Source organism: Mesorhizobium sp. BR1-1-3, assembly GCF_020165455.1.
In the GTDB taxonomy this organism is placed as follows: Bacteria; Pseudomonadota; Alphaproteobacteria; order Rhizobiales; family Rhizobiaceae; genus Mesorhizobium; species Mesorhizobium ciceri.
The window spans coordinates 170,563-227,532 of record NZ_JAIUIC010000002.1; the positions used below are offsets into that span (position 1 = coordinate 170,563).

The window sequence follows — 56,970 nt, forward strand, 5'->3', positions numbered from 1 at the left end:
CGAAGGCCAACGCGTGATCCTCGCTCGCAACCTGATCGACACGCTACGCGATCGCGAGGTGAACGCGCTCGGCGCCCGACTGGCTGCAGAGACTGGTCTGCCCTATGCGAAAGCGTCGGAAGGCGACCAAGTGGCTGGCATCTATCGACAAAGGTGTTCGCTCGCCTCGGGCCGGTTCGCAATGATCGACAACGGGTTGGGTTTCCACCTCGTTCCTTGGTCGCCGTCGGTCGAGCGGCAGCTGGGAAGACATGTCTCCGGGCTGGCTTGCTCAGGAGGCGGAGTCGCTTGGACCTTTGGAAAGAGGCGAGCACTTGGGTTGTGAATCCCGACGACTATCGTGCGTTCGCGGTCGGCAGCGGCATTCCAGCTCTTGGTAAAATCGTTGCACCCAATGTCCTCCATTCAAGTCACCCCGGCGCCTTCCTGAAAGCAGTCGCTCTGCTGAGCGGCGTCCTGCCGACTCCCTGTCGTTCCCGATGCGGGTAGGGACGCAAAAAGGGTCGATAGCCGAATGTTATGGCGAGGTCTAATAAAGGACCTTGATCGTGGACGCTCGGTGGCCTCCGGCAACAAGCAGAACCAATCCATAATTGCGATAGGATGTTTCACCATTTCCGGTTTTCGAGGTCCAATGTCTGAAGTGGACTGGCTCAGCCATCTCTTGCAAATGATCACCGTCACTGGCCAGCTCGAGGTCCGCTGCGCCTACGGTGCACCGTGGCGCGTCGCCTGGAGCAGGGCTGCCGCGAACGAAATTCCCTACCACGTCATCGTCAAGGGCCGGGCCATTTTAGAGGATCCGGAGACGAGAACAGCAAGGGAGCTTATGAGCGGAGACATCGTGTTGCTGCCGCACGGTGCGGCGCATGTGCTGCACGACGGTAGTGGGCAAACACCAATCCCTACCCAGCAACGCTGGGGGTCTGCCGGATGGATGCTGAGCGAGAATGATGCCCAGGGCGAGCAGCTCGACCTGCTGTGTGGACGGTTTTTCGTCGCGCCACCCCATGATCGGTTGATCCGTAACTACCTGCCCACAAACCTTGTCGCGCGGTCTATGGACGGCCATGAAGAAAACGGTATCGGCTCTGCTTCCAACCAATTGGCCAGCCTGGTGAGGCTGATGCGAATGGAGTCCGCCGGAGACAGAGCGGGAGGGCGCGCCATTCTCAACGCGCTTTCGTCGGCCCTGTTCACCTTGGTACTGCGCGCGGCGAGCGAAACCGAAGAAGCGCCCGAAGGCTTGTTGGCCTTGGCCGGCCATCCGCGGCTGGCACCAGCAATCGCGGCGATGTTTGGGGATCCGGCGCGGTCTTGGAAACTGCCTGATTTGGCGGCCATGTGCGGCATGTCGCGGGCTACATTCATGAGGCACTTTCAAGACAGGCTGGGTTGCTCCGCCGTCGATTTATTGACTGATCTCCGCATGAGTCTGGCAGCCAACGAGCTAAAAAAGCCAGAGATCAGCACCGAGACCGTCGCCGAGACGGTCGGATATCAATCGGTTTCGGCGTTCCGCCGTGTATTTGCCGAAAGGATGGGAATGACGCCGGGGGAATGGCGCCGACTGGCGCACAATCCCGCATCGGCTCGAGCCGCACTGGAGTCTCACGCGTCAGTTGATCCTTTCTAGCATCATATTGAGTCTAACTAAGTCTCGAAATAATCAATCATCCTCGTAAATTAAGCTCCGTAATCACTTGATAAGGGAGCCATCCAATGAACTGCATCAGCCTAGCCACCGGACCCGCAACCCGCGCAGCCGCCGAAATCTTCGTGGAAACCAGGAAGAGCAAAAACGCTTTCGCGACGAACGCAGTCATCGAAACCATCCTGAGCCGCAGTGCCGCAAAGTGCTACGACACCGCCGCAACGCTGACCGACGATCAAATCCGCGACCTGGTGCGTATCGGCACGTCCGCGCCAACCTCCTTCCACCTGCAGAACTGGCGTTTCATCGCCGTACGCTCGCCGGAAGCCAAGGCCCGGCTGCGTCCGATCGCCTGGAATCAGCCCGCGATCACCGACGCGGCCGTGACATTCATCATCATCGGTAGGCTGGCCGATGCCAGCACCGTCCCCTAGCGCCCGTGGTGGAAGCCGGCATCATGCCGGCACGCCTGGTGCCGGAGTGGGAAATCCCCGCGCGCGGACTGTATGACGATCAGCCCCAGCGCCAGCGCGACGAAGTTGTGCGCTCCGCGACCTTTGGCACCGCGGCGATCATCTACACGGCCCGTTCGCTGGGCCTGGGTTCGACGCCGATGATCGGTTTCGACTCCGAGGCGGTGCACATCGAGTTTGGCCTGGCCGAAGACGAAGTGCCCGTGATGCTGTTGACTCTCGGACCGGAGCGAGCCGGCAACTGGCCGCAGAAGCCGCGCATGCCGGTGGCTGATGTCCTGGACTTTGCATAACGGAAAAGCGTGAGAGGTCGAAAAACCTTCCACGCCTGCAATTCACCCCGACCAACAAATCACTGAGGAGACAATTCCCATGAAAGCGATCGTAGCGACGGATCAGGCTGCAGGAACGGCCGGCATGAAGCTGGCGCAGCGGCCCGAGCCACAGGCGGCAATAAACGATGTCGTGGTTGAGGTTCATGCGGCGGGATTCGTCAACACCGAACTGGAGTGGCCTTCGACCTGGGCCGATCGAGCCTTCCGTGACCGGACGCCATCGATCCTCGGCCATGAGCTGGCAGGTGTGGTCACTGCGCTCGGCTACGGCACCACGGGACTGTCAATCGGTCAGCGAGTATTCGGCCTCGCCGACTGGCATCGCGACGGGACCCTCGCCGAGCATGTCGCCATGGAAGCTCGCAATCTCGCGCCGCTGCCGGGCGACGTCGACTTTGTGGTGGGCGCGAGCCTGCCGATCTCCGGCCTGACCGCGTGGCAGGGGCTGTTCCAGCATGGCCGCCTTCAGGCGGGGCAAAGCGTCCTTGCGCATGGCGCAGCCGGTGCCGTCGGTTCGGCCGTGACGCAGCTTGCGCGGCAAGCCGGAGCCTATGTCATCGGCACCGGGCGCGCTGCCGATCGGCAGAAGGCGCTCGACTTCGGCGCGAATGAGTTCGTCGATCTCGACAACGACAAACTGGAAGACGTTGATGGCGTCGATCTGGTGTTCGACGTCATCGGCGGCGACATCCAGAAACGGTCCGCAGCCCTGATCCGGGCCGGAGGAACGCTTGTGACAGTCGTTGGGCCGACGGATATTCGACCTGCAGATGGCCTGACGGTTGACTTCGTCGTCGAGGCTGATCGCGGCCAGCTTTGGGAGATCGTTCAGCGGATCCGGGACGGACGGCTGCGGACGAATATCGGCAAGGTCTCGAGCCTGGACGATGCCGTCGCCACCTTCAACTCGACCGAGCGGCGTGCGGGGAAGACGGTCATCCGCGTTCGGCCGTAACAACTTGGGGAGGGAAGGCGGTTCCTCTCTCCTCGTCTGCGCGTTTCACCAGGCTGCACGCTGAGGCGGAACCCAAGCGGAGGCAAATCTCGCTTGGTTCCAAAGGTTTTCTTACGCGGCAGCATGACCAGCCAATAAAATACCAACACTATATTTTTGCGGGTGGCTCGGTTCCGAACCGCCGGCTTGAGATCCGTCGGCGGGGACGGGGTGAGCAGGCATCATGCAAGGTCGGTGTACCGTGCCCGGCCGCTGCCCTGAAACGACGGTCCAAGACGTGGCACAGGTCCATAGCGAAAGCGTATAGAGCGCATTTGAAAAATGTATTACCGCCAACGTGCTGATTGCCCGATAGTCCTCCCCGGGTTCCGGTGAACTCAGCGTGCCCACGGCTCAACGCCCGGCACTAAGGGAGGAAAAATTGACGACATTCGCAACCATGTTGCGATCGCTTGCCGTTGTCGCAACGATCGCTAGCGTCACCCCTGCATTTGCCGGTGGCGTGGATGAGCTGCCCAAGAACATCCAGGACGAGCTCTACAACAAAGACATGATGGACCCGATGCAGCCGCTCGCGGAAAGCGCTTACCGCGACTGGAAACCGAAGAAGGGTCCCCCGTGGACGATCGGCTACGCCAGCTCCTATGCTGGTAACACGTGGCGCGCCGACGTCATGAAGCGGCTCCAGGAAGAGATCATTCCGAAATGGAAGAAGCTCGGACTGGTCAAGGACGTGATCATCACCCAGTCGAATCTGAACGATTCCACGCAGATCCAGCAGATGCGGCAGTTGGTGGACCAGGGCGTCGACGCGATCATCGTCTGCTGCTCAAACCCGACGTCACTGAACCAGACCGTCGAATATGCCCACCAGCGTGACGTCCCGGTCTTCTCTGCAGTTGGCTATCTCACCTCGCCTTATGCGGTGAACACTTCGGCTAACTTCGTCGTCGGTGGCAGCATGCTCGGCGAATGGATGGCCAAGCAGATCAACGGCAAGGGCAATGTCCTGATAGTCGAAGGCATTCCAGGCGCGTCGGCGTCGGACTCGCAGAATGTCGGCGTTCTGAAGGCCCTGGCCAAATACCCGGACATTAAGGTCGTGGGCCAGGTTGCCGGCATGTGGACGGACCAGGTTGCCCAGTCCGAAATCCAGAAGTGGCTGGCCACCAATCCGGGCGATCTGAACGGCATCATCATTCAGTCGGCATCTGAACTGGGCGCCTTGCGCGCGCTGCAGCAAAGCGGCCGCGATATGGTCCCATTCTCGATTGGCGGTGAAATCGGCGCCCTTTGCTATTGGCGCAACAACAAGGATTTCGTCTCACAGGCGATCCATGCCTGGCCACCGGGCGACGACTTCGAGTTCGGCTGGAATGTCATGATGCGCACGCTCGAGGGTCAGGGCCCGAAGGTCCAGTCCATCCTGACCAAGCCGCAGACCATGTCCTACGAGCAGCTTGAGAAGGCCGTCCCGGCCGATTGCAGCGAAGATTCGGACGGCTGGTACAACGTCGGTGTCGAGAACTGGGCAGGCAAGGATTACCTGGACCAGTTTTTCCTGCGTCCGGCCGATCCTGAGGCCTTCAAGGCGAACTGACCAAAGCAGGTCTGGCCACCCCGTCAGCGTTGACGGGGTGGCATTTCTTTCATTCCGTGCAAGTCTAGCCGACCAACGTCGGCCAACTGGACCTATGATGTCGTACCCAACGGTTGAACTCTCATCGGTCAGGAAGACCTTCGGGCCGACTGTAGCGCTCGGCGGTTGCAACCTAACGGCCTACGCAGGGGAGGTTCACGCGATCATTGGCGGCAACGGCTCGGGCAAGAGCACGTTGGCGAAGGTGATCTCCGGCGTGCTGATACCCGACAGTGGCCAGGTGTCGATCCTTGGAAAGTCGGCAACGTCTCCGCACGAGGCGCGCCAGCTGGGTATCTCGAATGTCTTTCAGGAGGTGCTCGTCGCGGACGAGTGCTCGGTGCTGGATAACCTCTACCTGGGCGCGGATGGCCTTTTGGGCTCGTCCATGAACCGGGAAGAGAAAGAAGCCAAGGCATCCGCATTGATGCGCGAACTCCTCGGCTTTGACATCGATCTCTCCGGGTTGGTGGGCGAACTGCCCCTGAGCGTCAAACAATGGGTGACAATCGCCAGGGCTCTTCTGACTGATCCCAAGGTCCTGATCCTCGACGAGTCCTCGGCCGCGCTCGACTTCGATTCCACGGAAAGGCTGTTCCGCAAGATGCGGCAGCTCAAGCAGCGGGGGGCAAGCATCCTGATCGTCACCCACCGCATCGCCGAGCTGGTGCGTATCGCCGACCGCGCGACGGTTTTGCGCGACGGTGTGGATGTTGGCAAGCTTGCCAAAGAAGAGATCACCGAGGCCAGGATTCTCGAACTGATTGCCGGTGCCGAGCGCAGCGGCACAGACCGTGATCAGCCGTTGCCGAGGCGGCTCGGCGATCGGGCGGTCCTGCGTGCAACCGATTTTCGGGTCTGGCCGGACGCTGCCTTCGTCAATTTCACCGTGTATCCCGGTGAGATTGTCGGGATTACCGGGTTGGACGGGCAGGGGCAGGCGGATTTCGTAAGATGCATCGCTGGCATCCAGTCTCCGATCGCCGGCCGGTTGGTGGTGGTTAATGACGGCAAGGCCAGCGAGGTTACCGACCTTGCGTCGGCCCGACAAAACAAAATTAGCTACGTCAGCGGCGATCGCAAGAAAGAGGGCATCTTTGCCAATCTGAGTATTTACGAGAACCTGCTGCTTCCGGTGTATCGCGAATTTCGATCCGGCGGGGTGCTCAACTTCATAAACCGCCCCAAGCTGACGCCGGTGTTTGAGTGGGAATCCAGCAAACTGGCCGTCAAGATGGGGAGCCCGGAGAACCTCATCACGTCGCTGTCCGGCGGTAACCAGCAAAAGGTACTGATTGCCAGGGCTTTCGCGGAAAAGCCGGTGGCTCTGGTGCTCAACGATCCCGCGCGCGGCATCGACGTCGGGGCCAAGCTTGATCTCTACCGCAACCTCAAGGAATTCGCTGCGCGCGGGAATGCCGTGGTCTTCCTGTCCAGCGAGCTGGAGGAATTTTTGAACCTGTGCACGCGGGTTCACGTGTTTCGCAATGGCGCCATTTCGGCGGATTTCGAACCGCCTTTCGATGGCCATGCCATCCTCAACGCCATGTTTGGCCGCCGCGCGACGGCGCGCCTCCCCGGCGAGGCGGCCAACGAGAATGACCCAGGCAATCCGGCGACTGTCGCCGAGAGTCACAAGCCCAGACTCGAGCAGGGCAGGCCGATGCCGAGGCCTGTGACACTGCTGAACCAGGAGGTAAACCCTATGGCGGCAACACCATCTTTTGTGCTGAGTTGTCCCGATATTGCGCCAGGCAGCGTCATCCCGGACCGGTTCGCCGAGGACAACCGGCTTTCACCGAGACTCGTTTGGTCCGGACCGCCGGAAGGCACGCGCAGCTTTGCCTTGGCTGTTACCGATCCTGACCTGCCGGAAGCATTCAATTTCCCCCGCTCGTTTGCGCACTGGCTGGTGACCAACATTCCGGCCGAGGTCCGTGAGCTCCCTGAGGGCGCCAGCGGCAGCTTGCGACTGCCGCACGGCGCCGCTGAGTTCAACAGCGACTTCGTGACATTCAAGATCCCAGGGTTCGGCAAGGGATATGGCGGCCCATGGCCGCCGGACCGGGCCCACAGGTACTTCTTCACCCTCTATGCGCTCAAGACGGACATGGTCGAGTTGCCAGCTGACGCCGATCTTGGCGCATTTGCGGCTGCGGTCATGCCTGTGGCCATCGATGCGGCGTCGTTCGTGGCAGTCTACGGGCCGGCAAAGAAGTCTCTGCCCGCGTAAAAACCGGGCATGGTAATTCCCCAATCAGGAGGATCGCATGAGTAGATATGGAAGCAGGAGCAGCTTTGATCTGGAGTGGATCGAGCGATGGGCAAGGAAGGTCAATGACGACCGCATTTTGCCGGTAGTAGGGCGGTTTTTCACCAGCAAGTTCGTGCTCGGCTTCGACGACACGGAATATCTCGTCGACGTCCGTGGCGGCAAGATCCAGAAGATCGCGCAAGGCCTCACACCCAATGACATGGGAGTCGAATTTTGGCTCAAGGCGCCGAGCAGCGCCTGGTCGAAGTTTGCCCAGGAAATCCCACCGCCGATGTTCAACGACATCTGGGCGATGGCGCATCCGCTGCACAAGCAGCTGATCATCGAGGGCAATTCGCTCCCCTTCTGGCAGAATCTGCGGGCGCTGACGCGCATGCTCTCGCTGATGCGACAAGTTTAACGGCAGCGCAGGAGAGTTGTCATGAATACACACGATCCAATCGTTGGGCGCTACGTCTACGTCCAGTGCGAAGGCAAGACGTACCGCACCTATTACGAGGAACACGGCGAAGGCATTCCGATGGTCTGCCTGCACACGGCCGGCACGGACGGACGCCAGTATCGGCACCAGCTGTGCGACCCGGACATCAGCCAGAATTTCCGCGTTATCGCTTTCGATATGCCCTGGCACGGCAAGTCGATCCCGCCGGCAGATTTTCATCTGATGGAAGACGAATACAAACTCACAACCAAATTCTATTGTGAGTTCATCGTGGCGTTCTGCCGGGCGCTGGATCTGCGCAAGCCGGTCCTCATGGGCCAGTCGATGGGCGGCAACATCTGCCTGGCGCTGGCATTGCGCTATGAAAACGAGTTTTCGGCTTTTATTGCACTTGAGGCCTGCGACTATTCCCCCGGATGGTGGATCGATGCGCTGCATCACCCCCACATCCATGGTGGCGAGGTGGTCGCGACCTCTGTATTCGGTCTGATGGCACCGCAGTCTCCTGACGATTACCGGTGGGAGACCTGGTGGTACTATGCGCAGGGCGGCCCCGGCATCTTCAAGGGCGATCTGTATTTCTACAGCGTCGATTCGGATTTCCGCGACCAGTGCCAGAAGATTTCGGGAAAGGTGCCGATCTACTTCCTGACTGGCGAGTACGATTTCGCCTGCACGCCTGAAATGACCCAGCGCACGGCCGAAAAAGTGAAGAATTCGGAATGCATCATCTTCGGTGGTGGCCACTTCCCGACATCGGAAGATCCGGCGAAGTTCAAGGAGGTCATCACCCCCGTCCTCAAGAAAATCCTCAGCGCCGATCCGGAGCGGCGCGGTCAGGGAGGCAATGCCCTTTCCGGACGGAGCATTTCCGAAAGCCGGTCCACCGCTCGCAGCGAGCGGCCCAGTGAAGGCCGGAAGGTCATCGAGTTCTAGGTTGCGCTAGCAACGAAAGACAAATGTTGATGTCCCAATCCAGGGGTTCCCAGAACACCTACCTGTTGGTCCCGATCCTGCTGATCGCGCTGCTCCTGAGCACCGCGGTCATCAGGGGGCCGAACCTTGTCTCCTTGTCGGGGTTCGGCAGCGCCATCATCGTGTCGGCGCCCCTGATTCTGGCGACATTCTCGCTTATGGCTCTGGCTGTGGCAGGACGTGGGACAGTCGACCTTGCGGTCGGACCGTTGCTCGCCTTCATCAACGTCACGATCGTCAAGCTCAACGGCCTTGGCATCGTCACGGGTCCCTTTGGCGTCTTTCTGGTCGCCCTGGGGATTGGCGTTCTCTATCAGCTCTTCTTTGCCCTCATCATCATTTTCGTGCGCGTCCAGCCGATCATTGTGGCGCTCAGTGGCTTTCTGGCCCTGACCGGCATCAATCTCGTCATCCTCCCAAGACCTGGCGGCACCGCACCGGACTGGATGTCGTCCTGGGGCCTCGGCAACACGATCTTTTCACCGATCTTGCTGATAGTATTGCTGGCTATAGCGGCCTGGCTGCTGTTCACCATGACCTCGTTCTACGCGAATTTGCGTTTGATGGGCTACGATGAGCGTGCGGCCTATACGAGCGGCGTCCGGATCAATGTGGTGCGGATCGGTGCCCACGTCATCGCCGGCCTCTTCGTTGGCTTGGGCGCGATCTGCTATACCGCGCTGATCTCGTCCGGAGATCCGACGCAGGGCACCACCATGACGCTGACGGCGGTGACCGCCCTGGTGCTGGGCGGGGTCAGCCTGTCCGGTGGACGCGGTGGCGTGGCAGGGGGGTTGCTGGGCGCGGTCAACCTCTTTCTTATTGGCTATGTTCTTGCCACGTTCAATTTCGGGTCCACGCAAGCCTTTGTGACGCAGCTCTTCTACGGGCTGATCCTCGTTCTGTCGCTCCTGCTGACCCTGCTGGTCCCCATCATCGGGCGCTACCTCCACTTCATTTCACCCTTTGCGGCCTTCGTTGTTCTGGGCTGCCTGGTCGTCGGAATCATGCTGTATGTCAGCACCCGCGATACCTATGGCGTGGCGGCCGTCGCCGGCCAGGCCTTCAAGTCCGATCCGGACGTGATGACTCGCTACCTGCTGCTGCCCGTACAGTCGGGGAGCGGGCCGACTCTGCCCGATCTCACGCCATTGCAAAGGATCGTCTTCGGCGTCGCCGTCATCTTGGCCGTGCTGACGTTCACTGTCCGCGTCATCGTAGCTGAAGCGGTTTCCGTGCGACTTGGCGCCTTCATCTATGTTTTCGTCTCGGCACTGATCCTGCTCCTGTTCCTGGTCGTCGGCGAGCAAAGCCACGCGGCCGGAATCGTGGCGACAGGACAATCGTTGGGGATCGGGCCATGAGTCAGACTTTCGCCAACGGCAGCCGCAGTGGCGGCCTCTTCATCCCGCGTTCGCGCGCCTTGGTATGGCTTAACCTCGCCGTGACATTCGTGGTGGCGGCGATCAGCTTCGGCCTGGGGTTTTGGCAGGGGCTCAGCGCCCAGATCGTCATCCTCTACACCATCGTTCTGGCCGCCGTGCTGTTCTGGCTGATCAACTACGTCGCCGTCATCTTCGAGTCTCGGTCTTCGTCTCTTGAAACCGAGTCTGCAGCCCCGGCTGACGCCGGTGGCGTCTGGGTCGGCAACCGGGTCCTGATCATCACCATGGCGGTAATGTTGATCGTGTATCTGCTGATCACGGCCACGGTCCCGTCCTTCAGATCCCTTGGCAACCTGATTGCCTTCCTGCTGCTGGAAGCGATCCTGGTCTTTGCGTTCAAGGTCGGTAACCGCTTCGCCCATGGCCGCAGCGCCTTTATTGGATTGATTGTGTTGCTGGCGCTAATCGTGATCAGCTCCTTTACGATCAACGGGTTCCTCTCTGCCGCCAACATCAAAGCAATTCTGCTGTTTGCAGCGTTCCTGGGCATTGCCTGCGTCGGGCAAACGCTGGTGGCGTTGCTCGGCGGCTTGGACCTCTCTATCCCGTTTGTTATCGGCGCGTCCAACATAGGGCTTTTGTTCCTGATCGGCCTTGGCGTACCGCCCTGGCTCGCGCTGGTGTTCGTGCTGATCATCGGCGGTGCCCTGGGTTTCTTGAATGGCGTTCTGTCCTACCGGCTGCAAGGTCAGGCGTTGATCCTCACCCTCGGAATGGGATTTGCGATCGCTGGGCTTGTCCAGATTCTGACCAGCATTGGATCGTCCTTTGGCGGCAACGTCTTTGGGACCGTTCCGAAATGGCTGCAAAATCTCGCCGCGATGAATGGTCGTACCTTCGGTCTGGCTGTCCCGCCAACGATCCTGTTGTGGGTTGTCATTGCCGTCATAGTCATCGTTGGCCTGCGTTATTCCGCCTTCGGCCGCTACATCTACGCCCTGGGCGGCAATCGCCGCTCGGCCAAGCTGATCGGTGTCTCCGAGTTCAAATACTGGACACTCGCCTACACCATCAGCGGCTTCTCAGCCGCCTTGACAGGATGCCTGTTGCTGGGCTGGAGCGGAGGGGGGTTCATAGGGGTTGGCGACCAGTATCTCTTCACAACCCTGGCCGCAGTCGTGATCGGCGGGACGTCGCTCATGGGCGGCTATGGCGGCTATGGCTACACCGTCATCGGGGTTCTCGTTCTGCAAGTCCTGAGCGCCTTCCTGATCGGCATCGGGCTCAAATACGAATGGCAACAATTCATTTTCGGTCTTCTGATCCTGCCGATGGTCGCGCTCTACGGCCGCGCCCCTCACATCAGAGCCCAGGTCTAGGGAAAGCCCATGTTCGGAACACTCTTTCAATCCAGCGCGGTGGTCAGCACCGCGCTCAGTGTTGCAACCCTTGCCATGTTTGCCACGGCTGCCCTGGCAATGCTGGGCCTGACATGGACGTCCGAGCGCTGGCGGGTTCCGCTGGCGCTGTCGGCTGTTGCGCTCCTGGCGTCGGGCCTTGAATACTATGCCGCCTCCAACATCTGGCTGGCGGGCCAGCAGCTCAGCGCCGCCTCACGCTACGTCGCGTGGTTCGTGGTCCAGCCGATGCAGGTCGCATCGGTGTTCTTCCTTGCGAGCATCGCAGGAAAGTTGCCCGTGGGCGTGTTCTGGCGGACCCTGGCCGCGGCAATCCTGATGGTGCTGGCCCGCTATCTCGGTGACGCACGGATCTTCAATCCGACCCTTGGCGTGCTGCTGTCGATCGCCTTCTGGCTTTATATCCTTGGCGAGTTGTATTTCGGCGCCATGGCGGACGCCATCAGCAAGTCGACGCGTCCTATCCGCCTCGGCTATTTCTGGATCAGGCTGATCATGACGATCGGCTGGGCAATTTACCCGATCCTGCATTTCGTGGACGTCGTTATCGGAACGGGGCACGTGGCGCCCATCATCGTGCTCTACACCATTGCCGACCTTATCAATCTCATCGCCGTCTCAATGATCGTCCTCGCCGTCGCCGGCGAGGAGCGTTTCTGAAGGCTGTCAATCTTCGCGCCAACGTGCTTGGCGCTCGCGGTTAAGTGGAGGATCTTCCCATGAATGGCTCAGATGTGATCGCAATCGTTATTCTCATAACGATCATCATCGCGATCGGTGTCTACCTGCTGCACTGGCTCTACAGACACTCATCCAAAGACCAGTCTTTCGTCCGCACCGGCCTCGGCGGCGAGCGGGTGGTCATGGGCGGCGGTGCGCTGATCATCCCGATTGTCCACGACATCACGCGTGTCAACATGAACGCCATCCCGGTGGAGATCCGGAGGCTCGGCGAGCAATCCCTGATCACCAGGAATAAGATGCGCATCGACATCATCGCCGAGTTCTTCGTGCGTGTGATGCCGACGGAAGCCGGGGTGTCGACTGCCGCCCGCACCCTCGGTGACCGCACCCAGAATCCTGCCGCGCTGAAGGAGATCGTTCAGGGCCGGTTCGTCGATGCAATGTCGGCCATCGCCTCCACGATGACCATGGACGAAATCCACACCAGCCGCGGCCGCTACATGAGTGAGGTGGCCGCCCTGGCGGCGACGACCCTGGGGTCGAATGGCCTCGAGCTTGAAAACGCCTCTCTGACGAGCCTCAACCAGACCGACATCTCCGTGTTTGATCCCTCCAATGCGTTCGATGCCGAAGGCCTGACGCAGCTGACCGAGCAGATCGAAGAGCGCCGCCAGCTTCGCAACCGCATCGAAAACGAGTCGCGGATCGGCATAAAGCTCAAGGATTTCGAAACCGAGCAGCGGTCTCTGGAGATCGAGCGTGACCTCGAATACGCCCGCATCGAACAAACGCAAGCGATCGAAATCCGCAAAGCAGCCCAACTGGCCGAGATCGAGGCCGAGAGATCTAGTTCCACAATCAGTATTCAGAACGCCAGGATCCGCAGCGAACAAGAAGGCGAGCGGATTCGTATCGCCAAGGACCGACTCCTCGATTCCGAACGGATCAACACTCAGTCGGAGGTGCGGTCATTGGAGATTAAGAAGCAGCAAGAGACTGAGATGACCGAGATCATGTCGCGCCGCGAGCTCGAGATGCAGAGGATCCAGAACCGCCGGGAAATCGAGGCAGAGCGGATCGATAACGAGCAGCATGTGAAGGAGTCTGAAATCCGTTCGCGTCAGGAGCTGTCGATCATCGAAACGACGTCATCGGCCGAGATCGACAAGGCCAAACTGCAGAACCAGCGGGTGACCGAGACGCATCGAATCGAGACCGACAAAACCATTGAATTGCTGGCCGTGGCGAAGTCGAAAGAGGTTCGCATCAGCAACGAACTTGCTGAGGCCGACCAGGAAAAGGCACGCCTGAAGAAACGTTACGATGTCGATGTCGAACGCTTGAGGGTCGACGAGGAAATCGTGCAGCTCGAGATCGAGAAAAACCAGAAGATCAAACTCGCCGAAACCAAGGCGTTTCAGGAGATCCAGGACGCGTCGATCGCCGCCAACCGCCAGATCGACGAGTTGCGCATCGCTGCGCGGAAGTTTGTCGATAAGTTTGAGATCGAGCAGCAGAAGGAAGTCGAAATCGTCGACAAGGAGCGCTTGATCGCGGTGATCAACAAGTCGATCGAGGAAGCCTACGCAAAGACCGAGGCCGCGGAAGCTCGGAAAAAACAGGTTGAACAGGAAGAGCAGGTCAACAGCGCACGCGAAGAAGAAGTGGCCGAACGCATCAAGCGGATCGAGCTCATTCAGTCTTCGTCCAGGGTCGAGCGTGACGCCCAACGCGTCGTTTCTTCGGCAAAGGCCGAGAAAGAAGCCACGGAACTCAGGGCGCTGGCGGAAATCGCCGAGTCCAATGCGGCCGAGGTCCGCTATGCCAAGGACGCCGCCGGGCAGCGTATGCTCAACGAGTCCGAAAACACCCGTTCGGATGCCAGCAGACGCAGTGCCATCTACGAAAACCTCGTCAGCAATCTGCCAAGCATCATCCGCGAGACAGTCAAGCCGATGGAAAACATCGAATCGATCAAGATACTCCAGGTCGACGGCCTGCCGGGCCTCAACAGCCCGTCCGAAATGGGTGGCGGCGATGGCGGCTCGGGCGGCGGCAACATGACGGATCGCGTTGTCAATTCCGCTATGAAATATCGCACCCAGGTCGCCTTCGTCGACGGTCTCATGAAGGACCTGGGACTGCCGATCGAGAACCTCGGAAGCGCCGGCGGCATGTCGTTCCGCAACTTCCAGGGTTCGGATGCGCCGAAGGACAAGGACGACTGAGCGCGTACGAAACTAGCGAGAGCAACCGATGACCCCGCTCGGCAAACACGAAGCGCTGGACCGACACGCCTTGGTCATGGCCTGCTGGTTGGCAGTGGCCTTGCCCGCCGCGATCCTGTTTGAGTTTGGATTTGGCCGCGGCGGAACACCCTATATCCTTGCCGGGTTCGCGGCCATTCTGGCGGGCTTTGTCGCTCACGTGATCGTCGATGTGGTCTACGGGACGGGTTTCTCGCCCCGAGAACTAGGGCTCGGCCTGGTCATCTACGGACTCGCGCTTGTGTTGTTCGTTGTTCTGTCGCTGGTCAGCGCGCCGTTTGCCGCGCACAACTTCTTGCCGCTGAGCATCGGTTTTATCACAACGGGGGTCGTGGTCGTTTTCTACATGATCACCCGGTACGGGGCACGGCAGGCCTTCGAAGCGTTCGACGTTATCCGGGACTTCCGCTCGGATGACCGAGATTCAAAACGCGCGCCGGGAGACCATATATGACCCCGCTCTTGGTTTCCGTGCTCGGCATCGTCGCGGTCCTGGGCCTTTACCTTGCGACCATCAGCGGCCGTCACGCCCAGCAACCCGGTGATTTCGTCGACGCAGGCCTGGCATTGCCGCCATGGGTGATCATCTTCGCCGGCGCCGGCATTACCTTGGCCAGCCTCAGCCTTCCCGATCATCTGCTTTTGCTCGCCACCTTCGGCCTTCAATACAACCAGGTCGCAGTCGGTCTCATCTGTATCGCCCTTTGCGCTGCCATCACGCAGAAGCGGGTTTGGCTTGCCGCCCGGCTGACCTCGCTGCGCACGCTTGGTGACCTGCTGGGCGATTACTTCGGCAGCACGACGCTTCGCATCTATTTGCTGTTCGTGCTGTTCCTTTTCAGCGTCCCCTTTGCGGCGATGTGCCTGTCTCAGGCGGGTGCCTTGGTGAGCGGCGCGACCGCCAACGACGTTCCGTCCAGTCTCGCAATCTGGTCGATCGCATTCGTCCTGTTCCTCTGCAGCGTGATCGGAGGCTGGCGCGGGATTGCCTATCTTGTCGCCGCCCAGTCCCTGCTGGTCCTGGCTCTCATAATCTTTTTCGGCGGATTCACCGGCTTTGCGCTCCACAAATTGGCATTCGCCGCCAACGGGATTGGAACAGCCAGCGGCGTGCTGCCGGACAAGATCCCGGGCGTAATCCAGTTTAGCGCCGGCATTGGCAAAGAGCTGCCGGCCGGGGGGCTCTGGACCACCTTCGCGGGACTGACGTTCGCCCTGTCTCTGGGCGGCATCGCGATCAGTCCCGGCTTCAGCTTTCTGGGCGTGACAAGTGCGCCGCGCCGCGGCCTTGCATTTGGCCAGGTCTGGATGATCGCGGGACTCGCGGCTGGCGCCCTGATCCTGATCGGGCCGGTTCTGGCTGCGGAGATTGCGGCCAGTGGCTCGCTGACAGCCTTCACGACACGGCTGGCAACGCTCGATCCGATGGTGGCAGTGGGCTTTACAGTCCTTCTGGTCGCATCGGGCCAGATCGCCGTCGCATTCTTTGCCGGATCCGGTGCATCGGTCTGCACTATCGAGCTGACATCACGCTACATCATCCCGGGCATGGACCAGCGTTCGATGCGGTTTGCCGCGCGGGTGACCTTGGCGCTCGTCTACGGAGCTGTCGCTGCCGTCGCGAGCTATGCGCCCCTCAGCGCGACAATCTTCTCCTCCCTCACGCTCAGCCTATCCATGCAGCTGCTGCCTGCGGTGCTCGGCCTATGCTGGGTGCGCTGGATCAGCCGCAGCGGTGTTCTGGCCGGCCTGATTGTCGGAAGCCTTTGCGTGGTGTTCACCGAGAGCTTTGGACTGGTGTTGTTCGAGCGGCTCTTCGTCGACCTGCCATGGGGTCGCTGGCCGTTGTCGGTCCATTCGGCGGGATGGGGACTTGCGACCAATTTCACCGCGTGCCTCCTTGTGTCCCTGTTTACGCGCAGCGGCGCCGAGCGGGACCGCAGGGATCGCCTCCATGACGCTTTCGAGGAGAGCCAGCCGGCACGCAAGGGGAGTCAGGCGGCCACAACGGCCAAATGGGCCCTGACACTTCTGTGGGCGTTTTTCGCGCTCGGCCCCGGTGCAATCCTGGGCAACACATTTTTCAGCGAGCCGATTTTTGCTGGCGTGGTGGTGGCGCCGGGGGTGCCTTCGCTGCTGATCTGGCAGGTCCTGTTCTGGTTTGTCGGCGTATTCATCGTGTGGTGGCTGGCCTATCAGGGACGCCTGTCCGTCATCGATCAACGTCCTCGCCACAGGATCGTCCTGGTGCCGGACGTGAACCCATTGATTGAGCCCGTTACGACCCCGTGGATCGCACGGCTCCTCGACCGCGTGACGGGCCGGTAACTGGGCATGGAAGGCATCGACCTCAGGCGTCTACGCTATTTCATCGCGGTTTGCGAGCACGGCGGCTTCTCCCGTGCGTCCCAATCCATAGGGGTCGCCCAACCGTCCCTGACGCGACAAATCAAGCTGCTCGAAAAGGAAGTCGGTATCTCGTTGATCAACCGAAGTGGGCGCGGTGCCGAGCCCACGGCCGAAGGATGGTTCCTCCTCGGCCAGTCGCGCCTGCACATCGATGGGCTCGATGATGCGGTCCGCGAGGTGCGCCAGCGCTCGGACAAGCTCAAGGGCGAAATCTCGCTCGGTATATGCCCGACGATAGTGCCGCTGTTTCTGGAGGACATCCGCAATTTTGTTGAAGCCCAGTATCAGGGTGTCACGCTGAATGTCGTCGAGGCCTACAGTGGCGACCTTGCCAGTCTCATGCGCTCCGGCCGGCTCGACGCTGCACTCACCTATCGGCCCAGCGCGCCGGATCAGCTCGACATCCTCGATCTGTTTGCCGAGCGCCTCGTGCTGGTAACCGCTTATGCCCGCGCCCAGGTCGACGCGCCGCGCCAGTTGGGAGACATCAGCCGGTTAAAGTTGATATTGCCGAGCGAAATCCATGAATTGCGGCGGATCATCGATCGGGTCTACCGCGACCGGGGCATCGCGCTGCAGCCGGAACTCGAACTCGATTCGCTCGGCGCCGTAAAAGCTGTCGTCGCGGACAAAACCACCCAGTACGCAACCATTCTGCCCCACTCGAGCGTGACGCGCGAAGTGGCCGGGCACGTGCTGAGCGCTTATGCGATCGCTGACAGCGCCATGGTCCGCACGATTGCCGTCGTGCGGCCTCAGGGCGGCAGTCCCCGGAACGTGGTGCTCACCGCCTTGATTGATGAAGTCCGTCGGCGGGCCGGACGGATCAAGAGATCCATGGACAGCGCCGACGCGGTCTTGTTAGGGCAGGGATAGACGGACGGCCGCTTTTTGTCGTTGCCTCAATAACGGAATGTTATACGCTAGGCCTCCGCGGAGCGTAGGGAGCCGTTTTGGACCTTCGACAGCTAAGATATTTTTCCAAGGTCGTCGAGAGCGGCTCGTTCTCGAAGGCCGCGACACAGCTCCATGTGGCGCAGCCCGCTTTGAGCCAGCATGTCAGACACATGGAAGAGGAGCTTGGCCTTCCTCTCCTGCATCGCGGGCCACATGGCGTGAGTGCGACCGAAGCGGGCACGCGGCTGATGGTGCATGCCAAGCGCATCCTAGCCGAGTTTGCCGAAATTAACGACAGCGTGAGGGGCGCCGCCATAGCTCCTCGCGGTGAAGTGCGCTTCGGCCTGCCTGGTACAGTGAGCGAGCTTCTCGCGGCGCCGCTGATCGAGGCCGCCCGCGAGCGGTTCCCCGAGGTGCGCATCCGTATCGTTGAGGCGATGAGCGGCTACATTCTGGAATGGTTGAAGCGGGGGGAGGTTGACCTCGCGATGATTTATGCAACTTCGGATCCTCGGGGGCTCGCTGTACATCACGGCTTGTCCGAGGAAATCTGTCTCTTTGCCAGCACGTCGATGCCGGGCCAGGCCGACTTACAGGGCTCTTCCGTGGAGCTTCGCGACGTCGCCGGTTTGCCCCTCGTTGTGCCGGGCCCGGGCCACGGTCTGCGAGAACTGATCGAGGTCGTGGCAGCCTCAGTCCAGGTCGCCATCAACCCTGCCATCGAAATCGACTCCTACACCCAGATCAAGAGATTGGTGACGCGTGGGATCGGTTACGGAATCCTGCCGCGGATGGCGATCAACGCTGAGGCGCAGGCTGGCCTGTTTCGGGCGTGGAGTTTCCAAAACCCGGCAATTACACGGAAAGTGTACCTGGCCTACTCGACCGAACGGCCGTTGCAGACAGCGCCCCGCGCCGTCGGGCAGCTATCGTGGGAGATCCTTCGCCAGTTGGTCAAGGACCAGGTCTGGAGCGCCGAACTATCCAACGAAACCCAGCGGCCCAACCTCTTCGGCTAGGGTACTGCGGGCGGGCTGCCGCCTGTACCGTTTCGCTATACCTGCCATTACAAAACGCTATTTGACGAAAGGACCCCTTCCGGTGCGATGGTATCGGAAATGCACCATAAGGAAGAGCCATGCCAGGCGCGCTGGAGGGAACGATCGTCATCTCGCTGGAGCAAGCCGTGGCCGCGCCTTTGGCGACGTCCCGTCTGGCCGACGCGGGCGCGCGGGTCATCAAGCTCGAGCGCCCCGAGGGCGACTTCGCGCGCGGCTATGACGATTATGTTCACGGGCTCTCAAGCTACTTCATCTGGAACAACCGCGGCAAGCAATCCTGCACCGTCGATCTGAAGCAGCCGGATGATCTTGCGCTGGTCGAATCCATGCTCGCCACCGCCGACGTGTTCGTCCAGAACCTTGCGCCTGGCGCAACCGACAGGCTGGGCATCGGCAGCGCCGACCTCAGACGGCGGTTCCCCAGGCTGATCGTCTGTGACATCGGCGGCTACGCACCCGGAACACCCGACCACGAACGGAAAGCCTACGATCTGCTGATCCAGGCGGAAGCTGGCTTGGCGGGCGTCACTGGGTCCGCAACTTCTGGCCCTACCCGGGTCGGCATATCGATCTCCGATATCGCTACGGGGCAGGGGGCCTACGCCGCTATCCTCGAAGCCCTGATCATGCGCAGTCGAACCGGGGAAGGGGCTCACCTGCAGCTTTCCCTTTTCGACACCCTCGCCGAATACATGAACGTGCCATATCTGGCGCGCCACTACGGCGGCAAGGAGCCGCGGCGGCTCGGGCTCGCCCACCCCTCGATCGCGCCCTACGGGCTGTTTCAGGTGAGTGATGGGGAAATCCTTATCGCCGTCCAGAACGAACGCGAATGGGTCGTCTTCTGCGACAGTGTCCTGGGCCAGCCGTCGGTTGCAACGGACCCGAGATTCGAACGCAACGTGCGTCGCATTAAAAACCGCGAGCCGCTTGATGCATGCGTGCAGGCGATCTTGGCCCCCTACACCATGTCTGCATTATGCGAATTGCTCGACCACGTCAGAATTGCCTATGGCCGTGTGTCGACCATGGCTGATCTGGCGGTGCATCGCAGTGCCACCAAAGTCCCGGTGGAGACCACCGGTGGTCAAGTCGAGCTGTTTGCGCCGCCGGTCACCGTCAATGGCAAGCGCCCCGTGCTTGGCCGTGTGCCTTCACTCGGCGAACATGACGTGGCTTTGCGGCAGGAGTTCGGTCCTCCGGATACAGTGGGTCCCAAACGGATAGGAAGTGCAGCACCATGAGCTTGACCCGCGACCTGACCCGGCTGATCCGCGAAAAACCGGTGACCGACCGCGACCTGGAATGGGCATCGTTGTTCGTCCTGGATACGCTCGCCTGCGCCCTTGGCGCGTTGCCGACCGAGCCCGCCCGCATGCTGATGGCGGTCGCCCCGCTGGCGCAAGCCGATACCCCCCGCAAGGCGTTCTACCTGGGCGGCCTAGCGCATATCTTGGAGATGGATGACCTCCACCGGGACTCGGTGACCCATCCGGGCAGCGTCGTCATTCCTGCGGCCTGGGCGGTAGCCCATGATCACGATCTTGGCGGTGAAGCGTTTCTTCGCGCGGTTCTTGCAGGATACGAGGCTTGCTGCCGGGTCGGCATGTCCGTCGGTAAGAAGCATTACCGGGTCTGGCACAACACCTCGACCTGCGGGCCGTTCGGGGCGGCGTTTGCCGTGGCCGAGCTCCTCGGCCTCGATGACACCAGGACCGTTTGGGCGCTTGGGAATGCGGGCACCCAGTCATCGGGTCTTTGGGAGTTCCTTGCCGAAGGCGCCATGAGCAAGCATCTCCACACCGCCAGGGCGGCGGAGTCAGGCGTCCTCGCTTCGTTCCTGGCCAAGGAAGGATTCACCGGCGCGCAGAACATCCTGGAAGGCCAGAGGGGCTTCTACGCCGGTCTGTGCCCGGACCCGATTCCGGAGGCTGTCACGGCAGGGCCTGAGCGGGCCTGGCAACTGATCAACACCTCGATCAAGCCATGGCCGTGCTGCAGACACACCCATCCGGCGATCGACGGCGCGATCGCCATGCACGACGAGATCGCCGGGGAAGCCATCGCAAGCGTTCATGTCGGGGCTTACCGGGCTGCCCTCGACGTATGCGACCGGCCGGCTCCCGAAGATCCATACAGTGCCAAATTCTCGCTGCAGCACACAGTGGCGATAGCGCTTGCGGACGGCCGCATCGACCAGGCCAGCTTCGATGCCGATGCACGGCAACGGATGGTCGGCGAACGCAAGAAGGTCAAGGTCGAGCTGGCGCCGTCGATCGACGCCGCCTATCCGGAATCGTGGGGCGCCGAGGTGATCGTCGAGACGGCTTCCGGCAGGCGCCTTTCCGCCGCCCGACACGACGCCAAGGGCGATCCCGACAATCCGGTGACGGCAGCCGAGCTGTCTCAGAAGGCGCGCACGCAACTCGTCGCCGGCGGCACTTCGCCAGCCCGTGCCGACGACCTGATCGGCGCTATCCTTGGCCTTACAGATAACCGTCCGGTGCGCTCACTGGGTCTGTTTGAAACCGCAGGTGACGCGCGTCCCCAGGTTCATGCCGCGCGGAGCGCCTGATGTTCAAGGACTTTGACAACGAGGACATCCGCGGCGCCGTGCGTCGACTCTGCGAGCGATTTCCGGGCGAATACTGGCGCAAGCTCGATGCCGACCGCGCCTACCCCGTGGATTTCGTCAACGCGCTGACCGAGGCCGGCTACCTTGCGACGCTGATCCCCGAGGAATATGGCGGGTCGGGCTTGACGCTTTCGGCCGCGGCCGCCGTGCTCGAAGAGATCCAACGGGCGGGATGCAATGGTGCGGCTTGCCATGCACAGATGTATGTCATGGGCACGGTGCTGCGCCACGGCAATGAATCGCAGAAGCAGCGCTATCTTCCGCAAATCGCCTCCGGACAATTGAGGCTGCAGGCGTTCGGTGTGACCGAACCGACCAGCGGCACCGACACCACTTCAATCCGTAGCTTCGCGCGCAACGACGGCGATCACTACGTGGTCAACGGCCAGAAGATCTGGACAAGCCGGGCGGAACATTCCGACCTCATGTTGCTGCTCGCGCGCACCACCCCCAAGGATCAGGTGGCCAAACGGACCGAAGGCCTGTCGGTGTTTATTCTCGACATGCGGGAAGCGCTCAAGCAGGGTCTCTCAATCCGGCCGATCCGGACGATGATGAACCATTCCACGACAGAGGTCTTTTTCGACAATGTGAAAATCCCTGCCGAAAACCTGGTCGGTGAGGAAGGCAAGGGCTTCCGGTATATCCTCTCCGGGATGAATGCCGAGCGGATCCTGATCGCCGCCGAATGTGTCGGCGACGCAAAGTGGCTGATCAACAAGGCTTCTACCTACGCATGCGACCGCAATGTCTTCGGCCGGGCCATCGGCGCCAACCAGGGCGTCCAGTTTCCCATCGCAAGGGCTTACGCCAACATGCGTGCAGCCGAACTCATGGTCCGCGAAGCCACCCGGCTCTATGAGGCCGGCCAGGACTGCGGCGCTGAAGCGAACATGGCCAAGATGCTGGCTGCTGATGCTTCCAACGAAGCCGCCAACGCCTGTATCCAGACGCATGGCGGCTTCGGGTTCGCCGAAGAGTATGACGTCGAACGCAAGTTTCGCGAAACCAGGCTTTACCAGGTTGCCCCGATCTCGACGAACCTCATCCTGTCCTATCTCTCCGAGCATGTGCTCGGGATGCCGCGTTCGTACTGACGGTCAGGGCCAGTGGACACGACCCAGCAGGACTTATCGGCGCAATGGCATGGCCGTCAGACCGAAAGCATCGATGTTGTTTCGGAGCGCCTCGTAGAGAGCTTCTGCGCCGTTTTTGAACCCCATCTAGCGCCGCTGCCCGCAGATACCGCCCCGTTGGGCATTCATTGGTGCCTGTCGCCGGCCATTGCCGGAATGAGACAGTTGGGGGCTGACGGTCACCCCGCCAAGAACCTGTCTTTGCCGCCCGTGCCGCTGCCGCGCCGCATGTGGGCTGGCGGTGAGCTACAGGTGCATGATCACCTTAGAGTTGGTGACAAAGTCCGCAAGGTCTCTACGATCCAGGACATAGTGCGCAAGCAAGGCCGATCCGGTGAACTCTGGTTCGTCGCGGTCGGCCACACGTACCATTCCGACCGTGGTCTCGCCCTGAGTGAACGACAGGACATCGTCTACCGGGAAGCCGCGGGATTGGGGAATGTCGTGTCTCGAAACACCTCGCCGGCGGCGCCCACGACAATCCGGCCAGCAGCGCAAGTGTGGTCTGTCATTCCTTCGTCGACGTTGCTCTTCCGCTATTCCGCGATCACCTTTAATGGTCACCGTATACACTACGACTGGCCTTATGCGACCGAGGCTGAAGGCTACGAGGGACTGGTTGTCCATGGCCCCCTCCAGGCTACGCTCCTTCTCAACCTCGCGGCGTCCCAAGGCGTCGCTATACCCCTGACGTTTCGCTACCGCGGGATAGCTCCGGCGATCGCGGACCGTGCACTGACCGTCAGGGCCGGCGTCGATGGTCGGCGCCTCTGGACACAAGGCGAGGGCGGCGCGGTGCACATGGAAGCCGATATCGATAGGGGTATGGCCTGATGTGTACACAGGGCAACGTGCATTTTACGTCTGTCGCGCCTTTGTTCGTTCCGGCCGATCGGCCAGAGCGTTTTGAAAAGGCCGACCGGTCCGGAGCCGACACGGTCATTATTGATCTTGAGGACGCTGTTGCGCCTGCCGCCAAGGATGGCGCCCGGTCCAATCTTCACCATGCCCTGACATTGCGGAACCCCACCTACGTCCGGGTGAATGGCCAAGACAGCAGCTGGTATGCTGCCGACCTTGCTGCGCTCAGGACACTCGGGCTTCGGCGGATCTGCCTGCCGAAAGCGCAGTCCGCAGCGACCCTCGACGCGGTGGTTCGGGTTTTGGGTGGCGACATCGAGATCATAGCGCTGATCGAGACGGCGCGGGGGCTGGAAGCGGCGGGGGCGTTGGCCGCTCATTCGCATGTCGCCAGGCTGGCCTTCGGACCTGCGGATTTTGCGCTGGACTTGGGTGTTCCCGCCTCTCATGACCTCAAAGCGCATGCCATGATGCGGCTGGCGGTGGCGAGCAGGGCCGCCGGCAAGCCCCTGCCGTTGGATGGCCCATCCTTCGAGGTCACGGACACCGCCAGACTGGCCACCGAATGCCGGCAGGCCTTGGATCATGGGGCCGGGGGGAAGCTTTGCATACACCCTGCCCAGACTTCCCATGTCAGCTCGGCTTTCCAGCCGAGTGACGAGCAACTGCGCTGGGCGCAGCGCGTCGTCGACGCGGCCCGGGACGGCGCAGCGCGCCTTGTCGACGGCAGGATGATCGATGCTCCCATTGTAGCCCAGGCCTGGGCACTACTCGCGCGGGACCGTTCGCAATTTAGTAAAGGTGTCTAACCATGGCCGTATCAGCGACACTCCTCAACAAGATCAAGGACAAGGATCTGATCCGGGAAGCGGGATTGATCGGCAAAGAGTGGCTCGGCCAGTCCCGGTCCGGGCAAACCTTCGAGGTGACCAACCCTTCAAACAGCGAAGTGCTGGCCACGCTGCCCGATTTTACCCGAGCCGAGATCGCCAAGGCGATCGATGTCGCCTATGTCGCCCAGAAGGAGTGGGCTGCCCGCACCGGCAAGGAGCGCGCTGCAGTCATTCGGCGCTGGTACGATTTGACGATCGCCAATCTCGATGACCTGGCGTCGATCCTGACCGCTGAAATGGGGAAGCCGTTTGCCGAGTCCAAGGGCGAGATCCTCTACGGCGCGTCCTACATCGAATGGTTTGGCGAAGAGGCCAAGCGCGTCTATGGCGACACCATCCCGGGGCATGCCCGTGACAAGCGGATCGTCGTGATCAAGCAACCTGTAGGGGTTGTCGGCGCCGTTACACCCTGGAACTTTCCCTCAGCGATGGTAGCGCGCAAAATCGCTCCGGCGCTGGCGGCAGGTTGCTCGATCGTCTTCAAACCGGCAGCCCTGACACCACTCTCCGCCCTGGCGCTGGCGGTACTTGCGGAAAGGGCAGGGGTGCCGGCCGGACTGGTGAGCATTGTCCCGATCACGAAAAGCTCGGACTTCGGCGATGAGGTTTGCGAAAACGAGAAGGTCCGCAAACTCACGTTCACCGGGTCGACCGAAGTCGGCCGCACTCTCATGGCGCAAGCCTCCGCGCAAGTCATGAAACTGAGCATGGAACTGGGCGGCAACGCGCCCTTCATTGTCTTCGACGATGCCGATGTCGATGCGGCCGTCGAAGGAGCCATCGTCTCCAAGTTCCGCAATGCTGGCCAGACCTGTGTCTGCGCCAATCGCCTTTACGTGCAGAGCGGCATCTACCAAGAGTTCGCCGACAAGCTCGCGCGTCGCGTCAACACCTTCAAGATCGGTGACGGCTTCGCGGAAGGCACCGACATCGGCCCGCTAGTCGACGACCGCGCCGTATCGAAGGTGAGGCGTCACATTGAGAATGCCGTCTCCCAGGGCGCCAGCATTGTGGCGGGTGGGCCAGACCATCCTCTTGGCGGCAATTTTTTTTGGCCGACCGTCCTGACTGGGGTAACCTCCGAGATGGCGGTGGCCCGTGAAGAAACGTTCGGGCCGTTGGCGCCCTTATTCCGTTTCGAAACCGTCAACGACGTCGTTGAGATGGCAAATGATACCGAATTCGGGCTTGCGGCCTATTTCTACGCCAAGGACATGGGCCGCGTGTGGGCCGTTGCGGAGGCCTTGGAATACGGCATGGTCGGCATCAACACCGGCTTGATTTCGACCGAAGTCGCGCCGTTCGGCGGTATCAAGCAGTCGGGTTTTGGCCGGGAAGGCTCGAAATACGGCGTCGATGATTACCTGGAGCTGAAATATTTGTGTTTTGGAGGCCTAACGAGCTAGGGGCAACACAAGCCTTTTCTTGCGTCCTACATATCCGAAAGGCGCGTTGAGAGATCGGGACGTTCAAAGACGGCGGACTGCAGCTCCGTGCCGAGCCCCGGTCCTTCCATCGGAAGAACGTACCCGTCGACGACACGTGGCAACTCGGTGACCAATTCCTTGTACCAGCCAGTATAGAAGGCGCGCACGGATTCCTGGATCAGCGTGTTGGGCTGTGAGAAGGACGAGTGGACTGCCGCCACATACGCCACCGGTCCCGTGCAGTCGTGCGGCGCATAGGCGATGATAGGTATCGGCCAGTGCTGCGATCTTGCGGCCTTCGGTGAGCCCGCCGGTCCACACCAGGTCCGTCATGACTATGCCGATCGCGCCCGCCTCCAGCATATCCTTGTAGGGGAATCGCGATCCCAGCGTCTCGGAGGCGGGCTGGCTCTGAGTACGACATCATCCCCTTCGGAACCGAGGCGCTGCATGTCCTGCGCGCCGAGCGCGGCTTCGTCGTGGTGGGACAGGACACCGACGGGACGGTCACTCCCATGGATCTTGGGATGGGCTGGATCGTCTCGAAAAAGAAGAGCGACTTCATCGGCAAACGCGGGTTCTCCGCTCCGGAAGTGGCGCGCGAGGGTCGCAAGCAGTTCGTCGGGCTTTTGACCGAGAAGCCCAACTACGTGATCCCGTTTGGCTCGCATCTGGTCGAGAATGCCACCCAGAAACCGCCGCTCAAAACCGTTGGCTGGGTCTGCTCGACCTATTGGTCCGAAACGCTGGGGCGCTCGATCGCACTCGCGTTGGTGGAGAACGGCCGCGCGCGCATCGGCCAGACCTCGACCGTCCGCAACATCAACGGCGATGTGGAAAAGGTAACCCTCACGCAGCCCTGCTTCTTCGATCCAAAGGGAGAACGTGCAAATGCTTAATCGTGTCGGTTTCGAGCCCGTTGAATGCTCACTAATTTTGGCGAAGGCGCCCGTACGCGGCGCGGCAAATCTGGACCAGGTCGACCAATTCGGTGCGATCAACCTGCGCCTGTCCAATGCAAGCCTACCTGCGAAGGTGATGAAGGAATACGGATTGCTGCTGCCCGCGAGCCCCAACACCTTCACTCAAGAAGGTGATGTGACGGTGCTTTGGCTGGGCCCAGACGAGTGGATGATCCATGCGCCTTTCACAAAGACCCTCGATCTGAAGCAGGGACTGGAGAGTGAGCTCGCGGACCGGCACGTTGCGGTGACGGATGTCTCGGACAACTCGGTAGCCATGGAACTGGGCGGCCAATCCGCCCGGCGCATTCTTGAGAAGGGCTGCCCGCTCGACCTCCATCCGCGTGCGTTCGGCCCCGGCCAACGTGCGCAGAGCCATTTTCTCCAGGCGGTGATCCTGCTGGCTCAAACCGAAAGCGATCGGTTCCTGCTTCGGGTGCGCCGTTCGATGAGTGAGTACCTGTAGGATGCCCTCGCCGACGCCATCCTGAAGGAAAGTCATTGAGCTGGATTGCCGTGGCGGCGGCATCGCTCCCGCCTCGAACACTTCGTCGATCTTGCGATAGATGTCGAACCGGCCTTCGCCTTTCAACATGAAGAGCTGCGCGGTGCGATAATGTTCGTCGCCCGCTGAAAGAAGTTGCGCGCACTGATCCAGTCGCCGTGAGCCTCGGCCACGCGACCTCGCTCTTCAGATTTGCGTGCATCTTCTATGGCGCGTGAAATTCCTGCTCCAACGGCGGCCGCGTCGCGATGCACGCGCCACATGCCGACGCGGTCGAACAAGTCATAGATCGCCAGCGAGCGCTCGCCGTCTTTCTCACGGAGATCGGCCACGCTACATCTCGGTCACGAACTTCGTCCGCAGATAGGCGTCGAGGCCTTCGATGCCGCTTTCCGACCCATAGCCGGATTCATGAACGCCGCCGAACGGTGTTTCCGGTGTCGACACCATCATGTGGTTGACGCCGACCATTCCGGCTTCCAACGCCGCCTCGGTCTTTTGGGCAAGGGTGAGATTGCGGGTGAAGACAAAGGAAGCCAGTCCGTAGGGCAGCGAATTGGCCCGCTCGATCATGTCGTCGAAGGTCGAGAAGGTGGTCGTCGGCGCGATCGGCCCGAACGGCTCCTCGGACATGATACGCGCCGTGTCGGGCACGTCTTTCAGCAATGTCGGGGCGTAGAAATAGCCTTTGTTGCCGACACGTTTGCCGCCGGTGATGACAGTCGCGCCCTTCGCCGTTGCATCGCTGACGAAACCGTCCATGGCATCGAGCCGCCGTGGCGCAATCATCGGCCCCATCTGCACAGCGCTGTCGAGACCGTCTCCAATCCTGAGCTTTTCGGCGCGGGCGGCAAAGCCGTCGATGAAGCGGTCGTAGACAGCCTCATGCACATAGAAGCGGGTCGGCGAGGTGCACACCTGGCCGGCGTTGCGGAACTTGAAGGCGACCACAGTATCGAGCGTCTTGTCGAGGTCGGCATCCTCATAGACGATGACGGGGGCGTGGCCGCCAAGCTCCATGGTGCAGCGCTTCAACGTGTCGGCAGCCTGCTTCTGCAGCAGCTTGCCAACTGCGGTCGAGCCGGTCAGCGAGACCTTCTTCGGGATCGGCGAGGCGATCAGATAGGACGAAACCCGCGCAGGCTCGCCGAACACGATGTTGAGCACGCCCGCCGGCAGTCCTGCGTCCTGGAAGCAGCGGGCGATCGCCACGGCGGTTCCGGGCGTTTCCTCCGCCGGTTTCAGAATGATCGAGCAGCCGGCGCCAAGCGCGCCCGAGATCTTGCGAATGACATTGCTGGCCGGGAAGTTCCAGGCGGCGAAGGCGACGACCGGGCCGACCGGTTCCTTGAACACCATCTGCCGCACGCCGGGCAGCCGGGCAGGGACGATACGGCCATAGGCGCGCTTGCCTTCTTCCGCATACCAGCGGGTCGCGTCCGCTGCGAACTGCACCTCGCCGGTGGCTTCCGCCAGCGCCTTGCCGTTTTCCATCGTCAGCGTGCGGGCAATGGTGTCCTTGCGCTGCTCGATCAGGTCGGCGGCCTTGTCCATGATCGCCCAGCGCTGCATGGCGGTCATGGTCTTCCACAGCTTGAAGCCTTTGAGCGAGGCCGCGAGAGCGCGGTCGAGATCAGCCTCCGTGGCATGCGGCACGGTCGCCAACACTTCTTCGGTGGCGGGATTGATCAGCGTTTCGGACTTACCGTCCGATCCCTGGCACCACACGCCGTCAATCAGCAGCTCGATCGTCTCTGGATACATGTCCTAGCCCTTTCACCCCGGCGGGGCGCGGAAAGCCGCCGGGAGATTACACGTCACAAGAAAGTTTCCGCCATGCCTTGACCTGTACATTGTATACAGTATGGTGTCGACATGATTTTAGCGCGCATCCAGAAATTGTCGGTCGCCATCCCCGAGAATCTCGCCGAGATGCTCGAGGAGGAAATCATCTTCGGCCGCCTCAAATCCCGGGAGCGATTGACCGAGGAAATGGTCGCCGCGCGCTACGGCGTCAGCCGGTCACCGGTGCGCGAGGCGCTGAGGCTGCTCGAGCGGGACGGCCTGGTGATGCGCGAGGCCAGGCGCGGCATCTGGGTCTCGCCGATGTCGCAGCGCGATTTCGATGAGGTCTACACTTGCCGCATCGAGCTGGAAGGGCTGGTAGCCAAGCAAGCCGCCGAATCCGCAGACATCGAGAAGAAGGCTGAGTTCAAGAGCCTGTTGTCGGAGCTGAAGCAGGCCCAGGCCAGGAAAGATGCGCGGCAGTTCTTCATCGTCGACGTGCGCGGCTCCTTCCTGACCTACACGCTGGCCGGCAACAAGACGCTGACACGCCTGCTTGGTGGGCTGGAAAAGCAGGCCTTGCGTTACCGCTATCACGCCTACGAGCAGGATCCGAAGATCATCCAGCTGTCGCTCGACGACACGGCCCGCATCTATGATGCGATCACCGCCGGCGATGGCGAAAGCGCCAAGGCGATGACCGAAAACCTCATCCGGGAAATCTGGCAGAGCATGCGGGCCGGCATTCGCGACGCTTTCGGAGAGGGCTAGGTCGTGTCCAGCTTTGCGTCAGCGTTCAGCGTCATCGATTCCCATACCGCCGGCCATCCCACACGCGTCATCCTGAGCGGCGTTCCGAAACTCTCCGGTTCGAGCGTGCGGGAGAAGCGCGACCATTTCCGCGATCGCTTCGACCACCTGCGCCCGGCACTGCTGCATGAGCCGCGCGGCCATGCGGCCATGGTCGGTCTCGTACCGGTCGCCTCTGAAGTCGCCGACTATGGGGCGTTCTTCATCTCGTCCTATGTCTATCTCGACATGTGCGGTCACGGCACGATCGGCCTTGCCAGGACGTTGGCCTTCACAGGACAGATTTCTGTCGAAACCGGCGACAGCTTTACGCTGGAAACGCCGGCGGGGATCGTGACCATTCATCTGATCTGGAACGAAGACGGCTCGCTCGACCGGGCGCGGATCGCCAATGTCCCGAGCTATGTCGGGCTGGAGCGCTTAAGCGTTTCCGTCGAAGGTGTCGGCAAGGTCGATGCCGCAATCGTCTACGCCGGCATGTGGTACGCGCTGGTAGACGCCGTGCCACTCGGGTCCAAGCTGATCCCGGACAATGCGTCGGCCCTTATGCTGGCCGGCGCCAGGATCAAGGCCGCGATCAAGGCGGCGACCAAAGACCTGCCGCTGCTGGCCGGCGCAGCCGCACCGAGCGTGCTGTTCTACGATGCGGACAGCGAGTATTCGGCGACGCATTTCCTTGTCCTGGAATCCAACAAATTCGACCGCTCGCCATGCGGCACCGGCACGTCAGCGCGCCTGACCTATCTGCTTGAGAAGGGGTTGATCCGTCCCGACCAGACCTATCACGCCAGAAACATCTTCGGCATTCCGTTCGAGGCGCGCCTGCAACAGCGCGTCGAGGAGCAAGGCCGCGACGCGATGATCATCGAGATCGAGGGCTCGGCCTTCATCACCTCGACCCAGACAATCTATTTCGAGAAGGGCGACCCTCTCTCGAAGGGATTTCTAGCCCGGTAATCACCAAAAACTCAGAAAAGGGGAATGACATGAAATTCACAGTAATGCGTACGTTCATGGCCGCTTTAACCATTGGCCTCGGCCTGCTCACGGCGCCGATCGCAGCCTCCGCGGACGACAATCCGTCCGCCGTCATCGACCAGATCCGCGCCAGCGGCGTGCTCAAGGTTCCGGTAATGACCGGCGAGGAGCCGGGCTACATCAAGGATCCGGCCACCGGCCAGTGGAGCGGCTTCTACTACGAATTCCTGGGCGAGATCGCGACCCAGCTCGGCGTCAAGCTCGAGCCTGTCGAAACGACCTGGGGCAATCTGGCCGCCGACTTCCAGTCCAACAAGATCGACATCGCCATCGGCGTCAATCCGAACCCGAAGCGCGGTCTTGTCGTCGACTATCTGTGGGAGCCGCTGTTCACCGACGCCTGGGCCGTGCTGACGCCTCCCGGCAAGCCGGTGAAGACCTGGGCCGAACTCAATTCGCCGGACAAGACCGTCGTCGTGCAGAAGGGCAGCACCATGCAGGTCGTCGCCGAAGCCCTGCTGCCGAAGGCCAAGATCACGCCGGTGGAAGATCGTGGCCTGGCGCTTATGGAACTCCAGGCTGGTCGCGCCGATGGTGTCGTGCTTTCCATTTTCGACGCGCTGCAGATCACCAACCAGAAGATCGGCAATGTCTCGTTGCCTGAGCCGATCCTGCGCAATCCGGCAACGCTGGCCGTCGCCCGCAAGCCCGGCAATGCAGGCTACATCAACTTCCTGACCAATTGGATCCTGCAGGAGCGTTCGCTAGGCCTCGCCCAGGGCAAGCTTGCCCGCTCCTGGGAAGCTCGCGGCATCGATCTGTCGATCCTTCCGGCAGGTTTCTCCTTCTGATCGAAACAGCCTGATCGCCGCCGGGTGCGGCGGTCAGGCCACCACTGGACGTGCATCGAACCAGTGAGGACAACATGCTATTCGACTACACAGTCATAACCAACAATATCGGGCTGCTCTGGCAGGGCCTCCTGATGACGATCTATTTCACCGTCATCACGATCGGTGCGGGCCTGCTGATCGGCCTGTTCATCGGGCTGATCCAGTTGAGCACGTTTAAGCCGCTGGTCATCCTCGGCCAGATCTATGTCGAGTTCTTCCGCAACATTCCGCTGCTCGTCACGCTTTTGTGGGTCTATTACGCCTTTCCGATCTTCGCCGGCATCAACGTCACCAAATTCTGGGCCGGCTTCATCGGGCTCAGCTGCTACGTCGGTTCCTTCTACGCCGAGATCCTGCGCGCCGGCGTCCAGTCGGTCGATCCCGGCCAGACGGATGCGGCCACCGCGATCGGCATGTCCTACGGCCAGCGCATGCGGCGGATCATCCTGCCGCAGGCTTTCCGAAAGATGATCCCGCCGCTTGCCGGCCAGTCGATCATCCAGATGAAGAACACGACGCTGCTGTCGATGATAACGGTCCCCGACCTTCTCTATCAGGCGAGCTATATCTCGAGTTTCACCTATCGGCCGATGGAAGTTTACACCGCCGTTGGCGTCATCTTCCTGATCATCCTGATCCCGTTGACCCTCTTGTCCAGGAAACTCGAAAGAAGAGGGAGCCTGAAATGATCGCCAGTCAACCAAGCGCCGTGACGGATAAGAACGACAAGCCTGTCCTGCGGCTAGACGGCATCTGCCTGAAGTTTGGCGACAAGCGCGTGCTGAACGGCATCGATCTGTCGGTGGTCGAAGGCGAGGTGGTCGTGCTGATCGGTGCGAGCGGATCGGGCAAGACGTCGCTGCTGCGCTGCATCAACCTACTCAACGTGCCGACTAGCGGCAGCATCGTCATCGATGACGAAACGCTGTTCGACAGGCGGGCCGATGGCAAGGGTGCCCAGATACCGGCCCACGAGGTCAACCGCATCCGCTCCAAGACCGGCATGGTCTTCCAGCAGTTTAATCTGTTCCCGCACATGACAGCGCTCGAAAACGTCATGGAAGGTCCGGTCATCGTCAAGAAGGAGCCGAAGGAGCAGGCGCGCCAGACGGCGCTGAAGCTTCTCGACCTCATGGGACTGTCGCAGCACATCGAAAAGTATCCGCGCCAGCTTTCCGGCGGCCAGCAGCAGCGAGTCGCGATCGCCCGGGCCATGGCCATGCAGCCGAAGGTCATGCTGTTCGACGAGCCGACTTCGGCGCTCGATCCAGAATTGGTCGGCGAAGTCATGAAGGCGATGGTCGAACTGGCCAGGAGCGGCATGACCATGGTGATCGTCACCCACGAGCTGGGCTTTGCCTTCGAGGTCGCCGATCGCGTGGTGTTTCTCGATCAGGGGCTGGTGGCGGAGCAGGGTCCGCCGGCCAAGGTGCTGCTGCATCCCGAACATCCGCGTCTGAAGAGTTTTGTCGGACGCTTTCATGAATCGGCGGATTTGCTTCGCCCGTTCCTCGAGGCGCGTGAAGCCGAGAAGGCATGCTGAACGCACGCCGCTTCGCGCAAAACAGTCAAGCGGACATCGTCGAATGCGCCGCCTTTCGAGCTGGCCGCAAAAGGAAAGATATCAATGACACTGAGTTTCGATCCGGCCACAATCGCCATCCCAAGGGGCCATCACATTGGTGGCCAGTACGTTGATTTACCCGGCGCGGAGATCGAGGTTCTCCGCCCCTCTGATCTCCAGCCCATGGGCGTGATCACCGATGGTGGCGAAGGTGCGGTACAACAGGCCGTCGATGCCGCGAAAACGGCGCTGGCGCAGAGCCGATGGGCGAAGATCGCGCCGCGCGATCGCGCCGCTGTGCTCACGCGTTTCGCGGCGCTGATCGAGGAGAACGCGACCTATCTCGGCCAGTTGGAAGCGATGGGATCGAGCCGGCTGATCTCGATGACGATTGTCCGCGACGCGATGCGTACCGCCGGCGTCGTGCGCTACTACGCGGAGTTCTGCGACAAGATCGAAGGCACGGTCACTTCGACCGAGGCGAATGCGCTCAGCATCGTCAAGCATGAGCCCTATGGCATGGTCGGCGCGATCGTTCCCTGGAACTTCCCGATGATCACCGCCGCCTGGAAATTCGCCCCGGCGCTGGCTGCTGGCAATGCGGTGGTGATGAAGACCTCGGAACTGACTCCGCACAGCTTGCTCGCGCTGGCGGACCTTGCCGCCAGGGCCGGCGTTCCGGCCGGCCTGTTCAATGTCGTCAACGGTTACGGCCACACGACGGGAGCGGCGATCGTGCGCCATCCCGATATTCTGAAAATCTCCTTCACGGGCTCGACGCAGACCGGTGCCGCGATCATGACGCTGGCCGCCCAGTCCGGCATCAAGCCCGTCACGCTCGAACTTGGCGGCAAGAGCCCGCAGCTGGTGCTGGCCGATGCCGGCGATATCGATGTGGTGGCCGGCCGCGTCGCGGCGGCATTCATGGACAATGCCGGCCAGGTCTGCACGGCCGGTTCGCGGCTGATCGTCGAGGACAAGATCGCGGACCAGCTGATCGAACGCGTCATCGCCCGCACCAAGGCGATCAAGGCAGGGCCGACCTGGGACGAGACGACGACCTTCGCGCCGATCATCAGCCGCAAGCAGCTCGAGCGCATCGACACGATGGTCCGCGCCAGCGTCAGCGAGGGCGCCTCGGTGGTCACCGGCGGCACGGTGCTCGAAGGCCGCAACGAAGGCTGTTTTTTCGCGCCGACGATCCTGGAAGACGTCGCCGACGACAACATCGGTTTCAAGGATGAGTTCTTCGGCCCGGTGCTGACGGTGCGCACCTTTGCCGACCTGGAGGAGGGTCTCGCCCTGGCGGCGCATCCGGTCTACGGGCTCGCCGCCAGCGTCCACACCACGGATTTGAAGAAGGCGCTCAAGGCGGCGGATTCGATCGAGGCCGGCATGGTCTGGATCAACCAGCACGGGCGCGGCCCGGAGTTCACCTACCCGGCCGGCGGCTACAAGGGCTCCGGCTTCGGCAAGGATATGGGTCGTGCCGGCATCGAGGCGTTCCTGCGCCAGAAGGCCATCTGGGCCAATTACGCCTGAGCGAGCGCAAGCACATGCAATTCGACTACATCATCGTCGGTGGCGGCTCGGCTGGAGCCGTGCTTGCCAGCCGTCTTTCGGAGAACGGCACCAGGCAGGTGGCGCTTTTCGAGGCAGGGCCCGACACGCCGCCGGACGATGTTCCTGAGGTGATCGCCGACAGCTATCCCGGCCTCTCCTATTTCGACCCGAAATACCACTGGACGGAACTGCGTGTCTTCAACCGCTCGCCAAAGCAGAACGCGCAGTTGGTCAAGACGGCCAAGCTCGAACAGGCCAAGGTGATGGGCGGCGGCTCCAGCATCAACGGCCAGTTCGCCGTGCGCGGCCTGCCACACGACTATGACGAATGGGAAGGTCTCGGCCTGCCCGGCTGGGGATGGGACGGCATGCTGCCCTATCTCAAGAAGCTTGAGCGCGACCTTGATTTCGATGGCGAGCTTCACAACAAGACCGGCCGGATTCCGATCCGCCGTGTCTTTCCAAAGGATTGGGCCGGCTTCACCAAATCAGTGCTCAAGCAGACGGAAAGCGAATATCCCTACCGGCCGGACTACAATGGCAGTTTCGAGGACGGCTCGTTTCCGCTGCCGCTGTCGAACGAGAACGACCGACGCGTGTCGACAGCGATCGGCTATCTCGACGCCGAGGTGCGGGCCCGCAAGAACCTGCACATCTTCGCCAATGCCTTCGTTGAAGGCCTGGTGATCGACGGAACGCGCATCACAGGCGCCAGGGTCACGACCACCGGCCAGACCAAGATCTACAACGCCAACGAGACGATCGTTTCAGCCGGCGCTCTGCATTCGCCGGCCATCCTGCTTCGTGCCGGCATCGGGCCGGCGGCGCAGCTGAAGCGGCTGGGCATCGAGGTGGTCGCCGATCGCCCCGGTGTCGGCGAGAACCTGACCGATCATCCGCATATAGCCGTCGGTGCGCATTTCAAGAAATCTGCGCGGCTCAAGCCCGGTCAGCGGCGCCACATCTTTCTGGGTGTCAGATACTCCTCGAACCATGCCGGCTGCCATCCGGGCGACATGCTGCTGATGCCGGTCAACCGTGCCGGCTGGCATCCGCTCGGCAAGGCGATGGGCGCGCTCAATGTCTGCGTCAACAAATCCTATTCGCGCGGCACCGTTATGTTGAAGTCCGCTGTGCAGACCGATGAACCGATCGTCGATCTGAACTTTGCCTCCGACGGCCGCGACCTGATGCGCCTGGTCGATGGCTTCAGGCGCATCTGCAAGATCATGCAGTCGCCCGATGTCCAGCAGCACGTCAACACCTGGTTCCTGGCCGGCTACAGTGACGAGGCGCGCGCGCTCAGCGTCCGCAAGCCATCGAACTGGGTCAAGACCGCGACCGCGGCCTACCTCTTCGACTACGCGCCGTTCTTTCGCGAGACCTTGCTCAAGCGCAAGTTCGGCACCACCGACCGTATCCAGGCGATGCTCGGCAACGAAGAGCTGATCGCCGATTGGGTCAAGCAATCCGTCTGGTCGGGCTGGCATGTCTCGGGCACCTGCAAGATGGGCGCCGACAGCGATCCGCTGGCGGTGCTCGACGCCGAATGCCGCGTCCGCGGTGTGCAGGGCCTGCGCGTCGTCGACGCCTCTATCATGCCGACGATCGTCGCCGCCAACACCAACATCACCACCATCGCCCTCGCTGAAAAGGCGGCGGACCTGATTTTGCATTCCCGACAATAGCAAAGGACCCCCAAGACTATGCGCAAGAACAAGGTGAAGGATATCTGGGCCGCCGGCGGCGAAGTGGTGACGGGCTGGCTCGGCATTCCGTCGTCGATATCGGCGGAATTGATGGCGCAGCAGGGCTGGGACGCGCTGACGGTCGACCTCCAGCATGGCGCGACCGACTATGTCGATGCGGTGCCGATGCTGCAGGCGATTTCGACGACCGATACGACGCCGATGGTGCGCGTGCCGTGGAACGATCCGGCGATCATCGGCAAGGTGCTCGACGCCGGCGCCTATGGCGTGATCTGCCCGATGGTCAACACCGCCGAGGAAGCGGACGCCTTCGTCAAGGCCTGCCGCTATTTCCCCAAGGGCGGCCGCAGCGTTGGTCCGCTGCGCGCTTCGCTCTACGCCGGCGCGGACTATTTCCAGCATGCCAACGACACCATCATCACCATGGCGATGATCGAGAGCGAGCAGGCGGTGAAGAATCTGGAAGACATACTGAAGACGCCGCACCTCGACGCCATCTTCGTCGGCCCGTCGGACCTTGCGGTGACTATGGGCGAGGCGCCAGGCTTCGATCCGCGCTATCCCGCCGTCTACGAGGCGATCAAATACATCGCCGCCAAGTGCAAGGAAGCCGGCGTCATTCCCGGCATCCATTGCGGTTCGGTCACCTATGGCGTCGACATGCGCAAGATGGGCTATCGCTTCATGGCCTACCTCTCTGACTTCCGCATGCTGCAGCAGATGGTGGCGCGTTCGCTGCCGGCCTTCCGCGCCGGCACGCCGAGCGCGATCGCGCCCTGATCGGCAAAATCCGGATCGATCGCCATGACATCGACAGGCACGCTGCGCAGCAAGGTGACGGTCATCGGGGCCGGCATCATTGGCGTCTGCACCGCGAACTATCTGCTCGAGCAGGGTTTTGCCGTCGAGGTGGTCGATCCGGCCTTGCCGGGATCTGAGGAGCAATGCTCCTTCGGCAATGCCGGTGGCATCTGCCCGGGATCGTGCATCCCGAATTCGATGCCGGGCGTGCTGCGCAATGTGCCGAAATGGCTGATGGACCCGGAAGGGCCGTTGATCGTGCGGCTGGCCTATCTGCCGCACGCGCTTCCCTGGCTGCTGCGCTTCCTGGCCGCCAGCCGCAAACCGCGCGTCGAGGAGATATCGGCGGCGATGCGCTCGCTGCACCGCTACACATTCGAATGCTACGAGCCGCTGATCAAGGCTGCCGGCTGCGAGGACCTTTTGCAGAAGCGCGGCCAGCTGTTCGTCCACGAAACGGCCGACGGGCCGTCCAAGGGCGCTTATGGTCTGGGGCTTCGCCGCGACCACGGCGTCAAGGTGGACATCCTCGATGCCGACGAAATCCGGCAACTCGAACCGGCGCTGGCGCCGATCTTCAAGAGCGCCGTCTATCTGCCCGAACAGGGGCAGTGTCCAAATCCCGGCCGGCTTGTCGCCAGGCTCGCCGAGCATGCGGCGCGTCAGGGCGCTCGTTTTGTGCGCGCGAAGGTGCTCGGCTTCGACATGGCGGCCAACGGCCCATCGGCGCTGCGGCTTGAAGGCGGCGGGCGCATGCCGGTCGAGACCGTGGTGCTTTGCGCCGGCGCCTGGTCGGGCGATCTTGCCCGCAAGCTTGGCGACCGCATTCCGCTCGAGAGCGAGCGCGGCTATCACATCATGGTCAAGGGTGCCGATACCGGCTTGCGTATCCAGACCATCTCGGCCGACCGCAAGTTCGTCGCTTCCCCGATGGAGGACGGGCTGCGCATCGCCGGCAATGTCGAGTTCGCCGGCCTGAAGGCGCCTGCGAACATGCACCGGGCGGACGTTCTCCTCAAACAGGCGCGGCCGATGTTCAGGAAACTGGAGGTCGGCGAGGTCACGCGCTGGATGGGGCATCGTCCCGGCACGCCCGACAGCATCCCGGTCATCGACCGGGCGCCGCGGGCCAAAAATGTCATCTACGCCTTTGGCCACGGCCATCAGGGCCTGATCGGCGGCGCCGTCACCGGTAAGATCGTGTCGCAGCTTGCCGCCGGTCTGCCGCCGGCGATCGATCTGACGCCGTTCCAGGCTGATAGGTTCTGATTGATCGGAGATTATTCGCTGGGGAGGCTGAGAAGCCGTTTCAACCGGTGACCGCCAACTTTGACCCGTTCTTGCCGGAGAAATGACGTGACCGCGAACGCAAAGACAAACTTGGACGCAGCCGAGCAGATCGATCCGCAAAGCGTTACACCGTGCTGATCTGCGATCTGATTGGCCTGCGCTTTGGGCCTGACGGCAGACCCGACCCGAGCGAAGTGCGTGCCATATCGAAGCCAGGGGCGGCCGCTTTCACCTATCCGCGCTTGGCGACAAAGCTGGTCTGGAGCGGGGCCGAGTGCATTTCTTCTACCAGCCGGACCTCAGCACCCGCGAGGAACTGGCCGAAGCCGCGGGCGATGGACGCTACGACGCCGTCATCGCCGCGGCGACTTTCCTCCCCGCAGAAACTGACTTTCCGCTGGCCGGCGTGCGGATCGGCGCAGGCACCGGCAATATGGAGTCGCGCTCCTGGGGCGGCGGCAGCGGTGAGGGCGGCACGGCAGTGTTGATGAACACGCCCGGCATCAACAGCCGCGCCACGGCGCAGATGGTGATGAAGGCGATCCTGAAAGTGCTCCCGGATCTCCCGGTCGACTTGCTTCACGAGCGGGTGGCGCGCGGCGATTTCGACACCGGCCGGGAACTGCGCGATTTCCCCACCGAAAAGCTCGAAGGCAAGACGATTGCGGTCATCGGCTACGGCAATATTGGCCGCGAGGTCGCCAAGCTCGCCCGCGCCTTCGGCATGCGCGTGGTGATCCATGCACGGCCACGGCACCGCGACTGGATCGAAGCCGAGGGCTTTGTCTTTGCGCCAGATCTCGTCGAAGCGGCTGATGGCGCGGATGTGCTGAGCGTCCATGTCGGCCTGGGTCAAGCAGGATGCGCAAACAGGCCGCTACGCCAATGCCGGGCTTATTGGCACGGAGGTCCTGTCACGCATGAACAAGGGCGCAGTCCTGGTCAACTACGATCGCGGCGAGCTTGTCGAGGTTGCGGCGCTTGGCAATGCCCTGGAGACAGGGCGGGTTCGTCATGCGGCGGTCGATGCGACCTTTTCATGGATCTGTCGACCGGCAGCCTCTCCGGCCCTATGCTGCGCTATCTCGATCTGGTCGAGAGGCATGGCGACAAACTTGAACTCCTGCCGCACGCCGCGGCCGATACGGATCACCCTTCGCGCGTCGCCGGTGCCAAGCAGGCCGTGGATCAGATCTTCGATATCATCTGCCGCAAATCGGTGACCAACGCAAAAGGCACCGTGCCGTCAGGGTACCTTTCTCTAGGATCAACTACGCCCCCCGGCATCGGGCCGGCAACGGCCGGCGACCTGTTGAAACTGACGGCACAGGAATGCTTCGACCTCGCAGATCTCTGCGAGTGGCAAACCCAGCTGTGGAAAGCTCTTTCAAACGCGCGGCCGGACGAGCGCGGCAAGATTGTCGCCGAACGGGGCGGGGAACTTGTCCGGCTGACAAGTCGCTTTTGCCTTGGCGTTGAAAAATCGAACCTCAGAAGTTCGTGTCAGTAATGCGTCACTCCCACATAACGCGAGTCAGCGGTAGTGCTTTTGGTCTATATTAATCACGTCTCTTCTTCGGATCGCCACACCATACGAGGACATACGAAGGATATTGCTGCGCGAACCATCCGCTAATTGATTGATTTTGTTGAAACGACGACGTCCCTCAGCGACTAACATAACCGTTATTTGTCAATGGGTTGCGAAGCGGTTCGCCCAAATTGATTCAAGAAGCTGAGCGAGCCATTTACTTACGCCCCGGTTGGCAGCTTTGCGCCTCATTCCGGTAGTTCGGGATGCCTTTGCAACTACCTCCTTCGCCAGGTCATGGGTTCCGACAGCGCCTGCATAACGTGGAGCTCAAAGGCGCCGGGCGCGTGGCTGGCCTCGGCCAACTGCCGTGCATTCCACTCTCGGGCAATGCTGCCCTCGGCCAGAAGCACCGCGCGGTTGCACAGGCCGGGAACCGATTCGACCACGTGGGTGGAGATGATGACGGCCTGGTGGCCGCTCGCCGCCAACGCAAGGATGACGCGTTTGACCTCGAAGGCGGCAAGGGGATCAAGGCCGTTCAGGGACTCATCGAGGATCAGCAGCGGCGGCGCGCCAAGCAGGGCCGCGGCGATGGCGATCTTCGCCCGCGTGCCGAGCGAATATTCGGCGATTAGCCGGTCGATCCAGCGCTTGAGCCCGAGCCGTTCGGCGACATTGACGCCAGGCCAGTCGTTCTCGGCGCAGCAGCGGATTGAGGCGACGAGCTGGAGATATTGCCGGCCGGTCAGCGTCCCCGGGAGGTCGGGCGGATCGATGGCGAGGCCGAAGCTGGACTTGGCGCGCTCCGGTGCATCGCCAAGGTCGACGCCGTTGATCACGACACTTCCCGCGAGCGGCCTGATCTGCCCGCTGATCGCTCTCAGCAAGGTGGACTTGCCTGAACCGTTTGCGCCAAGCAGGCCAAGGATGTCGCCCCGGCCGAGCGAGAGATCGATGCCACTGACGACCGCGTGGCCACCGTAGCCGGCGCTGAGCCCGCGAACCGCGAGTATCTCGCTGCTATCCATGGCGGTATCTCCGTTGCGCCCGGTGCCACAGGAACAGGACAAGGGCGGCAAAGCCGATCAGCACCGTGCGCCCATATTCGAGCGATTCGTAGCTGGTGTAGGCAATGGCGCTGAGGAAGCTCAGCGCGGCGACGAACGGCGCCGTCATGAAATAGGCGGCGAACACCGCATAGGCGCCGTTCAACGCCAGCAGCCAGAAGCCACTGGCGAGCGGCATCGCCCAGGCGGACGGCTCCGCCGCCAGGGCAGCACCTGCCGGCATGAGAAAGAAGCAAAGCGACAATTGCAGGGGCAGCCGCGCCAGCCGCAGCCACGCCTTGACAAAGCCGATTGGAGCCGTGCGCAGTACCGGCGAGCCGAGCGGATGGAAGCGCGCGCTCAGCATGAAGACGAGAAGGCCGCCGGCCAGGCCGGCCATGGCCGCCGGCACGGCATCGTGATGAACGAGGCTGATCGCTGCGGAAAGGGCCGCGACGACACCAAAGAAGGTGGCCGCGCCCACCAGTCGCCAGGAAAAGGGCACATGGCCAGCCGGCAAACCCCAGGCCCAGCTGGAGAGCCAGGCTGGTGCGGAACGATCGAAGGCACCGAGCCAGGGCCGGCGCCCGCTTGGATCCCTCGCCAGATCGGAATTGTTGATGCGGACGAGGTCGCGAGCGCACTGCAGACGTAGGACGGCCGCCGCGCAAAAACCGGCGCCAAACAGGATGGCGGCGCCGAGACCCCAGACCGGGGCGAGTGGTTTTGCGATGACGGCGCAGCCAAGACCGACCGCCGCCGTGACGGCCTCGACAAGCGGAACGCCCATCGCAAATGTCGCCACCGCCGCCATGCGCCGGCGCTCCCGAAGCGAGACCGGCAATGCCTTCAGGAAGGGCGCGAAGGCGCGCGACAGGCAAAGCCTGGCGAGCGCGCTGCCGGTAAAGGCGCCAAGAATAAGAAGTGCGCCCGGCAAACCAAGCAACCACATCGCCGGCTCCTGCCGCAGCGTGGCGGATGCCGACTGCAGAGCGAGAACGATGTCAGCGATGGCATAGGCAAGCAGCGCCCCACCGCCGAGCCCAATCCAGGCAAGGTCGCGGCGGCGCATCGAGCGCAAGCCAGCCGAGAACTCGCGCCAAATCAGGGTCAGGACAAGCCTGTCGTGCCGCATTGTTCCATCTTCGCGATCGCAAGCCGGGTTGGATATCGACATAGGTCGGCGACGATTGTGCCGCCAGTAGGGCCGTCGCGGCTCAACCTCCCACTGCGGGCTTGGCGTTGACATTCTTCAGCGCGGCCAGGAGATAGTCCTGCATGGCCGCCTGCAGGTTGGTCGTTGCGCTGCGCACCGCCGCCATCGCGTCCTTCACCGCCGCTTCGTCAAAGGGTTTGGCTGTTTGTGCCGCCGCCAGATTGGCGCGCGCGACACGCAGCTCGCGCAGTGCCTGGAAGGTGCGCGCGCGGTTGTCGCGCAGCACGCCGCGGAACTCCTTCCTCACCTCGGGCGGATAGTTGCTGGCGATTTCCGACAACAGCACGCGCGCCGCCGCGCCCTGGCGCAGCCCGTGCACGGCATAGCCGACCAGGAAGAAGTTGACGGCGAGCGACAGCGCAAGCAGCACTAGCGTCGCCGTCCATGTCCAGGAACGCTTCAAAGCGAGCCCTCCCCTGCCGGATCATCCGCGACAACACCGCCATCGGCCGACGATCCCGACGCCAGCGCCAGAAGCTCCGTATCGGACGGATCGTCCTGCAGCCGCGCCACCTGGTAGCCTGCCAGCGTCGCGGCCACGAGCACGGCAGCGGCGCAGGCCGCGAACCCGGCCGGACTCAAGAGCAGGCGCGCCAGGAAGGACGGGACAGTTGAGCCGGCTTCGATGCGAGCCAGAACCTTGCGCGCCAGCGCCTGGTCGTCGCCATCGGCCAGCGCCGCCTCGAGCACGAGGAGATCGAGCACGGCATCGGGATCGTCATTCCGCTCCGCCGCCATCAACGCCAGCGCCTGCTGGCGGAAAGGCGCCGGCCATGCTTCGACGGTATCGCCGAAGCGGCGCCTGTATCGTTCAAATTCGTCCCGTGTCATGAGGACTTCCTTTCGCGGCCCAAGGCCACCATTGCCAAATGATCCCTGAGTGCGCGCCGTCCGCGCACCAGCAACTGCTCGGCCGAGCCGACACTGCTGCCCATCACCTCGGCGATCGCCGAGATGTCGAGGTCGCCTACGGCCCTCAGCAGCACCGCCATGCGCTGCCGTTCCGGCAGGCGCGACAGCCCGTCACGCACGATAGCCAGCTCCTGCCGCGCCGCGGTCGTCGCTTCGGCATCCGCCTCCGGCGACGCGACCTCATCCCTTATGTCGTCCAGCCCGATGAAACGGCGTAGCGCCCTGCGTCGACGCTGATCGATGCAACGGTTGGCAGTGATCCGGTAGAGCCAGGTCGAAGCCCGCCCTCTGACCGGATCGAACCGCGCGGCCTGTTTCCAGACGGTCACGAACACCTCCTGCACCACATCCTCGGCGTCGCCGGCATTGCCGAGATAACGCGCGGCAAATATCCGCAGCCCACGGCCATGGCGGGCGATGAGCTCGGACAGCGCGCTTTGGCTGCCCGCGGCGATGCGCGCCAGAAGCAGCTCATCGTCGCCACGGGGCTCCTCATGTCGCACGGCGGCGCGCATCCACGGACGAGACTGCTGGTTCGGCGAATCCGAAATTCGCATCGATCAGGAGGAGCAAAGAAACGAATTTCGGGTTCAAATCCATCACACCAGATGTCAGCGCCGCCAGCGGCGGAAGCCGTGGACCGTGTTGCCGTTCGGGCCGGTGAAGCTGCCGGCCGATCGTCCCCGGAACGGCCCGCGCGCCGACACCCGTTTTCCCGAAAAGGTCTGCCCATTCGGCCCGGTGCCAGAATAGCTTCTGGCGCAGCGGTCAACAACGCCTCCCACACATTTGGAGCTCGACGTGTAGGTGCTGCCGCCATTCGGACCGGTTCGGGTGGTCGAACCGGTATAGACGCCGCCGTCTTTGGTGACGCTGCGGCTGATCTCGCCGCCATGGGCGGTCGGACGCTGCCACCCCTCGGCCGAAGCCTGCGAAGCTGCCGACCAGGCAAGCATCGCACCGAGACATAAAATCGGAATCTTTACCGAAGACAACATGTCGTACTCCTTGTTTTGTAAAGGGAATGATCGCTGCCGAGCATCAGTTGGCGTGCTCGGCGATCAGCTTGCGGACGGAGGCGATCTCGTCGGCGGAGAGCTTGCCGTCACCATCCCGGTCCGCGAGGTCGAACAAAGGCATGCTGCTGGCGAATTCCTGCTCGGAGACCTTGCCGTCGCCATTGGCGTCCATGCGCCGCCAGCGGCTGCCGAGCCGCGCCTGCGCCACCTCGGCGCGATCCTTGATCGCCTGGCGGGCGCTCTCCATCTCCTTCTCGTCGATGACGCCATCGCCATTGCGGTCGAGCTTCCTGAACAAGCGCTCGCGGGCGGCCGTCATCTCATCCTTGGAGATGGCGCCGTCGCCATTGGTATCGATCCGTTGCAGGATGCGCTGGCCCGGCATGTCCTGTGCCTGAGCCGCGCAGAGCGGCGCAAGCCCGATGAGCAAGGCCGCAATCAGTAACGAGCGTTTCATGATGATGTCCTTTCATTGTCAGGCCGCGGGGGCGACTGCTGACCGATACGCAGCGAGAGCCGGGCTCCTACGCTCGACACGCAAGATTTTTTGCCGGCCTTGAATCCTCTATCGCGGTGGGGATAGGCGGCTGTGCTGGCCGCCTCGAAAAAATCATCTCGCTTTGCGTAGGACCACCACAGGCGCTGCGTAGAAGGCTCTGCAAGGACGGTCCGCGGCGGACCATCCGACCCAATGCGGAGATCAAAATGAAAAAGATCGTCATGGCTCTTGCTGGCGTGCTGTTCTGCACCGCCAGCGCCTGTGCGGCTGACGGCGGTGCCAGGGAACTCTTCCGGCGCATAGACACCAACGGCGACCGCAAGCTCGAGTTCGGCGAAATCCAGGCCGCGCGGGCGCAGATGTTCGACCGGATGGATGCCAACCACAATGGCTTGCTCGATGCGGACGAAGTGCGCGGGGCAGTGGAACGGGTGAAGTCGAAGCGCGACTTCCAGGCCACGCAATTCGCCGGCTTCCAGGCCCAGGCCGGCCGCATCGACCGCAATGGCGACGGCAAGATTTCGCGCGACGAGTTTGCCGCCTTCATTCCCGACCGGCTGCTGCAGGCGGACAAGAACGGCGATGGCGCGCTTTCGATCTCCGAACTGCGGGCGCTCCGACGTCAGTAACCCCCGAACCCTTCGACCCCATCCAAAAGGAGTCAAAAGATGAAACGGACAATCACGGCGTTTTGCAGTTTGATGATTGGCGCCACGGTGCTCGCCTCGCCGGCCGAGGCCTTGCCTGTCGTGCCGGCCACTACCCCGGCATCGGTCACTACAGCGCCGACGCCGGTCTGGTTTCGACGCGGTTTCTACGTCGTCGGCGGCGGATACTACTACAATGGCTATCGCGGCTATGTCCGCGTGCGGCCAGGTTATCGCTATTACAACGGCTACTGGTTCCCCGCCGCTGCCTTTGCCGCCGGTGTCGCGGCGGCGACCGTCGCACCGGTAGCGCCAAGTCCGGCGGTCCGATTGGAAGCAGCGCATGTGCGTTGGTGTTACGAGCGCTACGTCTCCTACCGCGCCTGGGACAACAGCTACCAGCCCTATAACGGCCCTCGCCAACAATGTTGGTCGCCCTCTAGGTGAAGGCTCTTCGCTGAGAGCCTTCAATCCTTTCAAGGCAGCATAGGAGATGACCATGATCGGAAATCGCTCGATGCCCACGAGCACGGTCATACCGGTGCTTTCGTATCCTGATGTCGAGACGGCCAGCCAATGGCTTTGCGAGGCCTTCGGCTTCGAAATACGGCTGATGATCGGCAATCACCGTGCCCAGCTCGGCTTCGCAGACGGCGCCGTCGTCGTCACAGAATTGAAGTCTGGAGGATTGACGCGGACAGGCGGGCCATTCGCAGTGATGGTACGCGTCGAGAATGTCGACGCGCACCACAGGCGAGCCGCGCGGCATGGCGCAGCTATTCTCAGCAGGCCAACGAGCCATCCCTATGGCGAGCGTCAATATTCCTGCCGTGACCTCGCCGGCCACAATTGGACCTTTTCACAGTCGTTTGCTGATGTAGCACCCCGGGAATGGGGTGCAATCGTCGTGGCGGGATCACCAAACGGACCAGATGTGGAGAGCTGATACCGGCCCCTTACAACGGCAGTCCACCAGCTTTTGGATTGCGACGGCGCTACGCCTTTGGCAATGGACAAGACTAAACGCGTCATGCAAGCGGCTACAGTTTGACGACCCTTCCGATTCCTATCGTGAACACCACGCCCACGCTAAACTGGATGCCCGCAATCGAAGATTGCTGCCAGAAGCTGTCGGTCTGCTTGCGGTTCCGTTGTAGTACATTCCGAAACTCCCGTCATGGCGACGCACACACCAGACGGCATAGGTGTCTGCGCAATCACTTCTCGATCAGTAGGAATGGCCCCGCACACTGCACGTCCGTTTAGGTCGGGCTACGCCGCGGTTCGGTAATCTGTCTTGAGTTCTTGCCTATGCGGAAATTCGATATTTCTGTAGATCCCCGATCCTCTGCCAGAGAGATGAGACGTGCCGGCGACCAGGATATTGTGGGGGCAGCTTCTTGCCGTGCTTCTGATCGTGCTCGTCACTATGTGGGTCGCGACGCAGTGGGCCGCGTGGCGTCTTGGTTTCCAGCCTGAACTCGGTGATCCGTGGTTCGAGCTTGCCGGCCAGTCCATCTATCCGCCGCCGGCCTTTTTCTGGTGGTGGTTTTTCTACGATGCCTATGCGCCAGAGATTTTTCTAGAGGGTGCACTGCTCGCGTCGAGCGGCAGCTTTATCGCGATCGCTGTGGCCATCGGCATGTCGGTATGGCGGGCCCGTGAGGCGAAGAACGCCGCCACATATGGTTCGGCGCGGTGGGCGACCGGCAAGGAGATCCAAGCCGCTGGGTTGATCGGTCCGGATGGGGTGGTGCTTGGAAAGCTGGACGGCGACTATCTCCGCCACGACGGCCCAGAACACGTTTTGTGCTTCGCGCCGACCCGAAGTGGCAAGGGTGTTGGCCTTGTCGTTCCGTCTCTGCTGACATGGCCCGGCAGCGCGATTGTCCACGACATCAAAGGAGAAAACTGGGAACTGACCGCCGGGTGGCGAGCGCGCTTTGGCCGCATCCTGCTCTTCGATCCGACCAATGAGTCATCTGCTGCCTACAACCCTTTGCTGGAAGTGAGGCGTGGCGAATGGGAGGTCCGCGACGTGCAGAACGTCGCCGACGTGCTGGTTGATCCCGAGGGCTCACTGGAACGCAGAAACCATTGGGAGAAGACCAGCCACGCGCTGCTGGTCGGTGCCATCCTGCACGTTCTCTATGCCGAAACGGACAAGACGCTTGCCGGAGTTGCCAACTTCCTCTCGGACCCGCAACGGCCGATCGAAACGACATTGCGCACCATGATGCTGACGCGGCATTTCGGGGAGGGCGGCCCGCATCCGGTCGTGGCGTCGGCAGCTCGCGAGCTGCTCAACAAGTCGGAGAATGAACGCTCCGGCGTGCTCTCGACGGCCATGAGCTTTCTGGGTCTCTACCGCGATCCGGTGGTGGCGAAGGTGACGTCTCGCTGCGACTGGCGTATCGCTGATCTGGCCGAGGACGAGCGGCCAGCGACACTCTATCTTGTCGTGCCGCCCTCCGACATCAGCCGTACCAAGCCGCTCATCCGGCTCGTGCTGAACCAGATCGGGCGAAGGCTGACGGAAGACCTTCATGCGAAGGATCGACGGCATCGTCTGCTTATGATGCTCGACGAGTTTCCGGCGCTCGGCCGGCTCGATTTCTTCGAAAGTGCGCTCGCCTTCATGGCGGGCTATGGCATCAAGTCTTTCCTGATTGCCCAGTCGCTCAACCAGATCGAAAAAGCCTACGGTCCGAACAACTCCATCCTGGACAACTGCCATGTGCGGGTGAGCTTTGCCACCAATGACGAGCGCACGGCCCGGCGCGTCTCCGACTCACTCGGCACGGGAACCGAGATGCGGGCCATGAAAAACTATGCCGGGCACAGATTGTCGCCCTGGCTCGGGCATCTGATGGTCTCGCGGCAGGAGACCGCGCGGGCCCTGATGACGCCCGGCGAGATCATGCAGCTTCCGCCGACCGATGCCATCATCATGGTCTCGGGCCTGTTCCCCATCCGGGCGAACAAAGTGCGCTATTTCGCCGATCCACGCCTGGCCGGGCGTGTCCTGTCGCCACCGAAGCCGGAAACGATCTCAGGGACATCGCGCCCGGATGACTGGACCGGCACAACAGTCCCAGCGGTGCCGGAAGGCAATCCTGCCCAATCCGGGCACTCTGCGGATGCGCAGGATGAGGATCCGGCAAATGGCGGCATCCGCCGTCAGCCGGAACTTCCCGAGCAGGAGGACATTGCGCCTTTGCAAACGGCACAGCACAACGACGAGTTCGAGCTGGACCGCGACGAACTCGATGATGACGCGCTGCGTCGACGCGCGGTCGATCAGGCCATGCGGCGTGCTGCGCGGCAGGCCACCCTCGATCCCGATGACGGCATCGGGCTTTGAACGTGAAGGACGCGAAGAAACGACGGCTTTCGGCCTATCTCGATCCCGACGTCATGAACGCGCTTGCCGACTATTCGGCACGCCGCGATGTATCGCTGTCGCTGATCGCCGAGGCCGCGATCGCCTCGTTCCTGTCACCGGATGCCGAGGAGCGGAAGGAGGCAGCTGTCACCAGGCGCCTCGACCAGATCGACCGGCGGGTACAGCGAGTCGAGCGCGATGTCGGCATTGCCATCGAAACATTGGCGCTGTTCGTCCGCTTCTGGCTCAACTCGACCCCGGCATTGCCGGAATCCGCGCAGGCCGAAGCCCGCGCGAAAGGCCTGCAGCGGTACGACGCGTTCGTTGACGCGCTTGGCCGCAGGCTGAGCAAGGGACCAAAGCTCAGACAGGAAATCGCTGATGATGTCCCGCCGGCGTCGCCGGCCGACGCGGACGATTCCCCGTTGGGATAGATAGTGGCGGCAAGCTGGCGAGATCGCCGCACCGCATTCCGCAAGTCTCTGCACGCCGCGTTGCGATGGACCGTTTTGCCTGTTGCAAGGCTACTGTTCATGCCTCTTCTAATCATCCCCGACCGCGGCACGAGCAGGCTCGCCGCAGTGAACGGGGATCATCGTGGCAGGCAGTCATCATTCTGGCAGGGAAGCGGTGTCGCGCGGCGCGCGTATGCTGCGCACGGCGCTTGGGCCGGCCATAGTCCGCTTCCTCGAAGCTCCTGATATCGTCGAGGTGATGCTGAACCCGGACGGACGCCTCTGGGTCGACCGGCTGAGGGAAGGGCTCTGCGCCACCGATGAACTGCTGGTCGCGGCCGACGGCGAGCGCATCATCCGCCTGGTCGCCCACCATGTCGGCGCCGAAGTGCATGCGGGTGCGCCGCGCGTGTCGGCCGAACTGCCCGGAACCGGCGAACGTTTCGAGGGCCTGCTGCCGCCTGTCGTCGCGGCACCAACGTTCGCAATTCGAAAGCCCGCCGTCGCCGTGTTCGCGCTCGAGGATTACGTCACCGCCGGCATCATGACTGGGTGCCAGGCTGAGGTGCTGCGGCTTGCCGTCGAAAGAAGGAAAAACGTGCTGGTCGCAGGCGGAACGTCGACCGGCAAGACGACTCTGGTCAACGCGCTGTTGGCGGAGGTGGCTAAAACCGCTGACCGCGTCGTGTTGATCGAGGACACGCGCGAACTGCAGTGTGCCGCGCCAAATCTGGTTGCGTTGCGCACAAAGGACGGTCTCGCCTCCCTGTCCGATCTGGTGAAGTCGTCGTTGCGGCTTCGCCCCGACCGCATCCCGATTGGCGAAGTGCGCGGCGCCGAGGCACTTGATCTGCTGAAAGCCTGGGGCACCGGCCACCCCGGCGGCATCGGCACCATCCATGCCAGTTCCGCCCTTGGCACACTGCGCCGTCTCGAGCAGCTCATTCAGGAGGCCGTCGTCGTGGTCCCACGCGCGCTCATTGCCGAAACCATCGACCTCATCGCGGTCCTTGCTGGCCGGGGCGCTGGGCGTCGCCTCGTGGAGATCGCCTGGGTGGAAGGGCTGGATCCCGACACCGGCGATTACCGCACGCTCGAAGCCAAGCTCGACAACCAAATCAATCGCCAATCCCCAATCCCTCATGGAGCTCCAGAATGAATCAGATCCGCTTCACGTCATCGTCCATCCGCAAGGTTCGTGCGGCGCTCCCAATCTCAGCAACGATTGCCGTCGCCGCGATGATGATCGCGCCTGCCCACGCCGCGGGCTCTTCCATGCCGTGGGAAGAACCGCTTCAGCAGATCCTCGAATCTGTCGAGGGACCGGTCGCCAAGATCGTGGCGGTGATCATCATCATCGTCACGGGCCTTTCGCTCGCCTTCGGGGACACGTCCGGAGGCTTCAGGCGCCTGATCCAGATCGTGTTCGGACTGTCGATCGCTTTCGCGGCGAGCTCGTTCTTCCTGTCGTTCTTCTCTTTCGGCGGCGGAGCGCTGATCTGATGGACGACGAAGTCCGCGGGTTTTTCGCACCCGTGCATCGAGCGCTCACCGAACCGATCCTGCTCGGCGGCGCGCCGCGTGCGGTCGCCATCGCAAACGGCACGCTGGCCGGTGCGGTCGGCCTGGGTTTGAGGCTCTGGATCGTTGGCCTTGTCATCTGGGCGATCGGGCATTTCGCCGCCGCCTGGGCGGCCAAGCGCGATGCGCAGTTCGTCGACGTCGTTCGCCGGCACCTTCGCTATCCCGCGCATTTTGGATGCTGAGAGGCTTTTCTCATGATGAACCTCGCCGAATACCGTAGACGCCCGTCCAGTTTGGCCGACTACCTGCCCTGGGCGGCACTTGTTGCACCGGGCGTGGTGCTTAACAAGGATGGATCATTCCAGAGAACCGCCCGTTTTCGGGGCCCCGATCTTGACTCCGCTACGTCGGCCGAATTGGTCGGTACGACTGCGCGGCTGAACGGCGCGCTCCGCCGTCTCGGCTCTGGCTGGGCGATCTTCGTCGAAGCGCAGCGCAACCCGGCCACCGACTATCCTGACAGCCGGTTCCCCGATTCTGCATCTGCGCTTCTCGACATCGAACGGCGCGAGCAGTTCGAGAGCAGGAGCGGCCGAGGCCCGTTGCAGTGGAGCGGTCGCCAGCCGGACGGAGAGCTGTTCGAGACCAGCTATTTTCTCAGCATCGTCTGGCTGCCGCCGGCCGAGGACCTCTCGCGGATGGAGAGCTGGCTTTACGAAGGCCGGGAAAGGAGCGGCGTCGATCCCCGGGAACTGCTGAAGAGCTTTGTCGACCGTACCGACCGTGTGCTGGATCTGTTCGAAGGCTTTGTTCCAGAGGCTGCATGGCTCGCCGACGGCGAGACGCTGACCTATCTGCACTCGACGGTCTCGACCAGGCGTCATCGTGTCCGGGTTCCGGAAACACCGATGCATCTCGATGCACTTCTGGTCGACCAGCCGCTTGCCGGTGGACTGGAGCCGCGACTGGGCGACATCCACCTGCGCACGCTGACTATCATCGGGTTCCCGACCACTACCTTTCCGGGGGTCCTCGACGATCTCAATGCGCTTGCCTTCCCCTATCGCTGGTCGACGCGGGCGATCCTGCTCGACAAGAGCGATGCGACCAGGCTGCTGACGAAGATCCGCCGGCAGTGGTTCGCAAAGCGGAAGTCCGTCGCCGCGATCCTCAAGGAGGTGATGACCAACGAGGCATCCGTGCTGGTCGACACCGACGCGGCAAACAAGGCAGCCGATGCGGACGCGGCCCTGCAGGACCTCGGCTCCGACCAGATCGGACAGGCTTACGTCACGGCGACGCTCACTGTGTGGGATGCCGATCCGTCGATCGCGGACGAGAAACTCCGCCTGGTCGAGAAAGTCATCCAGGGGCGGGATTTCACATGCATCGCCGAGAGGATCAACGCCATCGAAGCCTGGCTCGGCAGCATTCCCGGCCATGTCTACGCGAACGTCCGCCAACCGCCACTATCGACGCTGAACCTCGCCCACATGATCCCGCTCTCGGCAGTCTGGGCGGGACCGGTTGAGGATGAGCATTTTCGCGCACCGCCGCTGTTCTTCGCCAGGACTGAAGGCGCGACGCCGTTCCGCTTCAGCCTTCATGTCGGCGATGTCGGTCACACGCTTGTCGTGGGTCCGACCGGAGCTGGCAAGTCGGTCGTGCTGGCGATGATGGCCCTGCAGTTCAGGCGCTATAGGAACAACCAGATCTTTGCCTTCGACTTTGGTGGCTCGATCCGCGCGGCATTGCTCGCCATGGGCGGCGATTGGCACAATCTCGGCAGCAGCGCGTCGAATGGCCGGGGAGCGGAAGATCCTCTTGCCCTTTTGACCCTGGCGGATCTGTCGGACGACATCGATGCCGTTTCGCTTCAGCCGCTTGCCCGTATTCACCACGTTCCCGAACGCGCCTGGGCAGCCGACTGGCTTGTCGACATTCTTCTGCGCGAAGGCGTCCCCGTCACGCCGGAGGTGAAGGAACATCTCTGGTCAGCACTGACATCACTGGCCTCCGCCCCGGTTCAGGAACGAACTCTGACCGGCTTGACGGTGCTGCTGCAATCATCGTCGCTGAAGCAGGCGCTCCGGCCCTATTGCATCGGCGGTCCCTATGGACGGCTGCTCGATGCCGAGCACGAACGTCTTGGTGACACATCCGTACAGGCGTTCGAGACCGAAGGGCTGATCGGCACCGGTGCGGCACCGGCCGTGCTTGCCTATCTCTTTCACCGCATCGAACAGCGAATGGACGGCCGGCCGACACTGCTGATCATCGATGAGGGCTGGCTGGTCCTCGATGATGGCGGCTTTGCAGATCAGCTGCGCGAATGGCTGAAGACGCTGAGGAAGAAGAACGCTTCCGTCATCTTCGCCACGCAGTCGCTCTCCGACATCGACGGCAGCCTGATCGCGCCGGCCATCGTCGAAAGCTGTCCGACACGGCTGTTCCTGCCGAATGAGCGCGCGAGCGAGCCACAGATCACGGAGATATACCGGCGCTTCGGTCTCAACGATCGCCAGATCGAGATCGTCGCCCGAGCGATGCCCAAGCGCGACTACTACTGCCAGTCGCGGCGCGGGAACCGGCTGTTCGAATTAGGCCTCGGTCCGATCGCGCTGGCGCTTTGCGCTGCGTCCTCGAAGTCCGACCAGGCGGCGATTGATCGGATAATCGCTGAGGCAGGCCGAGACCATTTCCTCGAGGCCTGGCTTGCCGATCGGGGTCTTCCCTGGGCGGCCGACCTCATCCCCGATCTGACCAACGTCATCGACCAATCCGCAAAGGTGGTTTCTCCATGAAGTCCGTTCCTGCACGTCACCGCATCCGCCGCATAGCCGCCGCCGGTGCCCTTGTTGCCGCTGTTGCACTGTCAGCGCCACCGGCATCGGCGTTCATTGTTTTTGATCCCAGAAACTATGCCGAGAATTTGCTCGCGGCATCGCGAGCCCTTGAGCAGATCAACAATCAGATCACCTCGCTTCAGAACGAGGCACAGATGCTGATCAACCAGGCGAGGAACCTCACCTCGCTGCCGACCTCGATGCTTGACCAGATCGAAGGCAATTTCTCTCAGATGAAGAGCCTGCTCGGCGAGGCCGACCAGCTCGCCTACAGCGTTAGGGACATCGATAGCCAATTTACGTCCGCCTACCAAAACTTTGGCTCTGACCTTTCCGGCCAGCAGCTTGTCGATGGTGCACGCGAGCGCTGGCGGACATCGGTGTCGGCCTTCGAGCATTCATTGAAGGCCGGTGCCGTTGCCGTGGACAATATCGATGGGACGCAGCAGCAGACCAGCGCCCTGGTCGGCGCCAGCCAATCGGCCGTTGGTGTGCTGCAGGCGACGCAAGCCGGCAATCAGTTGCTTGCCGTTCAAGCAAAGCAGGTCGCCGATCTTACGGCGATGCTCGCCGCGCAAGGCCGCGCTGAAGCGTTGGAGAAAGCCAGGCAAGCAGCAGCTCAGGAACAAGCGCGAGAGCAGTTCAGCCGCTTCATGACGGGCAGCAGCTACAGCCCGTCATCGGTAAAAATGTTCCACGACTGAGGCAGGTCATGGATTTCAAGATCGCCGCCCGGATGACAGCCGTCCTTGCCCTTGGCGCCGCCATGACCGCCGCCTTCATGGTGCTGCGCGGCAGCGGCTCGCCGGACACGTCCTCCCCGCGCTCCGCGCATCCGGGCGGCGAGCCGGCAAGCATCGAACTTGCGCGATGCCGGAGCATCGGCATGGCCGCCGTGTCTGACCGGGCCTGCAGGAAGTCGTGGGCCGAAAACCGCCGGCGTTTCCTGCAGTCGCCACAACATGTTTCACCTTATGCGGATCCCTCGGTTGACAAGGACCAGAGCCGGCTTCTGCCGCTTCAGCCATCGACCGCGCCGGGTACGGAAGACCATCACCAGAGCGGGGTGGCGCCATGAACGACACGGGCGTCATCGACCGCTTCCTGGAGACTTTTACCCGCTACATCGATTCAGGCTTTGGCCTTCTCGGCGGGGAAGTCGCGTTCCTCACCTCCACCCTGATCGTCATCGACATCACGCTCGCCGGCCTGTTCTGGGCTTGGGGGGCGGACGAGGACGTACTGCACCGGTTGGTGAAGAAGACGCTCTATATAGGCTTCTTCGCCTTCATCATCGGCAACTTCAACCGTCTCGCCGGCATCGTCTTCGAAAGCTTTTCCGGACTTGGCTTGAAAGCCGGGGGATCGGCACTTTCGGGTTCCGCCCTCCTGCAGCCGGGACGCGTTGCGCAGGTCGGCATCGATGCCGGCAACCCGATCCTCGAAGCCGCAAGCCAGCTGATGGGCTACGTCTCGTTCTTTGAGAATTTCGTCCAGATCGCGGTGCTGATGACCGCCTGGGCGATCGTGCTGATCGCCTTCTTCATCCTCGCCGTCCAGATCTTCGTCACATTGATCGAATTCAAGCTGACGACACTTGCCGGCTTCGTGCTGATCCCCTTCGCACTGTTCAGCAGGACTGCCTTTCTCGCCGAAAAAGTGCTCGGCAACATCGTCGCCTCCGGCGTGAAGATCCTCGTCCTCGCCGTCATCGTCGGCATCGGCTCGGGTCTCTTTGGCGAGTTCACCCGCGGCTTCGGCGCCGAACAGCCCACAATCACGGATGCGCTGTCGCTCGTGCTGGGCGCCCTGTCACTGATGGGTCTTTCGATCTTTGGTCCTGGTATTGCGACGGGCCTTGTTTCCGGTGCGCCGCAGCTCGGGGCAGGGGCTGCTGTCGGCACAAGTCTCGCTGCCGCCGGTCTTGGTGCCGCCGGTGCCATGGGCGCCCGCGCCGGATTGAGCGGCGGCGCAAGTGCGCTCAGTGCAGCTGGGCGCATGTCCGCGGCCGCCGCACGTGGCGGCGCGCATTTGGCCGGTAGCACCTCGACTGCTTACGGCCTTGCCGCTGCAACATCCGGCCAGAGCGGCGCAGGCTCGATCGCCGCCGGCTTGGCTGGCGTCGCCAGCGCCGGGGCCGGCGCTTCTGTCCAGCCGGTGAAGCAGGCGCTATCGCGCGCGGCGTCAGCCCTGTCTTTCAGCCAGCAGGCCGGCCGCTCGGCCGCATGGACTGCGACCGGTGGGGAGCAGCCATCGGGAGTAGCGGCTTCTGGGCGTAGTTCAGGCGGTGAGGCCGGTGCGGGATCTCCGCCGGAATGGGCCAACCGCATGAAGCGCGGCCAGACCATGAGCCATGGGGCCAGCATGGCCGCGCATTCCCTCCGCTCCGGCGACCATGGCGGTGGCTCGATGAATGTTTCCCTCAGTCAGGACGAACGCCGATGAACCTCTTCAGACGATCTTCCGTTCGGTACGGAACAACACCGCAGCCGGAGACGCCATATCAGCGTGCCTCCCAGGTCTGGGATGACCGCATCGGTTCAGCCCGTGTACAAGCAAAGAATTGGCGGCTGATGGCCTTCGGCTCGCTCGTCCTGGCCGGCGGTTTCGCTTCGGCCTTGGTCTGGCAGTCGACGCGCGGGTCGGTGGTCCCTTGGATCGTTCAGGTCGACAAGCTCGGCGAGGCGCAGGCCATCGCTCCGGCTGTTGCCGATTATCATCCGACCGATCCGCAGACCGCATGGCATCTCGCCCGCTTCATCGAAGAGGTGAGAAGCATTCCGGACGATCCGGTCATCGTCCGCCAGAACTGGTTGCGCGCCTACGACTACACGACCGATCGCGGCGCCGTCTCTCTCAACGACTACGCGCGCCTGAACGATCCTTTTGCCAAGGTCGGCAAGATACAGATCGCGGTCGAGGTCTCCAGCGTCATCCGGGCTTCCCCGGACTCGTTCCGCGTCGCCTGGACCGAGCGTCGCTACGAGAACGGCAGCCTGGCGAGCACCGAGCGCTGGACCGCCATAATCACCATCGTCATTCAGCAACCCCGCGACGCCGACCGGCTGAAGGCGAATCCGCTCGGCGTTTACGTCAACGCCATCAATTGGTCGAAGGAGCTTTCATGATGTCCGCGGCACGAACGCGCAAGACGACGAGACGGACCGCCCGCGACATCACAAGGGTACGTTCGCTTGCTCTGGCAT

Annotated in this window: 55 protein-coding genes and 3 pseudogenes (2 of these 58 cut by a window edge); 48 read left to right on the forward strand and 10 right to left on the reverse strand. The window is 62.3% G+C overall.

The window, feature by feature from the left end; translation table 11 throughout:
* The 22 genes and pseudogenes from LB559_RS05180 to LB559_RS05285 form a co-directional block, all read left to right on the forward strand.
* On the forward strand, window positions 1–325 hold the final stretch of the coding sequence (locus LB559_RS05180) for a relaxase/mobilization nuclease domain-containing protein (protein ID WP_224673641.1). 1,415 nt of this gene lie to the left of the window's left edge; the window shows 325 of its 1,740 coding nt (coding positions 1,416–1,740); the start codon falls outside the window, past its left edge; the stop codon is at window positions 323–325.
* A gap of 309 nt (window positions 326–634) precedes the next feature.
* Window positions 635–1,636 (forward strand): AraC family transcriptional regulator, encoded by a 1,002-nt coding sequence (locus LB559_RS05185; RefSeq protein WP_224673231.1) that lies wholly within the window; start codon window positions 635–637, stop codon window positions 1,634–1,636.
* 86 nt (window positions 1,637–1,722) lie between these two features.
* Window positions 1,723–2,420, forward strand: a pseudogene (locus tag LB559_RS05190) (nitroreductase family protein).
* Window positions 2,421–2,499: 79 nt separating this feature from the next.
* Window positions 2,500–3,417 carry an NADP-dependent oxidoreductase gene (locus tag LB559_RS05195; RefSeq protein WP_224673233.1) on the forward strand — a complete coding sequence of 306 codons (918 nt, stop codon included), beginning with the start codon at window positions 2,500–2,502 and terminating at the stop codon, window positions 3,415–3,417.
* A gap of 439 nt (window positions 3,418–3,856) precedes the next feature.
* Window positions 3,857–5,017: an ABC transporter substrate-binding protein gene (locus LB559_RS05200; RefSeq protein WP_127388377.1), complete on the forward strand. Its 1,161-nt coding sequence runs from the start codon at window positions 3,857–3,859 to the stop codon at window positions 5,015–5,017.
* Between the two features lie 97 nt (window positions 5,018–5,114).
* Window positions 5,115–7,289 carry a YbhB/YbcL family Raf kinase inhibitor-like protein gene (locus LB559_RS05205; protein ID WP_206526347.1) on the forward strand — a complete coding sequence of 725 codons (2,175 nt, stop codon included), beginning with the start codon at window positions 5,115–5,117 and terminating at the stop codon, window positions 7,287–7,289.
* A gap of 37 nt (window positions 7,290–7,326) precedes the next feature.
* On the forward strand, window positions 7,327–7,731 hold the full coding sequence (locus LB559_RS05210; RefSeq protein WP_006326052.1) for a hypothetical protein: 405 nt from the start codon (window positions 7,327–7,329) through the stop codon (window positions 7,729–7,731).
* A gap of 21 nt (window positions 7,732–7,752) precedes the next feature.
* On the forward strand, window positions 7,753–8,709 hold the full coding sequence (locus LB559_RS05215; RefSeq protein WP_127368623.1) for an alpha/beta fold hydrolase: 957 nt from the start codon (window positions 7,753–7,755) through the stop codon (window positions 8,707–8,709).
* A gap of 23 nt (window positions 8,710–8,732) precedes the next feature.
* Complete coding sequence (locus LB559_RS05220) at window positions 8,733–10,112, forward strand: ABC transporter permease (protein WP_224673237.1); 1,380 nt, start codon at window positions 8,733–8,735, stop codon at window positions 10,110–10,112.
* A complete protein-coding gene (locus tag LB559_RS05225; RefSeq protein WP_127388367.1) occupies window positions 10,109–11,512 on the forward strand; it encodes an ABC transporter permease in 1,404 nt (467 codons plus the stop codon). Before LB559_RS05220 ends, LB559_RS05225 begins: the two co-directional genes overlap by 4 nt.
* A gap of 9 nt (window positions 11,513–11,521) precedes the next feature.
* The gene (locus LB559_RS05230; protein WP_224673240.1) at window positions 11,522–12,211 is read left to right on the forward strand and encodes a bacteriorhodopsin; all 690 of its coding nucleotides are present in this window, start codon (window positions 11,522–11,524) and stop codon (window positions 12,209–12,211) included.
* Window positions 12,212–12,270: 59 nt separating this feature from the next.
* Window positions 12,271–14,463, forward strand: a complete 2,193-nt coding sequence (locus LB559_RS05235; protein WP_224673242.1) for a flotillin family protein — start codon at window positions 12,271–12,273, stop codon at window positions 14,461–14,463.
* Between the two features lie 28 nt (window positions 14,464–14,491).
* A complete protein-coding gene (locus tag LB559_RS05240; RefSeq protein ID WP_224673244.1) occupies window positions 14,492–14,956 on the forward strand; it encodes a hypothetical protein in 465 nt (154 codons plus the stop codon).
* Window positions 14,953–16,830 carry a hypothetical protein gene (locus tag LB559_RS05245; RefSeq protein ID WP_224673246.1) on the forward strand — a complete coding sequence of 626 codons (1,878 nt, stop codon included), beginning with the start codon at window positions 14,953–14,955 and terminating at the stop codon, window positions 16,828–16,830. Before LB559_RS05240 ends, LB559_RS05245 begins: the two co-directional genes overlap by 4 nt.
* A gap of 6 nt (window positions 16,831–16,836) precedes the next feature.
* Complete coding sequence (locus LB559_RS05250) at window positions 16,837–17,787, forward strand: LysR family transcriptional regulator (protein WP_224673256.1); 951 nt, start codon at window positions 16,837–16,839, stop codon at window positions 17,785–17,787.
* 77 nt (window positions 17,788–17,864) lie between these two features.
* Entirely contained in the window at window positions 17,865–18,827 is a 963-nt protein-coding gene (locus LB559_RS05255) for a LysR family transcriptional regulator (RefSeq protein ID WP_224673257.1), read from the forward strand.
* Window positions 18,828–18,946: 119 nt separating this feature from the next.
* Entirely contained in the window at window positions 18,947–20,113 is a 1,167-nt protein-coding gene (locus tag LB559_RS05260; RefSeq protein ID WP_224673259.1) for a CaiB/BaiF CoA transferase family protein, read from the forward strand.
* Entirely contained in the window at window positions 20,110–21,444 is a 1,335-nt protein-coding gene (locus tag LB559_RS05265) for an MmgE/PrpD family protein (RefSeq protein ID WP_127370247.1), read from the forward strand. The genes LB559_RS05260 and LB559_RS05265 overlap by 4 nt, the downstream gene beginning before the upstream one ends.
* Window positions 21,444–22,601, forward strand: a complete 1,158-nt coding sequence (locus LB559_RS05270) for an acyl-CoA dehydrogenase family protein (protein WP_224673261.1) — start codon at window positions 21,444–21,446, stop codon at window positions 22,599–22,601. The genes LB559_RS05265 and LB559_RS05270 overlap by 1 nt, the downstream gene beginning before the upstream one ends.
* Window positions 22,602–22,613: 12 nt before the next feature.
* Window positions 22,614–23,474: a MaoC family dehydratase N-terminal domain-containing protein gene (locus LB559_RS05275; RefSeq protein ID WP_224673263.1), complete on the forward strand. Its 861-nt coding sequence runs from the start codon at window positions 22,614–22,616 to the stop codon at window positions 23,472–23,474.
* The gene (locus LB559_RS05280; RefSeq protein WP_128336789.1) at window positions 23,474–24,310 is read left to right on the forward strand and encodes an HpcH/HpaI aldolase/citrate lyase family protein; all 837 of its coding nucleotides are present in this window, start codon (window positions 23,474–23,476) and stop codon (window positions 24,308–24,310) included. Before LB559_RS05275 ends, LB559_RS05280 begins: the two co-directional genes overlap by 1 nt.
* A gap of 2 nt (window positions 24,311–24,312) precedes the next feature.
* Window positions 24,313–25,800: an NAD-dependent succinate-semialdehyde dehydrogenase gene (locus tag LB559_RS05285; RefSeq protein ID WP_224673264.1), complete on the forward strand. Its 1,488-nt coding sequence runs from the start codon at window positions 24,313–24,315 to the stop codon at window positions 25,798–25,800.
* 26 nt (window positions 25,801–25,826) lie between these two features.
* On the opposite strand, the pseudogene LB559_RS05290 reads toward LB559_RS05285, so the two are convergent.
* A pseudogene (locus tag LB559_RS05290) lies at window positions 25,827–26,184 on the reverse strand (enolase C-terminal domain-like protein).
* 20 nt (window positions 26,185–26,204) lie between these two features.
* Between LB559_RS05290 and LB559_RS05295 the strand changes: the two are divergent.
* Entirely contained in the window at window positions 26,205–26,720 is a 516-nt protein-coding gene (locus LB559_RS05295; protein WP_224673642.1) for a glycine cleavage T C-terminal barrel domain-containing protein, read from the forward strand.
* Window positions 26,713–27,249 carry a sarcosine oxidase subunit gamma gene (locus LB559_RS05300; RefSeq protein ID WP_224673267.1) on the forward strand — a complete coding sequence of 179 codons (537 nt, stop codon included), beginning with the start codon at window positions 26,713–26,715 and terminating at the stop codon, window positions 27,247–27,249. The genes LB559_RS05295 and LB559_RS05300 overlap by 8 nt, the downstream gene beginning before the upstream one ends.
* Window positions 27,250–27,371: 122 nt before the next feature.
* Here LB559_RS05300 and LB559_RS05305 read toward each other — a convergent pair whose 3' ends face one another.
* Together LB559_RS05305 and LB559_RS05310 are read right to left on the reverse strand one after the other, a co-directional pair.
* On the reverse strand, window positions 27,372–27,620 hold the full coding sequence (locus LB559_RS05305; RefSeq protein ID WP_224673268.1) for a hypothetical protein: 249 nt from the start codon (window positions 27,618–27,620) through the stop codon (window positions 27,372–27,374).
* A 1-nt stretch (window position 27,621) separates the two neighbouring features.
* Window positions 27,622–29,052, reverse strand: a complete 1,431-nt coding sequence (locus LB559_RS05310; RefSeq protein WP_127368469.1) for an NAD-dependent succinate-semialdehyde dehydrogenase — start codon at window positions 29,050–29,052, stop codon at window positions 27,622–27,624.
* A 111-nt stretch (window positions 29,053–29,163) separates the two neighbouring features.
* Here LB559_RS05310 and LB559_RS05315 point away from each other — a divergent pair, with 111 nt between their 5' ends.
* The 10 genes and pseudogenes from LB559_RS05315 to LB559_RS05360 form a co-directional block, all read left to right on the forward strand.
* Complete coding sequence (locus LB559_RS05315) at window positions 29,164–29,844, forward strand: GntR family transcriptional regulator (RefSeq protein ID WP_127368470.1); 681 nt, start codon at window positions 29,164–29,166, stop codon at window positions 29,842–29,844.
* 3 nt (window positions 29,845–29,847) lie between these two features.
* Window positions 29,848–30,840, forward strand: coding sequence for a proline racemase family protein (locus LB559_RS05320; RefSeq protein WP_127368471.1), 993 nt, complete (start codon window positions 29,848–29,850; stop codon window positions 30,838–30,840).
* A gap of 29 nt (window positions 30,841–30,869) precedes the next feature.
* On the forward strand, window positions 30,870–31,712 hold the full coding sequence (locus LB559_RS05325) for a transporter substrate-binding domain-containing protein (RefSeq protein ID WP_056565156.1): 843 nt from the start codon (window positions 30,870–30,872) through the stop codon (window positions 31,710–31,712).
* Between the two features lie 74 nt (window positions 31,713–31,786).
* On the forward strand, window positions 31,787–32,443 hold the full coding sequence (locus tag LB559_RS05330) for an amino acid ABC transporter permease (protein WP_224673270.1): 657 nt from the start codon (window positions 31,787–31,789) through the stop codon (window positions 32,441–32,443).
* Window positions 32,440–33,297: an amino acid ABC transporter ATP-binding protein gene (locus LB559_RS05335; protein WP_127368473.1), complete on the forward strand. Its 858-nt coding sequence runs from the start codon at window positions 32,440–32,442 to the stop codon at window positions 33,295–33,297. The genes LB559_RS05330 and LB559_RS05335 overlap by 4 nt, the downstream gene beginning before the upstream one ends.
* A gap of 84 nt (window positions 33,298–33,381) precedes the next feature.
* Window positions 33,382–34,860, forward strand: coding sequence for an aldehyde dehydrogenase family protein (locus LB559_RS05340; protein WP_224673271.1), 1,479 nt, complete (start codon window positions 33,382–33,384; stop codon window positions 34,858–34,860).
* 14 nt (window positions 34,861–34,874) lie between these two features.
* Window positions 34,875–36,569, forward strand: a complete 1,695-nt coding sequence (locus LB559_RS05345; protein ID WP_127388494.1) for a GMC family oxidoreductase — start codon at window positions 34,875–34,877, stop codon at window positions 36,567–36,569.
* A gap of 18 nt (window positions 36,570–36,587) precedes the next feature.
* Window positions 36,588–37,370 carry an HpcH/HpaI aldolase family protein gene (locus LB559_RS05350; RefSeq protein WP_224673279.1) on the forward strand — a complete coding sequence of 261 codons (783 nt, stop codon included), beginning with the start codon at window positions 36,588–36,590 and terminating at the stop codon, window positions 37,368–37,370.
* Window positions 37,371–37,394: 24 nt separating this feature from the next.
* Window positions 37,395–38,660 (forward strand): NAD(P)/FAD-dependent oxidoreductase, encoded by a 1,266-nt coding sequence (locus LB559_RS05355; protein ID WP_224673281.1) that lies wholly within the window; start codon window positions 37,395–37,397, stop codon window positions 38,658–38,660.
* 113 nt (window positions 38,661–38,773) lie between these two features.
* Window positions 38,774–40,191 (forward strand): annotated as a pseudogene (locus LB559_RS05360) (NAD(P)-dependent oxidoreductase); the annotation flags it as partial.
* A 299-nt stretch (window positions 40,192–40,490) separates the two neighbouring features.
* Here the strand turns inward: LB559_RS05360 and LB559_RS05365 are convergent.
* From LB559_RS05365 to LB559_RS05395, 7 genes are all read right to left on the reverse strand, one after another.
* Window positions 40,491–41,243: an ATP-binding cassette domain-containing protein gene (locus LB559_RS05365; RefSeq protein ID WP_224673283.1), complete on the reverse strand. Its 753-nt coding sequence runs from the start codon at window positions 41,241–41,243 to the stop codon at window positions 40,491–40,493.
* Complete coding sequence (locus LB559_RS05370; protein WP_224673285.1) at window positions 41,236–42,396, reverse strand: hypothetical protein; 1,161 nt, start codon at window positions 42,394–42,396, stop codon at window positions 41,236–41,238. The genes LB559_RS05365 and LB559_RS05370 overlap by 8 nt, the downstream gene beginning before the upstream one ends.
* Window positions 42,397–42,478: 82 nt before the next feature.
* Complete coding sequence (locus LB559_RS05375) at window positions 42,479–42,880, reverse strand: periplasmic heavy metal sensor (RefSeq protein WP_224673287.1); 402 nt, start codon at window positions 42,878–42,880, stop codon at window positions 42,479–42,481.
* Window positions 42,877–43,308, reverse strand: coding sequence for a hypothetical protein (locus tag LB559_RS05380; protein WP_224673289.1), 432 nt, complete (start codon window positions 43,306–43,308; stop codon window positions 42,877–42,879). Before LB559_RS05380 ends, LB559_RS05375 begins: the two co-directional genes overlap by 4 nt.
* Complete coding sequence (locus LB559_RS05385) at window positions 43,305–43,904, reverse strand: RNA polymerase sigma factor (protein WP_127388498.1); 600 nt, start codon at window positions 43,902–43,904, stop codon at window positions 43,305–43,307. The genes LB559_RS05380 and LB559_RS05385 overlap by 4 nt, the downstream gene beginning before the upstream one ends.
* Before the next feature lie 96 nt (window positions 43,905–44,000).
* Window positions 44,001–44,387 carry a hypothetical protein gene (locus tag LB559_RS05390; RefSeq protein ID WP_224673291.1) on the reverse strand — a complete coding sequence of 129 codons (387 nt, stop codon included), beginning with the start codon at window positions 44,385–44,387 and terminating at the stop codon, window positions 44,001–44,003.
* Between the two features lie 43 nt (window positions 44,388–44,430).
* On the reverse strand, window positions 44,431–44,865 hold the full coding sequence (locus LB559_RS05395) for an EF-hand domain-containing protein (protein ID WP_127370416.1): 435 nt from the start codon (window positions 44,863–44,865) through the stop codon (window positions 44,431–44,433).
* A 248-nt stretch (window positions 44,866–45,113) separates the two neighbouring features.
* Between LB559_RS05395 and LB559_RS05400 the strand changes: the two genes are divergently transcribed.
* The 14 genes from LB559_RS05400 to trbG form a co-directional block, all read left to right on the forward strand.
* Window positions 45,114–45,536, forward strand: coding sequence for an EF-hand domain-containing protein (locus tag LB559_RS05400; protein WP_224673292.1), 423 nt, complete (start codon window positions 45,114–45,116; stop codon window positions 45,534–45,536).
* A 39-nt stretch (window positions 45,537–45,575) separates the two neighbouring features.
* Window positions 45,576–46,001 carry a BA14K family protein gene (locus LB559_RS05405; RefSeq protein ID WP_224673293.1) on the forward strand — a complete coding sequence of 142 codons (426 nt, stop codon included), beginning with the start codon at window positions 45,576–45,578 and terminating at the stop codon, window positions 45,999–46,001.
* A gap of 70 nt (window positions 46,002–46,071) precedes the next feature.
* Window positions 46,072–46,500, forward strand: coding sequence for a VOC family protein (locus LB559_RS05410; RefSeq protein ID WP_224673294.1), 429 nt, complete (start codon window positions 46,072–46,074; stop codon window positions 46,498–46,500).
* Window positions 46,501–46,920: 420 nt separating this feature from the next.
* Entirely contained in the window at window positions 46,921–48,918 is a 1,998-nt protein-coding gene (locus LB559_RS05415; RefSeq protein ID WP_224673295.1) for a conjugal transfer protein TraG, read from the forward strand.
* 53 nt (window positions 48,919–48,971) lie between these two features.
* Window positions 48,972–49,373 carry a CopG family transcriptional regulator gene (locus LB559_RS05420; RefSeq protein ID WP_127369669.1) on the forward strand — a complete coding sequence of 134 codons (402 nt, stop codon included), beginning with the start codon at window positions 48,972–48,974 and terminating at the stop codon, window positions 49,371–49,373.
* Window positions 49,374–49,587: 214 nt separating this feature from the next.
* A complete protein-coding gene (trbB, locus tag LB559_RS05425) occupies window positions 49,588–50,553 on the forward strand; it encodes a P-type conjugative transfer ATPase TrbB (RefSeq protein WP_224673300.1) in 966 nt (321 codons plus the stop codon).
* Window positions 50,550–50,897: a TrbC/VirB2 family protein gene (locus tag LB559_RS05430; RefSeq protein ID WP_127370620.1), complete on the forward strand. Its 348-nt coding sequence runs from the start codon at window positions 50,550–50,552 to the stop codon at window positions 50,895–50,897. The genes trbB and LB559_RS05430 overlap by 4 nt, the downstream gene beginning before the upstream one ends.
* Window positions 50,897–51,160 carry a VirB3 family type IV secretion system protein gene (locus tag LB559_RS05435; RefSeq protein ID WP_224673311.1) on the forward strand — a complete coding sequence of 88 codons (264 nt, stop codon included), beginning with the start codon at window positions 50,897–50,899 and terminating at the stop codon, window positions 51,158–51,160. The genes LB559_RS05430 and LB559_RS05435 overlap by 1 nt, the downstream gene beginning before the upstream one ends.
* Before the next feature lie 12 nt (window positions 51,161–51,172).
* On the forward strand, window positions 51,173–53,722 hold the full coding sequence (gene trbE / locus LB559_RS05440; RefSeq protein WP_224673313.1) for a conjugal transfer protein TrbE: 2,550 nt from the start codon (window positions 51,173–51,175) through the stop codon (window positions 53,720–53,722).
* On the forward strand, window positions 53,719–54,468 hold the full coding sequence (gene trbJ, locus LB559_RS05445) for a P-type conjugative transfer protein TrbJ (protein ID WP_224673314.1): 750 nt from the start codon (window positions 53,719–53,721) through the stop codon (window positions 54,466–54,468). Before trbE ends, trbJ begins: the two co-directional genes overlap by 4 nt.
* Window positions 54,469–54,476: 8 nt before the next feature.
* The gene (gene trbK-alt, locus LB559_RS05450; protein ID WP_224673316.1) at window positions 54,477–54,842 is read left to right on the forward strand and encodes a putative entry exclusion protein TrbK-alt; all 366 of its coding nucleotides are present in this window, start codon (window positions 54,477–54,479) and stop codon (window positions 54,840–54,842) included.
* Window positions 54,839–56,209 (forward strand): P-type conjugative transfer protein TrbL, encoded by a 1,371-nt coding sequence (trbL, locus tag LB559_RS05455; RefSeq protein WP_224673318.1) that lies wholly within the window; start codon window positions 54,839–54,841, stop codon window positions 56,207–56,209. The genes trbK-alt and trbL overlap by 4 nt, the downstream gene beginning before the upstream one ends.
* A complete protein-coding gene (gene trbF / locus LB559_RS05460) occupies window positions 56,206–56,892 on the forward strand; it encodes a conjugal transfer protein TrbF (protein ID WP_224673320.1) in 687 nt (228 codons plus the stop codon). The genes trbL and trbF overlap by 4 nt, the downstream gene beginning before the upstream one ends.
* On the forward strand, window positions 56,889–56,970 hold the 5' portion of the coding sequence (gene trbG / locus LB559_RS05465) for a P-type conjugative transfer protein TrbG (protein ID WP_411970028.1). The gene runs 983 nt beyond the window's last position; the window shows 82 of its 1,065 coding nt (coding positions 1–82); the start codon lies at window positions 56,889–56,891; its stop codon lies beyond the right edge, outside the window. The genes trbF and trbG overlap by 4 nt, the downstream gene beginning before the upstream one ends.

Coding starts and splice junctions, on each gene's coding strand:
- LB559_RS05345 (WP_127388494.1), top strand. CDS start 34,875: ATGCAATTCGACTACATCATCGTCGGTGGCGGCTCGGCTGGAGCCGTG.
- LB559_RS05365 (WP_224673283.1), bottom strand. CDS start 41,243: ATGGATAGCAGCGAGATACTCGCGGTTCGCGGGCTCAGCGCCGGCTAC.
- trbE (WP_224673313.1), top strand. CDS start 51,173: ATGATGAACCTCGCCGAATACCGTAGACGCCCGTCCAGTTTGGCCGAC.
- LB559_RS05435 (WP_224673311.1), top strand. CDS start 50,897: ATGGACGACGAAGTCCGCGGGTTTTTCGCACCCGTGCATCGAGCGCTC.
- LB559_RS05240 (WP_224673244.1), top strand. CDS start 14,492: ATGACCCCGCTCGGCAAACACGAAGCGCTGGACCGACACGCCTTGGTC.
- LB559_RS05315 (WP_127368470.1), top strand. CDS start 29,164: ATGATTTTAGCGCGCATCCAGAAATTGTCGGTCGCCATCCCCGAGAAT.
- LB559_RS05225 (WP_127388367.1), top strand. CDS start 10,109: ATGAGTCAGACTTTCGCCAACGGCAGCCGCAGTGGCGGCCTCTTCATC.
- LB559_RS05370 (WP_224673285.1), bottom strand. CDS start 42,396: ATGCGGCACGACAGGCTTGTCCTGACCCTGATTTGGCGCGAGTTCTCG.
- LB559_RS05230 (WP_224673240.1), top strand. CDS start 11,522: ATGTTCGGAACACTCTTTCAATCCAGCGCGGTGGTCAGCACCGCGCTC.
- LB559_RS05300 (WP_224673267.1), top strand. CDS start 26,713: ATGCTTAATCGTGTCGGTTTCGAGCCCGTTGAATGCTCACTAATTTTG.
- LB559_RS05340 (WP_224673271.1), top strand. CDS start 33,382: ATGACACTGAGTTTCGATCCGGCCACAATCGCCATCCCAAGGGGCCAT.
- LB559_RS05250 (WP_224673256.1), top strand. CDS start 16,837: ATGGAAGGCATCGACCTCAGGCGTCTACGCTATTTCATCGCGGTTTGC.
- trbJ (WP_224673314.1), top strand. CDS start 53,719: ATGAAGTCCGTTCCTGCACGTCACCGCATCCGCCGCATAGCCGCCGCC.
- LB559_RS05430 (WP_127370620.1), top strand. CDS start 50,550: ATGAATCAGATCCGCTTCACGTCATCGTCCATCCGCAAGGTTCGTGCG.
- trbF (WP_224673320.1), top strand. CDS start 56,206: ATGAACCTCTTCAGACGATCTTCCGTTCGGTACGGAACAACACCGCAG.
- LB559_RS05185 (WP_224673231.1), top strand. CDS start 635: ATGTCTGAAGTGGACTGGCTCAGCCATCTCTTGCAAATGATCACCGTC.
- LB559_RS05390 (WP_224673291.1), bottom strand. CDS start 44,387: ATGTTGTCTTCGGTAAAGATTCCGATTTTATGTCTCGGTGCGATGCTT.
- LB559_RS05380 (WP_224673289.1), bottom strand. CDS start 43,308: ATGACACGGGACGAATTTGAACGATACAGGCGCCGCTTCGGCGATACC.
- LB559_RS05265 (WP_127370247.1), top strand. CDS start 20,110: ATGAGCTTGACCCGCGACCTGACCCGGCTGATCCGCGAAAAACCGGTG.
- LB559_RS05420 (WP_127369669.1), top strand. CDS start 48,972: ATGAACGCGCTTGCCGACTATTCGGCACGCCGCGATGTATCGCTGTCG.
- LB559_RS05310 (WP_127368469.1), bottom strand. CDS start 29,052: ATGTATCCAGAGACGATCGAGCTGCTGATTGACGGCGTGTGGTGCCAG.
- LB559_RS05330 (WP_224673270.1), top strand. CDS start 31,787: ATGCTATTCGACTACACAGTCATAACCAACAATATCGGGCTGCTCTGG.
- trbK-alt (WP_224673316.1), top strand. CDS start 54,477: ATGGATTTCAAGATCGCCGCCCGGATGACAGCCGTCCTTGCCCTTGGC.
- LB559_RS05285 (WP_224673264.1), top strand. CDS start 24,313: ATGGCCGTATCAGCGACACTCCTCAACAAGATCAAGGACAAGGATCTG.
- LB559_RS05400 (WP_224673292.1), top strand. CDS start 45,114: ATGAAAAAGATCGTCATGGCTCTTGCTGGCGTGCTGTTCTGCACCGCC.
- LB559_RS05355 (WP_224673281.1), top strand. CDS start 37,395: ATGACATCGACAGGCACGCTGCGCAGCAAGGTGACGGTCATCGGGGCC.
- LB559_RS05205 (WP_206526347.1), top strand. CDS start 5,115: ATGTCGTACCCAACGGTTGAACTCTCATCGGTCAGGAAGACCTTCGGG.
- LB559_RS05410 (WP_224673294.1), top strand. CDS start 46,072: ATGCCCACGAGCACGGTCATACCGGTGCTTTCGTATCCTGATGTCGAG.
- LB559_RS05200 (WP_127388377.1), top strand. CDS start 3,857: ATGTTGCGATCGCTTGCCGTTGTCGCAACGATCGCTAGCGTCACCCCT.
- LB559_RS05395 (WP_127370416.1), bottom strand. CDS start 44,865: ATGAAACGCTCGTTACTGATTGCGGCCTTGCTCATCGGGCTTGCGCCG.
- trbL (WP_224673318.1), top strand. CDS start 54,839: ATGAACGACACGGGCGTCATCGACCGCTTCCTGGAGACTTTTACCCGC.
- LB559_RS05260 (WP_224673259.1), top strand. CDS start 18,947: ATGCCAGGCGCGCTGGAGGGAACGATCGTCATCTCGCTGGAGCAAGCC.
- trbB (WP_224673300.1), top strand. CDS start 49,588: ATGCTGCGCACGGCGCTTGGGCCGGCCATAGTCCGCTTCCTCGAAGCT.
- LB559_RS05325 (WP_056565156.1), top strand. CDS start 30,870: ATGAAATTCACAGTAATGCGTACGTTCATGGCCGCTTTAACCATTGGC.
- LB559_RS05350 (WP_224673279.1), top strand. CDS start 36,588: ATGCGCAAGAACAAGGTGAAGGATATCTGGGCCGCCGGCGGCGAAGTG.
- LB559_RS05195 (WP_224673233.1), top strand. CDS start 2,500: ATGAAAGCGATCGTAGCGACGGATCAGGCTGCAGGAACGGCCGGCATG.
- LB559_RS05235 (WP_224673242.1), top strand. CDS start 12,271: ATGAATGGCTCAGATGTGATCGCAATCGTTATTCTCATAACGATCATC.
- LB559_RS05270 (WP_224673261.1), top strand. CDS start 21,444: ATGTTCAAGGACTTTGACAACGAGGACATCCGCGGCGCCGTGCGTCGA.
- LB559_RS05210 (WP_006326052.1), top strand. CDS start 7,327: ATGAGTAGATATGGAAGCAGGAGCAGCTTTGATCTGGAGTGGATCGAG.
- LB559_RS05385 (WP_127388498.1), bottom strand. CDS start 43,904: ATGCGCGCCGCCGTGCGACATGAGGAGCCCCGTGGCGACGATGAGCTG.
- LB559_RS05335 (WP_127368473.1), top strand. CDS start 32,440: ATGATCGCCAGTCAACCAAGCGCCGTGACGGATAAGAACGACAAGCCT.
- LB559_RS05405 (WP_224673293.1), top strand. CDS start 45,576: ATGAAACGGACAATCACGGCGTTTTGCAGTTTGATGATTGGCGCCACG.
- LB559_RS05245 (WP_224673246.1), top strand. CDS start 14,953: ATGACCCCGCTCTTGGTTTCCGTGCTCGGCATCGTCGCGGTCCTGGGC.
- LB559_RS05280 (WP_128336789.1), top strand. CDS start 23,474: ATGTGTACACAGGGCAACGTGCATTTTACGTCTGTCGCGCCTTTGTTC.
- LB559_RS05215 (WP_127368623.1), top strand. CDS start 7,753: ATGAATACACACGATCCAATCGTTGGGCGCTACGTCTACGTCCAGTGC.
- LB559_RS05220 (WP_224673237.1), top strand. CDS start 8,733: ATGTTGATGTCCCAATCCAGGGGTTCCCAGAACACCTACCTGTTGGTC.